Source organism: Candidatus Pedobacter colombiensis, assembly GCA_029202485.1.
In the GTDB taxonomy this organism is placed as follows: Bacteria; Bacteroidota; Bacteroidia; order Sphingobacteriales; family Sphingobacteriaceae; genus Pedobacter; species Pedobacter colombiensis.
In genome coordinates this window covers 5,190,432-5,248,102 of the sequence record CP119313.1, presented here as the reverse complement: position 1 = coordinate 5,248,102, position 57,671 = coordinate 5,190,432, and the positions used below count along the sequence as shown (strand labels likewise).

The following is a 57,671-nucleotide window of genomic DNA, read 5'->3' as shown; positions in this document are numbered from 1 at the left end:
ACCGGGGATACTATTCCTTTCCGGTTAGCGCCATAAACAGACAATCTCCTTACGAAGCAAATGGCCCCTCATATCTGGCAAAGGCCACAGACTTTACCCGCGAGAATCTTAAATATACCAAGAAAGATCAAACCCCAAATTTGCTGGGGTCATTGTCTATTGGAAATCGCTTCTTTGACAATCGTCTGGGGGTAATCGTCAGTGGTTCTTATCAAAACACTTATCGCGGGTATTCCACCATTTTTAATCCTGCAGAGTTTAGGGAAGGCGGATCCCTTGATATAAAACATGCCAACAGTCGCGAGTACTCTATTCAACAAACCCGCACCGGGCTTAATGCAAAATTGGATTACCGCATTAACAACGGCAATAAGATTAGCTTATACAATTTTTATGCTATTCTTGATGAAGCCCAAACCAGAACAACCATCGATACGCTTCTCCCTGCGCCAAGGACAAGGCCAGGTACGGGGCAGGTTTGGTATTATGCCCGCTCAAGGTTTCAAAGGCAAACCATTTACAACAGCACCCTTCAGGGGGAGCACCAGATTATTCCTGAAAAACTGAAATTTACATGGTCTGGTGTATATTCGAAAGCAACCAACCAAATTCCGGATTGGGCAGAATATGAATACGATGGCGGGTTTTACACAGACCCGTCTACTCCAAATGCTCCGCCATACCAACATCCAAATATCACGCAAAATTTTAACCGAACCTGGTGGAGAAATAGCGACCGTGATTTTTCCGGATACGCCAATTTAACCTTTAAAAACAAAATTGCATCAATCCCCTATACTATAACCGCAGGTGGGATGTACAGGGATAAACACCGTGATAATTTTTATCAGAACTATGAACTGAGACCGGTTCCAAATCAAGATGGTAGTCACCAGGAATGGTCTGGCATTGATAATTTTAATTGGGAGGTATTTAACCCGGCCGGAACTCCTGCTCATGCAAACAACTACAGAGCAAACGAGAAGATCAGCGCAGGATATGCAATGATTAAGTTCCAGTTAAAAAAATTGGAGACCACTATTGGACTCCGTTTAGAAAACACTGATCAGAATTTCGATACTGATGTACCAATCACACAAGCCGCTAAAACAGGAAGTATAACCTACCTTGATGAGTTGCCAAGTGTCCATTTCAAGTACATGCTGAATACAAAAACTAATCTTAGGCTATCTTACTTTGCTTCCATCAGTCGGCCCGGATTCTTTGAGATTGTACCCTACGAGTTCAAAGGAGAAAACTGGACTGAAAAGGGAAATCCTGAACTGTTACATACTACGGCTAATAATATAGATTTTCGTTACGAATTTTTCCCAAAGTCTAACGAGCAGGTTCTAATCGGTGCCTTTTACAAGCAAATCCACAATCCAATTGAGTATGGCTTTAGGTTTACCGGTGTTCAAAATCAAACCGTTTATCAGCCTAATAATTTTGGAGATGCCACCAATTATGGTTTAGAATTGGTATACGAAAAATATATCCGCAGCTTTGGTATCAGGCTAAATTACACTTATACCCACTCATCAATTACCACAACAAAGTTCAGCTCAGTTGTTGAAAATGGTACGCTAAAACCACTCTACATTGACGAAGAAAGACCACTACAAGGTCAATCAGCTCACATTGCAAATGCTGCACTTTTATATAAAAATGTAAACCTGGGCCTTGATATTCAGTTAACCTGGCAATATACAGGTAAACGCATCGTCCTGGTTGCACCTTACTATGGATTTGATTATTGGCAGAAAGGAACCAATCTATTTGATTTTTCTGCAGAAAAGAAAATTGGTAAATGCTTCTCAGTCTTTACAAAGGTTCAGAATCTGCTCAATTCCAAATATGAAGTTTATATAAACAAGCCTCCTGTTAATAGTATTCCTGCACCTTATCAGGATGCTTCAACTGGGAAAACATTAGCTGAACGCAGCATTTATGGTCAGAACTATCAATTGGGGTTACGTTACATATTTAAATAAATTAAAACTAAATATTTCGCATCATGAAAAAATTTACTTTACTGAGTTGTTTACTACTGGTAGTAACAGCAGCATTTTATTCTTGTAAAAAGGGAAGCACAGAAAAAATAGAAATTTCTAAACCTCTCTTTGTCGTTGGTCAATCAATTAGCGATACCATACTACCTAAAAAAGATGGTAGTGGCAATGCAATTCCATTAAAAGGAACCATGTTGGCTGGTAAAACCTACCATATTATGTCTGACGTGACCATTAATGCTGGTGATACCTTATACCTGCAACCGGGAGCGAAGGTATTAATTCATGGAGATGGCAAATCACCTGAAACCAGTCCGGCATTTTTCGTTAATGGCTCACTGGTAAGTAATGGTACTAAAGATGCTCCAAATTGGTTTACGGTATTCGCAACCTCGGCTACGCCTAAAACAAATGCAAGTCTGACTGATGATCCTGCAAACGACCCTGCTTACAAAGGTTACTGGGGTGGATTTCAGTGTGGTCCATCGGCTAAACTTTTATTACTTCGTTGGACACATGTTGAATATACCGGAGGCCCGTGGGGAACAAATGCCGCTGACTATGGCGCGGCTCCTGGTGATGCTCGTTTTACAATTTACATGAATAGCGTAAACAATCAATTAGGTAGTTTAATTATTGAAGACTCCTGGTTTATGGGCAGTAAGGACGATGGTATAAGACCTCAAAATGTTTACATGAGTCTTATGCGCAACACCTTCAGTAAAATGGGAGGAACCGGTGGTGAAGCAACAAATATTAAAGATGGAGTATATGGCGATATGGCTTACAATCTTACTTACGGAATTGCAACCAACGGTTTAAAAACTTCAGGTGCATCGGGTAAAGTTTGTTTGGTTAATATTTACAACAATACGGTAATCAATTGCGGTTTCAGACAAACCAAAGCGACCAGAAATGGATCGATCAATACAGAGACCAATGCCGGTGGGTTCATCTATAACAACATTGTAGCAAACAGCAAATCAGGATTACGCATATCTTTTTTGTCTGAAAAAGGCAAGCCTAGTGATACCTTGAATACTTCTTATGGCAATAACCTTACTTACATTGGTAGAGGTTTGCCAATGGGTGGCGCAGAGCAGTTCATGATTTTTATTGAACCAAACCAATTTACACTTAAAAAATCTACTGACCTTAATGGTTATGTGAATGGTGCTATTGCGGCTAATGGCACTAATCCGGGCGTGAACACAGCGACTGATTCACTAAAGTATGACCCAATGTTTGCGAATTATGACCTTGCGGCAAACAGCAAAGGCAGAAACTATCGTAATGCAGTTATCCCTGCAGGTGCTGATTTTCATTTAAGAGCAGGTTCTCCGGCTATTGGAGCAGGTGTTTATCCTGGTGGTACAGGCAAAAATGCCTTCCCTTCAAAAGCAACAGCTCCATTATTAATTCAATATGGTTTCCCACAAAAGAAATTGTCTACAGATCCGGTTTTTGGTGCAACAATTACCCCTCCAAACAAGGACTTGGGTGCATTCCCAACTGATGGAACCGGTAATCAGCACAAATACTAATCCCTATATGATTTAATTCAAAGGCACATGGTATATCATGTGCCTTTATCATTTTACCCCACAATAACTATCGGCATGAAAGCAAGTCCCTTTCTATTATCTGTATTGGTTATCTGCAGCTTACAAATTGGCTGTAAAAAAGATGGTGACAAAACCGAAACTCCCTCCACTATAGACACCGTTACCCCCCCGGTAGTGCCGGATAATGTGCCTGTTGCAAGTTACAACCTGGCCCTGTTAACGAATACAAATTATTTTTCTAATCAGCCTACTGTAACCAACTTAGTAAATCAATATAGTCAGGAAATTTCCGGTATTGCTGCAAGTCTCAACTACAAGGGCCGGTTGTATTTACACGAAGACAGTGGCAACAGTAATGAGGTTTATATTACAGATGTTAATGGAAATGACTTAGGGAAGCTTATTCTGGATGGCATCAAGAACCGCGACTGGGAAGATATAGCTATTGGTCCGGGTCCTATTCCGGGTAAGAGCTATATTTATGTTGCAGAAATAGGTGACAATAAATCAAGTAGCACCTCCATATTTATTTACCGTTTTCCAGAACCTGATTTACAAAACCCGACAACCGCCACAGCTGTCCATATTTCCGGCATTGATAAAATTGAATTGCGCTATCCCAATGGCCCTGTAAATGCCGAAACCTTGATGATAGACCCTGGTACTAAAGATTTATATATTGCTACCAAACAATCTGCCACAAGCACGGTATATGTAGCGCGCTATCCTCAAAATCTAAGTGGTGTAACAAAGCTCGATCCTATTGCAAAGCTGCCCTTCGATTTACTTACTGCAGGGACCATCTCAGGAGACGGAACCGAAATGTTACTTAGAAATACAGGCCAGATATGGTATTGGAAACGAAATCCAGGAGAGACTGTACAACAAATGTTATTGCGCGCACCCCAGGATGCGCCGTACTATAGAAATGAGCACCAGGGAGAAGCTATTGATTTTGCATCTGATGCTTCCGGCTATTTTACCATTTCGGAAATAAAAAGCTATCCCGGTGCCAAAAATGCGATTACCTTTTACAAGAGAAACTGATTGATATGTCATTACAAAAAACACTTTTACTATTACCCTTCCTTTTAGGTTTAAACATTTGCTACTCTTATGCTCAAAAAGCTGAAGACAATGCTATTGTTCAGATTGTTTACACTTCTGATGCCCATTACGGCATCAAACGCTCAAATTTTAGGGGCGATCATGACGTAAGTGGTAATTTGGTAAATGCTGCCATGATCAGCAAAATCAATACCTTATCAAAACTCTACTTCCCCGCAGATTCGGGCGTGAAAAATAGTCAACCAATAGCTTATATAGATTATCTTATAGAATCGGGCGACATCACCAACAGGATGGAAATACCGGTTCAATCTTCTGCATTATCCTGGTCGCAATTTAAAACGGATTATATGCAGGGCCTTAAATTAAAGAATCAACACAACATGCCAACGCAGCTATTGCTGCTACCAGGCAATCATGATATCTCTAATGCAATTGGCCACGGCAAGCTAATGAAACCATTAACAGACCCCACTGCAATGGTGGGCATCTATAATCTAATGCTTAAGCCTGATCTACCTAAAACCAATGCATCTTACAATTATGCAACTGATAAGGTCCATTACTCTTTTGACGTAAAAGGTATCCATCTGATGTTTGTAAACCTCTGGCCTGATTCTGCCGAACGTATCTGGATGCAAAAAGACCTTCAAAACATTTCTGCTACTACACCTGTAATTATTTTTACCCACGATCAGCCAACCTGCGAAGCAAAACACTTTACAAATCCACATTCTCCTCAGCACGTAAAACCGGGAAGTAAATTTGAAAACCTAACTGCCGAACATTATAAAGGAGACGTTTCTGATAAAGCCAAAGATGGCTCTACTGATATTGAACAGCTCGGTTGGGTTACATTTTTAAAACAACATCCCAACATTAAAGCCTATTTTCATGGCAATAGTAACTGGAATGAATATTACGTTTACAAAGGACCTGAAAATAATGTTAACCTGGATGTTTTTAGGGTAGATTCGCCAATGAAAGGCCGGGACTCTGCTAGTAATGAAACCTTGTTGTCCTTCCAACTTATTGCTATAGACACTCAAAACCAATTATTAACGGTTCGTGAATGCTTATGGAACACTGAGCCATTAAACCCTTCAAAGCATATCGTGTTTGGAAAATCCAAGACCATATCATTAATGGTGACAGAATAGGTTTTAAATGTCATTATTAGCTCATTTCAAACGTTTGCGCGGTGTTTGTCTAATCGCAACCACCGCTTACGTTGCTGCATTTCATAACTTTACATTACTACGTTAGTTATAGGAACCAAAATCTGTTTATATAGATCCCTCAGTAATTAACGGAAACCAATGCTGCACCAGAGCTAAAAGTGCATAAAAACTTATTAAACCACCATGAAGAAAATATTCTGCAGATCCCACCTTCAACGCAGCGCTTTGCTTGCGCTAGCTTTTCCCTTACTGATTTCTGATACTCCGGCCCTGGCTGTACAAAAAACCACAGCCACACAACAGCTAACACAGCAAAATCAGAAAGTCATTAGTGCAAAGAAGGTTGGCTCAACGGTGATTGAGCTATTACTTTCCAACAATCAACGACTGACTTTGGATTTTTATAATGACCAAATATTCAGGCTTTTTCAGGATAATTCGGGTGGAGTAATGAGAGATCCGGAAGCAAAACCTGAAGCTAAAATTTTGGTGGAAAATCCAAGGAAACCGGTTACAAAATTAAACCTGACAGACGGGCATAATCTGGTTACCATATCCACCGACAAGATTATTATTGAGATAGACAAGAATACCTCTTTATTAAAAATAATCAATCCGATTACTCGTGCTGTTATTCTTGAAGAAGCAACGCCAATAAGCTTTGGGAAAGCAGTCACACTAACTTTAAAGGAAAATCCTCAGGAATATTTCTATGGTGGGGGTGTGCAAAATGGCCGTTTTTCTCATAAAGGAAAAGCGATTGCTATAGAAAATCAAAACAGCTGGACAGATGGAGGAGTGGCCTCTCCAACGCCTTTCTATTGGTCGTCTAATGGTTATGGCATGATGTGGAATACCTTCAAAAAAGGCAAATACGACTTTGGGGCTAAAGAAAAGGGATTGGTAAAATTGTCGCACGAAACCGATTATCTGGACGTCTTTTTTATGACGGGTGATGGAGCTGTGGCGCTTTTGAATGATTTTTATCAACTCACAGGAAATCCCGTGCTTTTGCCTAAGTTTGGTTTCTATCAAGGGCATTTAAATGCTTATAACCGGGATTTTTGGAAGGAAGATGAAAAAGGGGTTCTGTTTGAAGATGGCAAGCGCTATAAAGAGAGCCAAAAGGATAATGGTGGCATTAAAGAATCTCTGAACGGAGAAAAGAACAATTATCAGTTTTCTGCCCGCGCTGTTATTGATCGATATAAAAAGAACGATATGCCTTTCGGCTGGCTACTTCCAAACGATGGCTATGGTGCCGGTTATGGACAAACGGAAACACTGGATGGAAATATTCAGAATCTAAAAAGCTTAGGAGATTATGCTCGTAAAAATGGTGTTCAAATTGGATTGTGGACACAATCTGACCTTCACCCCAAACCTGAAGTTAGTGCTTTACTGCAACGGGATATCCTAAAAGAGGTAAAGGATGCTGGTGTCCGCGTATTGAAAACAGATGTAGCCTGGGTAGGGGCTGGATATTCATTTGGGCTTAATGGGGTGAGCGATGTGGCTAAAATCATGTCTGACTATGGAAATAACAGCAGACCTTTTATCATATCATTAGATGGCTGGGCTGGTACGCAACGATATGCAGGTATCTGGTCGGGCGACCAAACCGGAGGTGTATGGGAGTACATTCGTTTTCACATCCCAACTTATTTGGGTTCCGGATTATCGGGACAGCCTAATATTACTTCGGATGTGGATGGTATTTTTGGTGGTAAAAACACGGTAGTCAACACCAGGGATTTCCAATGGAAAACCTTCACTCCTATGCAATTGAATATGGATGGATGGGGTGCTAACGAGAAATATCCACAAGCATTGGGCGAGCCGATTACATCTATTAACAGGACCTATTTAAAGCTCAAATCGGAATTGATGCCTTATACCTACAGCATTGCTAAGGAGGCCGTCACCGGTCTACCAATGATCAGAGCAATGTTCCTTGAATATCCAAATGCATATACTAAAGGAACTGCAACTCAATATCAATTCCTGTATGGACCAAACTTCTTAGTTGCCCCAATCTATCAGGCAACAAAATTGGATGAAAAAGGCAATGACATCCGCAATGGGATCTATTTACCGGAAGGAGTTTGGATCGATTATTTCACTGGAGAAAAATATGCTGGGAACAGCATTTTAAACAATTTTGATGCTCCATTATGGAAGCTTCCTGTATTTGTAAAGAGCGGAGCAATCATTCCTATGACAAATCCGAACAACAATATATCGGAGATCAATAAAGGAATTCGCATTTATGAAATTTATCCATCTGAAAAAAGTTCGTTTACAGAATATGATGATGATGGTACAACAGAACGATACAAATCAGGAAAAGGTACATCAAGCTTAATTGAAGCCGAAGTTGATAAGAAGAACCGTGCACTTGTTACCATTCACCCTTCAGAAGGTGATTTCGATGATTTTGTGAAGGAAAAAGCGACTGAGTTTAAAATAAATGTGACGGAACGACCGAAGAAAATAACTGCTACAATCGGGAAAACCAATGTAAAATTGACTGAGGTCAATTCAATGGATGACTTTTTAAAGAAAGAGAATGTATATTTCTACGATGCTACTCCTAGCTTAAATCGGTTTGCAACTAAGGGGAGCGAATTTGAAAAGGTTGCCATCATTAAAAACCCTCAACTTCTGGTAAAACTTGGCACTACCGACATTACAACTAACGCTATTAACCTCGTTGTTGAGGGATTCAAATATGACCCGGCAAATAGACAACTTGTCTCATCAGGAAGGTTAACCTCCCCAGTTAATGCCCGTATTACAGCTAACAATACAGAGGCCTATAGGCTGAAGCCAACCTGGGAAAAAGTTAATCATGCAGATTTCTATGAAATAGATTTCAATGGTATGCATTATACCACCATCAAAGATACTGCCCTGTTATTTGACGGGTTGACTGCAGAAACTGCTTATTCGTTTAAACTGCGTGCAGTAAATAAGGATGGCCGTTCTGATTGGGCAGAAATTAAGGCGACGACTAAATCGAATCCGCTGCAATTTGCAATTCAGGGAATTGTTGCCACGACAACAGCCGAAAATCAGGGTGGATCTGGCATCGGGAAGTTGTTTGATTTTGATGAAGGAAACCTTTGGCATACCAAATGGGGTGCAAAAGCGGTTCCTTTTGATATGGTTCTTGATCTAAAGGCAATTCATCAGCTGGATAAATTTCATTACCTGCCACGTACAGGAAAAGGAAATGGAATATTACTGAGCGGCAAAGTATTCTATAGTAACAATAAGGAAAACTGGACTGAAGCGGGCTCTTTTGAGTGGGCAAACAGTGATGATGTTAAAATATTTAATTTCACTAGCCATCCATCTGCCCGTTACCTTAAAATTGCTGTTTCTGATGGTGTGGGTGGTTTTGGCTCAGGTCGTGAATTGTATGTATTTAAAGTTCCGGGAACAGAAAGCTATCTTCCAGGAGATATCAACAATGACCATTTGATTGACAAAAATGATTTGACTTCGTACACCAACTACACCGGCTTGAGAAAAGGTGATGCTGACTTCGAAGGGTATATCAGCAATGGTGATATCAATAAAAATAACCTGATCGATGCTTATGACATTTCAGTGGTAGCGACACAGCTTGAAGGTGGGATCGATGATCGTAAAATAGATAGATTAGCTGGGAAGCTCGATATAAGTACCGTAAAACAGAATTATAACAAAGATGAAATCATCGAGGTTAAAGTGAAAGGCACAAACTTTAAATCTGTAAATGCTTTAAGCTTTGCATTGCCATACAATTCACAGGATTACGAGTTTATAGGCGTACAGGCATTGAACATGAAGCAGATGGACAACCTGACCTATGATAGGCTACATACGAATGGAAATAAAGCCTTGTATCCAACTTTTGTCAACATAGGGAACAAAGAAGCTTTAGCGGGAACTATAGATCTATTTATCTTGAAATTTAAAGCGAAACGTAAAGTGAAATTTGATCTTAAAGCCATTGATGGATTGTTGGTTGACAAGAATTTAGATGTAGTGAAATTATAAAAAGAGACCAATGTCAACCTGAAAATGTTAAAGCAAAAGGTGATTGAGATCTTGAAGAAAGAATAATCCATCGAAGTAAAATTAGACACACCCCCAATAACTTCATGGCTTTAAATCATAATTTTATCAAAATTTCTATTATTATTATTACCTTTCCTTAAGATTATTTTTTTTAATAAAACAAGCGTATTAAACCCGATTTTTATAATTAATATTAATGACCAACAGTTTAAAAACTACGCTAAAAAGGCACTTACCCACTTTTATCAAAAGGCTAGCAAACCGCTTGGGCTTGTATCCTGAATTTATCCCTGCTCAAGGTAAAATCAACTGGGGCGATTTTAAGTCAGTAAAACCATTTAGTAATGATTTTGGCTTTGACCGTGGAGGTGCTGTAGATCGTTACTATATTGAAAAATTTTTAGCTGAACAATCCGTTCATATTAAGGGCAATGTTTTAGAGATCGCAGATAACGCATATACGTTAAAATACGGTGGAAACAATGTTATAAAAAGTGATGTCTTACATTTAAATGCCGACACACCAGGCGCTACCTATATTGGGGATTTAAGTAAAGGGGAAGGCTTACCTTCCGAACATTTTGATTGTATTATACTTACACAAACATTACATCTTATTTATGATTATATATCCGCGCTGAAACATTGTTACCGAATCCTTAAAAAGGATGGAATATTATTGATAACGACTCCGGGAATAAGCCCGATCGACCGGGGAGAATGGGGTAAATACTGGCTTTGGTCATTTAATGAGCATTCTATGAGGAGGATTTTCGCAGAGTTATTCCCTACAAACAGTTTTACGATAAAAACTTATGGCAATGTATATGCTGCCACAACTTTCTTATATGGGGCTGGAATTGGTGAAGTGGATAGATCAAAGCTTGATGTAAGAGATACTGCATTTAGTGTTATCGTAGCCATTCAATTAAAAAAATAGCTTTAATGCTCCATTCATTGCTATCAAAAGTAAAAAACAAGTATACTCGCCGCGGTGTTGTATTAATGTATCATCGGATAGCAAACCCTATATCAGACCCTTGGGATCTTGCTGTTAGTCCTGAGAATTTCGAAGAACATTTAAAAGTATTAAAAGCCTATAATGTAATTCCGGTAAATGAATTGCCAGATATACTTGCTAAAAAAAACAAAATGTTCTCCAATACCGTAGTTGTTACTTTTGATGATGGCTATCGGAATAATTATTTAGCCGGCAAACCCTTACTTGAAAAATACAACATTCCGGCAACATTCTTTATTCCTACGAATTCAATTGGGGAGCAACAAGAATTTTGGTGGGATGCTCTGGAACGCATTTGCTTGCAATCGACTAATCTACCTGACAAATTAATACTTAAGCATCCTGAGAATATTTCATGGGATATCGGTAATTCTAACAATATGGTTAACCCTACCGATCTGTATTTCAAACTTTGCGCTATTGTTAGGAAAATGCCTGCAGGACAGCATCAAACGTTTATCAAAGTCCTTGAAACCTGGGCAAACAATACGAATAACAGGTCAGCGTATTTTACAATGGATAAAAAAGAGCTCCTGGATTTGCAATCAAATAAGCTCTTTACTATTGGTGCGCATACAATGACACATCCTTTCTTGCCAAATTTTTCATACGATTATCAAGAAAGTGAGATACAGGGAGGAATTGCCTTTTTAGAAGAATTAACTAACAACCCCATTAAATACCTGGCGTATCCACACGGTGGTTGGGATCAAAACACTTTAGAGATTTTGGCTGATTCAGATGTAGCACTGGCATTCACTACAAATCCTCAACATTTTAAAGCTGATACTTATAATTTCACCATACCACGTTTTCAGGTAGGCAATTGGGACGGAAAAACATTCGCGTTTCATCTTAACAATTGGATGAGAAAATAATACCTTAGCTTAAATGAATTTTAACGAAAAAGAAGATATAACAGAAAATTGGCAATGGGAAATAAACTCAACCCAAAGCTGGTTTAAATTAGGCCTACGCGATCTTTACTCCTATCGCGGGTTAATTATGCGTTTTGTACGCCGTGATTTAATTGCCAGTTATCAGCAAACCATAATTGGTCCTGTCTGGATGTTTTTACAGCCCCTTTTAACCACTTCAATTTATTTTGTGGTCTTTGGCAACTTTGCCAAAGTATCAACAGATGGTGTCCCTAAAATATTATTCTATTTGTCGGGCACGATTATCTGGACTTTCTTTTTCGACAATATTTCTGGCACCATGTATACCTTCATCACCAATGCACAAATTTTTAACAAGGTATACTTCCCAAGATTAATTATGCCAATAAGTAATATTATCACTCAATCGGTAAGATTGTCAATACAGCTGATGCTATTTGTCCTTATCTTTTTATTTTATCACATCTTATATGATCAGTTCCAGCTATCTTATACCTTGTTGCTTATCCCACTTTTAATCATACTAACTGCAGCTTTTGCATTAGGCTCAGGTCTATTGATCTCTGTTTTTACGGCACGGTATCGCGATGTGGATACTTTCTTTCAATACATACTTCGCTTAGGGATGTTTGTTACCCCGGTTGTTTTTCCAAGTTCTATAGTACCTTTAAAGTACCAATTTTTATTTTGGTTAAACCCCTTAACACCTATCATAGAAACTTTTAGAGCTGTATTTTTTAATCACGGTGCGATACAGTATAATTATTTGTTATTAGCAGTTGTTAATACTACTATTTTATTAATCCTGGGTTTGGCCATGTTTAAAAAGCGTGAAACAGAGGTAATGGACATTATTTAAGTGATAAAGAAATGAGTAACCTGATATTAAAAGCAGAAAACATATCAAAATATTATCGCTTGGGCGTAATAGGCTCCGGATCATTTAAGGAAGACCTTCAAAATTTCTGGAAAAATACATTTTCAACTGGTGGTCATAAAACGACAAACAACATTGATATTCAACCTAAAGCAAACGAACTATGGGCGCTTAAAGATATAGACTTTGAAATAATGAAAGGCGATGTGGTAGGTTTTGTCGGCAAAAACGGAGCTGGAAAATCAACCTTATTAAAAGTATTGTCGCGTATTACACTACCAACTACCGGAACAATTAAAGGGAAAGGCCGCGTTGCAAGCTTATTGGAAGTTGGGACGGGGTTCCATGCAGAACTAACAGGACGTGAAAACATATTTCTAAATGGTCAGATACTTGGGATGCATAAAAAAGAGATTATATCCAAGTTTGAAGAAATTGTTGCTTTTTCAGGCATTGAGCGCTTTTTAGACACTCCGGTAAAACGTTACTCCAGCGGAATGTATGTTAGACTCGCATTTGCCATAGCAGCGCATTTAGAGCCCGAGATTCTTATCGTTGATGAAGTATTGGCTGTAGGTGATGCCGAATTTCAGAAAAAATGTCTGGGTAAAATGAAACAGGTATCAGCGGAGGAGGGCAAAACTGTGCTTTTTGTAAGCCATAATTCACAGGCGCTTAGAAACTTATGCACTAAAGCAATTTACCTGGAAAAAGGCCGCCTTATTGATATGGGGAATACGCAAGATGTAATATCCAATTACTTAAAGCGTGAACAAACGCTATATCTAAACAGAGTATATGCTGATCCTGATACTGCACCAGGAAATGAAAATATCCGCATTAAGCGTGTAGAAATGTTACCGCAATACCTGGATTCCAGCAATATTATTGACATCAGAACGCCCTTAGTCATTGAATTTGAATTTTGGTATTTGCCAACAGAGGAAATGGATCTGGGTGTAAATGTGCTTTTAAACACAGTAATGGGCGATTGCATTTTTGATGTTCCCTCTCCGGCATATCAGTACAGCAAAGGGTTGATCAAAGGAAAATGTATCATCCCTGGCGACTTTCTAAATAATGGTTCCTATTTAATAGACTTATTGTTTGTAAAAAATACCAGCAGCTCTTTGTTTGATTTTGAAGAATGTTTATCTTTTGATGTTGAGGACTTTAGAGAAAATACAGCATGGTATGGCGACTGGGTTGGCGCGGTTAGGCCAAAGTTTAAGGTACAGTTACAGCAGGATGAAATTTAAAATATGGAAAACTTTAAGCCCTTTACCATTCAGCACCTCCAGGTTGATCAACTTTACTCGTTTATGCCATCTCCGGTTAATTACTATCTGGTTTTTTGGTGGAAAAACATACCATTAGGACACATTTGGTTGTATACGCATAACAGCACCATTGATAATACTATCTTCAAACAAAATGTAACAGATGCTATACAAAAGACTGTTGATGATTACGCCTCTGTACAAAAAAGGGATAACCAAACTTTATGGAAAACTTATCTTTTAGATAATGACCAGGAAAAGCTTAAGCAAGAACTGGATAACATCATCCCCTTACAAATAGGCACTCCAACGGGTGATGAAAAGCTTTCCATTGTAATTTGCACCCGGAACAGGCCACAACAACTTGAGCAATGTGTGAAAGCCCTGATGGATTCGCACGACCAGGATTTTGAGTTAATAGTGGTTGACAATGCGCCTGACAATGACAGTACGGAACAGATCATGAAAAAATACCCTACTGTAAAATATGTAAAAGAACCCCGTAAAGGACTGAGTATAGCTCGAAATACAGGTGCCAGGCAGGCAAGACATGATATAGTTGCATATACCGATGATGATGTAATTGTTCACCCTACCTGGACCAGGATAATTAAAACAACTTTTCAGGACCAGTTGACCATGGCTGTTACCGGCTTAGTGATACCGGTTAGTTTACAGGTTAAAGCGCAATATCTTTTCGAAAAAAATTCGGGTTTTAATAGGGGTTATATAGCAAAGGTTTTTGACAAGGACTATTTTGCAAAGTACCTTGATGTTGGTGTTCCGGTGTGGGATGTCGGCGCAGGAGCCAATATGGCATTCAGACGGAAAGTTTTTGATCACATAGGTTGGTTTGATGAGCGATTGGGTGCTGGGGCATCCGGTTGTAGCGAGGACTCTGAATTTTGGTACAGAGTAATGGCCAAAGGCTGGAACTGTAACTATTATCCGCAATTATTTGTTTATCATCAACACCGCGATTCTGAGGCATCATTAAAAAATCAAATGTTTAGCTATATGCGAGGGCACGTTAGTGCTTTACTCGTTCAATACAAAAATCATCGTCACAAAGGCAATTTATTTAGGCTGTACCATATTCTACCTGTTCATTACTTAAAAAGAATCTGCTCAGATATTCTCCATCTTCGGCTTAATACGTTAAAAGGTACTTTGAACGAAGCATACGGATGCGTTGCGGGTTATCTATATTATTTTAAATATTGCAATGGGAAGGATAATGATACATAGAAAAGAAACTAGGTGCACCTCTTATTATCTTCTTAAGACCTTAATTAAGGTTGTAATTAGATACAAAAACAAATTGCAAAAGGACGCTCAGAAAAATAAATGCCACTATTACTTAATGGCGCTTACTAACAACATCAAACAATGAAAGCATTATGATTTTCCCGGTTTTAAAGAAAGACGAAAATGTTTTAAGTATCAAAACACAATATAATTCTTTATCATGTTTTCTTAAAGCTTTAAACGCTATCCTATTTGATTCAACACTTTCATGTAAAATCTTAACTCTTTCCTCATATATGATATTACAATACCAGTTCCTCCAAAAAGTCTGACCCAAATTAAACCAATGCTTTTCGTCCTTATTCCTCAAATCGCTTTTTTGCTTATCTAATATTTGTAAGGCGGTGCTTAGCATCATTGCCGAACCTTTAGATACATTTGAATCATGAATAAAATAGACCGCAATTAATTCTGTATGGTGGGCTATAGGATGCCTGCGTGCGACTTTCAGATATAAATCATAATCTTCACAGACCTTCAATGTAGTATCATATCGGACGGATTCAAACACCCAGCGTTGAAACATTACCGTAGCGATCATAGCTATAAAGTTTGTTTGTAAAAGATAGCAGTAATGATCGGTGTCTACTTTGCGGGTAACATCACGTGTCGTTTGATCTTTGTCAAAAAAAAACCGAAATCCACCAGATACAAAAGCTAATTGTGGTGACACTCGGATAAAGTTCAGATTTATCATTAATGCATCTGGTAATAACCAATCGTCCGCATCCAAAAAAACCAGGTACTCACCAGTACTTTGATCAATACCGGTATTCCGTGCAGCAGAAAGACCCTGATTGATTTTAAATACATATTTAACCTCTTTATAATTTTGGACTATTTCTTTAGTGTTATCTGTAGAACCATCATCTATAACTATAATTTCAAAATGGGTATAGGTTTGTGCGAGAACACTTTCTATTGCTTTGGACAAATATCTGCCATGGTTATAACAAGGAATAATGACACTAACCAAAGCCTCATCTTTTAAATTGATCATAGTTTACCACATTTGTTAATTGTAACGATTAACTTAAAAGTTTTTAGACTCTATTTAGAACAAAAATAAAATAAACTTTTACTTTTATACATAAGAAGTACTCTACTACTGAAATATTACAGTTTCGCTACAGAGAACTATTGATGTAACAAATGTTGTTACAGGCCGATATATTGATAATCATGCTTGAACGTACTCCAAAATCACCGCCCCAAATTGCTCCATTACCCCCAGACCCTAATCAACCTCAATGGTCGGTTATGATCCCTTCTTACAATTGCATTCATTATCTGCGCAAAACAATTGAGAGTGTTTTAGCCCAGGCTCCAGATGCAAAACAAATGCAGATTGAAGTAATAGACGATTTCAGCACCGATGGTGATGTTGAGGCTTTGGTAAATAGGCTCGGTAAAGGGCGCATTGGTTTTTATAAACAACCACGCAATGTTGGCAGTCTAAGAAATTTCGAAACCTGTATCAACAGGTCAAAAGGAAAATTTGTACAGATCTTGCATGGTGATGATTTAGTCAGGCCAGGGTTTTACCAGGAAGTTGGGCAGTTATTCAAAATGTATCCAGATGCTGGCGCCGCATTTACAGGCTGTTCTGATATTGATGAAAATGACAAATGGCTTTGGGATAGTCCGCAAATCTTAAAAGAGGCTGGCATCATTGACAACTGGCTACTTAAACTGGCTGAGGGACAACTACTACAAACACCTTGCATAGTGGTTAGACGCGAAGTATATGAAAAATTAGGGGGTTTTTTCGCTGTACATTATGGTGAAGATTGGGAAATGTGGACGAGGATTGCTGCAAATTATCCGGTTGCCTACTCACCAGGAAAATTAGCTTATTATAGAGTGCACTCTAATAACATTACCAGTAATTCTTTAGCAACCGGCCAAAATATTAAAGACATATCCACTGTAGTTAATATTATTCAAAATTACTTGCCTGCGGACAAGCGCAAAGAGTTAAAAAGAAAAGCAAGAATGAATTATGCCATTTACGCAGGTATAATATCTGACAGAATCTATCATATAGAAAACAACCCTAAAGCAGCCCTCTCTCAAGTAACATATGCATTTAAACTGCATCCAAACACACGAACGTTATATAGTTTTTTAAAAATCCTAACTAAAAAATTAATACGACATAAAAATAACCCTGGGTAGCAGTAAAAATAGAATCGGATACGCGGTATAAATACCTTTTTGTTTTATCTGCTATCCAAGCTCCTGATAAAATCGATTAATTCGGTTTTATCTTTTTGAGTCAGGTGTAGCGGTTTCGCATCCAGGGTCTGGTTCGCTATTTCAATGCCCGCACCCCTGCCACCACCTTTATCATAGAAATCGATCACTTCTTCCAACGTTTGGAATACCCCATTGTGCATATATGGCGCAGTTCGAGCGGTGTTACGAACCGTAGTAGTTTTAAAGGCGTATCGGTTAAAATCTCCGGATTGGATGCTGTAAAGGCCCAGGTCAGGATCAATGTGTTTGCCCTTCCTTTTTTGCGGCACTCCAATTACTTCCGCTTCCATCCGCATATAGCGTGGTGGCAACACGCCATTGAACAGCGGCAGGTAATGACAAGTCCCGCAGCGCGCCTTGCCCATAAACAGGTTAAAGCCGGCTAACTCGGTCTTTCTCATAGCGCGTTTATCACCCTGCATATAGGTATCAAAACGACTGTTCAGCGCAGTCAGACTACGCACATAACCTGCCAGTGCATTCGCGACTTCAAAGGTATCAATAGCCTTGCGTCTCTGTTGCGGATAGGCAAGATTGAACAGCTTGCGGTAGTTCGTATCCAGCCAGAGCTTACCAGTTGCGGTTTGCATATCACCATGCATTTCATCACGGTTCCGCACCACATCACTAGCCTGGTCTTCCAAAGAAGCCGCCCGCAGGTCATAAAATTGCGCTGGTTGTAAAGCAGCATTGATCAATGTCGGTGTATTGCGCCTGATCATCTTCTTACCAGTAATATCCAGATTTTTAACGAGCCCGTCTGTAAAAGCCTTGTTGGGCTGATGACAGGAAGCACAGCTGCGTTTGCGATTACCGGAAAGTATAGGGTCGAAGAACAATTTTTTCCCTAAAACAATCTTTTCGGCAGTCACGGAATCTCCCGGTTCAGCGGTATAGGCATTGCGGTTAAAAGCATTTGCATCGAACAACGTTGCGACGTCTTGGTTAAGCAAGTGGTTATAACGAACATCCGGCAATTTTAATCGGTCCTTTAATACTTTGAGCGACCTAGTCAGCGGGTTGGCGTAATGAGTAATAAAAGTAGCGCGGTCAAAGCGATCAAACGTTACTGGGTGCTGCAAATAGAAGATGGCCGGATCAAATTCTGGCACATTGCCATAGTGACAAGTGACTTCCTTCAAGCTTTGCAGTGCTACGGCAGACTCGACAAAACATCTTTTGGACAACGGATCATCAAAATCATTGAGCCCGAGTGTCTCTATACGAAAAATCTCCAGCTTTATCGCATCAAGGATCTGCCAGTCCTGCAGGTCTGCCCGTCGAAAGTATTCTCGAAATTCCGTTGCACTGACTACCAACTGATCCAAGAAGCCATTCAGTTCTTTCTTTTTATTCAGGTCAAACCTTGGAAAAAGGTACTCTTCAATGACTTGTAATCCCTCCGGCTGGATTACAAGCCCACTGAATTCAGTTTCCGGCGCTGGTGGGCCATTCACTCTTCTGGCGGTTAGTGGATCAAAGTACTCTGTGGCCCACTCAAGCTGCTTATAGGCAAGCCGCACCTCGCGAAAACGTCGTTGCAATAATTGACTTTGCGCAATATTCATTTTTGTCGCTCGCAGCAGTTGAACGGCACTCAAAAAATGGTCTGCCTGAAGAATTAATTTTTCTTTAACCTGGACTGCCGGAGTATCCGGCTGCCGCAGGGAAAGGAGGGTAACGACTACCATTACCGAAAAACCAAGGGAGATGACCTTAGAAGTCAAATGCATTGCTTAAGGGATCGGCATTTTTATCACGGTCATTAAGCGACTCCAGTCCCCACCTTTTTTCAATAAAAGCCAGGATACTTACGGTTTCATAAATCGTATGATCCACATAACCTTTCTTTGCAAAAGGCGAGATGATCAAAGCTGGTATACGCGTACCAGGTCCCCATTTGTCGATTATTGGTGGAGCAACATGATCCCAGAAACCGCCGTTTTCGTCATAGGTCAGGATAATGACTGCATCCTTACCATTGGGGCCGTTCAATACCGCCTCGATCAGTTTTACAGCATGACTCTCTCCGCTAGTCACTGTTGATTCGCCGGGATGCTCATTCTCCAACCCGATAGGCTTAACAAATGAAACCGCGGGCAGGGTGCCGATTTTCGCAGCATCCAAGAATTCTGTCTCATCCTTCAGATGTTCCTTCCTGTCCTGTGTTCCTTCAGCATAACGAGTGAAATAGGCAAGGGGCTGATGATGGTAAGTAAATGAAGGGGCTGGTTTACCTGTGATAGTATTGTCCCATCCGCCTGAGTACCAAGCCCAGGAAACACCTTTATCCGACAGCCTGTCACCGATATTGGGACCGGTCTGTGTTGGTAGCAGGAATGCGGGATTCCCATTTTTCGGGTGCAGATTAATCGAATTGATTGTGTTTACCGCATAACCATCCGGCGTTACTGTTCCATCTTTCATCAATTTACCATCGGCATCAAGCTGCGCTACGAGATTAGCAGGCGCATTGGGGAACATTGGCGAGGCAGCAGCAATCAACCACTGGTGATTGAGGAATGAACCACCGAAGACGCTATGAAAGAAATGATCACACACTGTATATTTTCTGGCAAGATCATATAGTGGCAGATCTTTGGTGCGATAATACCCCATAGCAAAGCCTTTGGTGAAGTTATATTGTACAAATCGATTCATTTTGCCCCCATTGATCTGGAATTGCTCCTGGTAAAAACGATGTGTCACATCCGGGGTAACCTGATCTGCAGCCACATATTGGTCAATATTGAAATAGGTATTGGGCAGGTTTGTCGGGAAAGCACTGCTGCGCGGAATTGGCGGTAGCGTGATATAAGGCTGACTTTCTGCGTTTATCTGGGTGATATTCTCTGGTTTGGCTTGCTCCAACCCCTCTGCACCGGGGAATTGCCCATATAAATTATCAAAGCTATGGTTCTCCATGTAAATCACCACAACGTGCTTCACTTTATTTAATTGCGCAAATGCTGGTGCAGCAGTCAGGCCGAGAACCGTCAATAAAAGAAATGGGGGTTTGAAAATTGTTCTCATAAAATATCGATAAGTTTATTTACTGTAAGGCGCCCCAGAGATCATAAAATTACAGTTTATTGCTGTGTTTCCCTAGATAAAACAAAAAAACGATCAATACACATGCGATTGGAAAAGATCGAATCCGATCATTTGCCATCAAGGCTTTTTTATATTACGCTTTTCATAGAAGTTGATTTATTCAGTTCTTCCACCATAGCCGGACGCCGACAATATACTTGCTTTAGTTCTCCCGCAAGCTCCAGCAATTGCTGTTTTCCTTCAGGAATATCCTTTATGATCAGCTTCATGTCTTTTACCAATTCCTGATATTGTCTGCGATCAGAAGTACTTTCGGCTCTCTGTCGGATCGCTAGCAGATACAATGATAAGAGTTCCGCTGGATAATGCTTCACTAGCTCAGCATGATAGTACAAAATCAGCTCCAAAGATTCTTCCTTCATCACCAACTCCATTAGCCTGTCTAAATATCCTTCTTCAATATAAATTTGGGCGACTGTGGATTGCAGCGACAACATACTTTGTCCATTTCTTATCCAACCCCGCTGCTTATTTCGATCGTAAATTGCCAGCACTGCCGCAATCTGTTCCTGAATACATTGTTCCAGTATAATTCTCCATTCATCTGCCAGATAAGTGGTTTTCCAGGCCTGATAGTATTCCCTTTCGAAACCTCTGTCAAAGGCAAAATATCGGGTATAGTGACGTATGATCTCCACATCCTCTTCCAATATAGCAATGCGAACAGTTCCTTCTGCCATGTAGCCAAAGTGCCCGGATGATCTTTCCCACGGGCAACCGCTATACCGCCATTAATTAGTGACTTCGCCTCTTCGTAATCCTGAGCCTCAATCGATCTGTTTACCATAAGCCGCCTCAGTTCTACAACATCCAAGTGAGCTTTTATCAAAGCTTCCGCATCCTCTGTAAGGTTAATAGCCCTCAAAAACTCAATCTTTCGAATCGTATAAAAATTTTTGTTGTAATCTGAATAGCGGTCATCAGGTTTCGCTAATTCTCTATCCACATGCGTTAAAAACACATCCGTCTTTCCCGTTTTTATTGCCAGCGATTCAAAAACTTCAACCATTGAGTATCCAAAATCGCCATAATCAAAATACACCTTTTGTTGAAGTTCGGCTTGCAGCCAGGAAAATAACTGCTGTTTTAGCGGCATACCCGCATCGGGATGCTCCGCGATGCCCGCCATTAATTCTATACAACTATGAACCACTCCTCCGATACAACCCGCAGAATCATCACAATAGCTGATCAGCTGTATGCTTTTCTTTTAAAGCAATCCCTGCCAGCGAAAATGCATCCAGAAAATTTTGCTTTTCCAGTAGCATGGTTCCGGATTCCAGAAGATCATTAAAATCGCCCGATAGATTAAAGCTATCATTATAATCTATAAATCCTTTGCGTTCATATCTCTTAATGATCTTCCGGATACGTTCCCCTTATTTTTCTGCCGGATTGCTTTTTTCGTCCTTATCAGAAAAGTATATTTCCAGATCTGATTTAAAATCAGGGTTTCTGTGGCTGTATAAAGCCACAAATGAGCGAAGTTCTTCCAAAGAAATTTTTTTTAATAATTTTTCTATATCTTTCATTGATTAATTATCGGGTCTATTATTCTGTAAATTGGTCAGTTTCATAATCCATATATTTCTCCAGCTTAAACTGAAGCCACTGTTTTCTGAATTCTGACTATCCCTCTAAAATAGAAATCAGATCTCCATTGATATAAAAAACTTCTTTCCCTTCTTTTATAGGCTGCAGAATACCTGCATCAACAAGCTCAACAAAATATTTAGTCAGGGTTGTCCTTGAAGTAACTCCCAGGATATCACCAACAAACTTAGGCTTAATGTAAGGCTGACTAAAAATTGCTTCATTAACCTCTTTGTTATACCATTTTATCCGCCCCCTTGCATGCTCTAGGGTAGCCTCCATTTGATCTAGAATACTAACGATTAATTGACTTGTTAATAGAGACGTCTTCTCTATAGCCTCCAGCATGTAAAGTACCCATGGTTTCCAAGATCCTCTCTGAGTAACAATACCCAAATTATAATAATATTCGTCCTTATTTGCAATGATGTATTTCGACAAGTATAAAACTGGCTGATCCAATAATCCCTTATGCACCAAATACAACAGGTTTAATATGCGTCCAGTTCTTCCATTTCCATCACGAAATGGGTGTATGGCTTCAAATTGATAATGAGCTATGCACATTTTAATCAAGGGGTCAGAAGAATGTTTTTGATCGTCATTTAGGTACTCTAATAGATTTTCCATCAATTTCTCAAGAACTCCAGCACCTCTTGGTGGAGTATAAATTATCTCACCTGCACGAAATTCACTTTGCCCGCGATTGATCACTGTTAATGATTGAGGAGCACGTAAACCGTCTGTAGAATTTTTAATTTTTCTAAAAATCCCAGTAATACACTCTAAGTCTATCATCGCTTTGTCGCGAAGCAAATCATATCCTTGCCATAATGCCTCTCTATACCTTAGCACCTCCTTAGTACCAATATTAGCATCATTCTCTTTCAGTGAATCAGAAACCGCCTTGTAAAGTTCGTCTTCGGTCGTAAAAATATTCTCAATCGCTGTTGATGCTTTCGCCTCCTGCAAAGCTATCGTATTTATCAGCATATATGGATTTGGTAATCTTTTTACTGTGCTGTTTGCCGCAGCAAGTGCCCGTGACGTTTTTACAAGCTTTTTTAAAATTTCTATATCCTCTACATCTTTAGTCGGGGGGAGCAAGGGAAGATCGTTAAAGGGCTTAGTTCTATCGTATGCCATATACGTGTTCATATTATCAATCCAAACTGGACATATACACAAATTAAAGCATAAATTTGAACATATCACCCACACATGTTCAAATTTTTATAAATATTGGACATGTAATGCATGTATGTTCAAATTTAAAATACACATGGTCCAACTTCAGTTCAATTAGACTGCTAAAGATCTTCATCTAAAGGCTTCTTTTAAGTCACTTTATCCATTATAAATTTTTCGGATAACTTTCTTATGTTGTTCTCAAGGTGGGAAAAAATTGCGGTCTCGGAGATAGAAAAAACAGTGTTTTTTGTGGGTCAATTGACCTCAAAACAAGTCATAATTGATCAGGTTTGATCAAATAAGTTTCCCTTTTATTTACCCCTAGGAAATCTTGTAGAATTAGTAATTTTATGAGAGTTCTATACCGATAATCGATTTATATAAATTCTGAAGTTGATGTAAGTGTCGAATATTTACAATACTACTTTTAATATATATATTTGAAACCTGCCGATGCGCTATTAATTTGATGTTTTCAGACCAGGTTCCGTAACCAATCCAACCATCTTTTTCTTTTGATGAATAAGATTCAAAGTCGGCCTTTATCATCTACTCTTCAGTAATAAAAATTGGGCTTATTATTTTATTGCCATTATCGATTTCTACAAAATAATTAACTCCAATTTCATCAAGCTCATAGATTACTCTTTTGCGATTTAGATAATACATGACTTGAACAGTTTTTGCGCCTAAAGCTGTTTTTACAGTTCTAATTCGAAGCATAAAATACCCATGAGTACCACAAATTACAATTTTTCATACCATAATAAGCTGATTATTAATGGTATTTATTTTCTTAGTTCTACAAGGAGACAAGTCAGGAGGGTGGTGTAAATCAACAGTAGGACTAGACACATACCAACCGATAGCTTATGTTCGAACCAATTTAAAAGAAAACCTTCTACTAAGAATTGATTATTTTAAATACTTTTTCATAAATTAATCGCCTAAACCATAGCCTCAATCGAAACTAGAAAACACATTGATAAAATAGATATCTTAAGAGGTATTGCTATAGTAATGGTAGTTTTATACCATTCTGAATTGGCCCTTTTCCCCGGCTTTGAAGAAATGGAACATAAAGATACCAAGCATATGATCTTAAATTTATCGCCAACAGCATATGGATGGGTTGGCGTTCAATTATTTTTGATTATTAGTGGCTTTCTCATTCATTTAGGCTTTCTGTCTCGTAATCGCAGCTTGAACATAGCAGCATTTTACAGTAAGCGATTTTGGAGAATATATCCCCCGTATCTAATCGTACTTTTGATATTTTCGCAACAGGATTAGGCATTAAAGATTATTCATATAGCAATGAAGGCTATAAAGATTTATTTGCTCATCTTTTTTTTATCCATAACTTATTCGATAAGTATTACTTTTCCATTAACCCATCTTTCTGGAGTCTAGCACTTGAAATGCAGCTTTACCTCGTATACCCAATATTTTTATTCATAAGAAAATGGTTGGGTATAAAAAAAACAATAATCATTATTTTCCTGTTAGTGCCCGTTTCCTATTTGGCAGTCCATTTTATGGCACCTCATTCAAAATTAGTGGCACCTGGCTTCATTTCTAATCATTGGTTTACCTGGTGTGCCGGAGCTTTTCTTGCTGAGCGATATATAAATGGCCAAAGATTGTTTGTAAAATCTAGTCTGATAATTGCCTTATTCGGTTTTATTGCAATTATATTAGTCGGCTTTTATATCTCAGTTGAATTAAGTGCCTTTATATCTGTGTTTGCGTGGATAGCATTTTTTGAATGGCTATTACATAAAGAAATAAACACAACAACTCGTATAAATAAATCTCTTGCAATAATAGGAATTGTTAGTTATAGCATTTATTTAATACATCAGCCGCTATTACATTTGGCTATTCCTTGGTTTAATTTTTTGGGCCCTAAAGCTTACTGGGCATTTTTCAAGCCTATACCTATATTTATTTCAATATTTATAATATCATATTTTTCATACAGATTCATTGAACTTCCATCAATACGGTTTGGATATTTAGTCCAGAAGAGAAACAGGACACCTAATTTATCAAATCAACATATATTAAAATAACATTCCATGACACAAAAAAGCCAGCGCTTGTGTATAAACGCTGGCCAAATCGGTGGTCCCGACGATAGAAAAAACAGTGGTTTTTGTGGGTAAATTGACGTCAAAACAAGTCATATTCAATCAGGTTTGATCAAATTAAGTTACCCTTTTTTACCCCCTTTTGAGTAATGATATAATGCCGTATTGTTACTTAGATGAAGAATAACTGTCATCTAAGGTTGTGAGGGACTTTTTTTTGAATCCTAGTTTTTGCTTATTATATTTAAATAAAATTGTAAAATCAAATCCTAAACAGATAGTAATGTATGATCTTGAAGAAACCGGTGGCGCAAACATTGGATTTGGCCGAGCCACATGGCCATTTGCTAAAGTGTTAGTTAATAAAAATGAATTACGATTAAGTGCATCAATCATAGGCAATGTGTATTTCAGGCCTTCTGATATTATCTCTATCGAACCATCTTCCTTATTTTCTGGAGCTAGCATAAAATCAATCACCGAGTCAGCGAATATAGCACGAAGGTTATCTTTTTAACTTCCGGTAACTATAACAGAGGTCAACAAGGTCCCGTTTTTGCTAGAAAAGCACATGATGGGCCAACGGGATGTTTACTCTGGATAATTGCAATCGCATTCATTGGGGGAGGAATTTACCTTCTAGCATAATCAAAACCTTCTATCTCTAAGGCTCAATTATGATTGATTGGGTCTCAACACTACCTCTATAGAGGTTTTTAATTTAAATTTTCAACTCTTAAATATTAAAGAAAAATGAACCAATTAGCACAAAAGAACACAACAAAACACATCTATCTTCTTTTCTTAGCATTATCCCTCTGCCTATTTTCGTGCAAGAAGGACAACAAAGAAGCCTCTCCAACTATTGTAGGAAAGTGGTCTGTTAAAAGTTATGTAATAACCAGCCTCGAAAATGGCGGCGTAGATATAGATAAAGCCAAAGATATCCTGCCGCGTCCAACATTTGAATTTAAAAGTGATGGATCTTTTATTATTAACCGGGGAGGTACGTCGACAAAGGGTGAGACATTCTACTATACCGTTACTGGTAATCAATTGACATTTAATGAAGAGATAGTTTTTGACCATAAAGATTTTACGTTCAACATATCAGGTTCAAGACTCGTATTAAAAAGGACACAAACTTATAAAGCCTCATTAGTCCCTTATACAGAAAATACAACTGTTACTTTAGACAAGCTGTAGCCTACGCAGCATTTTGGATCAAGCAAAAAAGTTGGGGAGGGATTAGGCATATATTTTTGATAACCTGAATAGGAAAAATTTGACATTTCTTACCCCTCTAAATTGCGTTCTAAAAGCTTTAATCTTCGCATTAAAAGATTCTGCGGAGGCATTAGTGGATCTGTTATCAAAGTAGTTTAATATTGTTTCATAATTGTTCTGAACGGTTCTTGATATGGTATTGAAGGATTTATAACCCATTTTTTCTATCTTGTTATACCATAAGGCTAACTTTTTAAAGGCAATCATTTTAGTTTTTGAATGGCTGAGTATTGAAGACAGTTCCTGGGAGACTTTATACGCTTGCTGCAAATCTGGGTATAGCTTAAATAACAGTTCTGCCCTGTGATTTTGTGAAGGAGTCCAGTTTACTTCTTTTTTAAATAACAAATACCTACTTCTAGCCAGTAACTGTTTTATCGTATCTCCATTTTCCAGAAGTTCGGGAATCCAAGGCTTCTTTACTTCTCTGGCTAGATCCATTTCTTTGTTTTCCTGTTCTATAGCATCCCATCTATGTTTAATCCTGATTTCCTGGACACCTTCATTAGCCAATTGCTGTACATGGAACCTATCTGAAACAAGCTTTGCTTTTGGAAAACTCCTTTTTACTATTCTGGTCATTGTCGGAGCCAGATCAAGGGTTACTTCTTTTACTTGTTTCCTTACCTGCTCCTTCATTCTGTGAAGAACCTTTATGATCGACTCGCTTTCAGTACCCTTTACAATTGCTACCAAAGCACCTTTCTTCCCTTTTGCCCCTTTATTAGTCAGTATTGTATAGAGCTCTCCTTGTGAAAGGCTAGTTTCATCAATTGATAAATATTCCCCCATATTATTAGCAAAAAGCAGCCAATTCTCAGAGTGTTCCGCCTGATCCCAGCTGCTAAAATCACTTAAATGGCGGGCATATTGCTCTTCCAGACGCTTTCCGTCAACACCAAAGAAATGGCCAAGACTTTTACAGCTTATTGGGGTGGAATCCAAATAGTCTTTCAAAAAAAAAGGCAAACTCTTGAGTCATCTTTGTGCCTTCGGCAACTAATTGCCAATCCCGGGAAACGATCTTACTTGTTCGGGTGTTGAGCCATTTCCGACGCTTAAGGTTTAAAAAACAAGGTTTGCCACGCAAAGGAAAGTCTCGAACGGAAGCCTCATCGTAGAATCCTTTAGATAAAAGATGATCTCCAGAAAACTCTTGTGGATGAATGTTCTTTTCTATCAAATAAATATAGGTTGAACCGTCAATTGTAGCAGCTCGGTCGAATTCAAAATAGTCGCTAAGACCTTCTGGTAGTATTAATGAAAGCAGGGTAGAATCCAATATAATTGCTGTTTAATGCAAATCTAAACAAAATTAATCCCTCCCCAACTTTTTTGCTTGATCCAGCATTTTACAATGAAAGTTGTACCTATGTTGTACCTAATATTAAAAAAACCTGTAAACATTTGATTTACAGGTTTTTTTCAATATCACTAAGTGGTCCCGACGAGAATCGAACTCATATCTAAAGTTTAGGAAACTTCTATTCTATCCGTTGAACTACGGGACCCAATCTTAACCTAAAGATGCCGACATAACACTTATAGTCATCAATAGGTAATTAATTTTGCGCAAAGATATAAAAAATAATCAGCTAAATAATAGAAGTCTTTGCCTTTTAGCCCAGCCTTGATTTATCTTCACAAATAATCAAAGGTTTCAATTACTATTCAACATTTTAGTAATATTACGTATAAACCTTTGCAGTAAAGAACTTTCTTCAGTAATAGGATCGCCACCAAACCTGTGAAAGTCAGTATACTCAGTGTTGTAAATACCCAGATTAACAATAAATTGCCCTTTATTTTGATGGATAGTGGGTCATGTAAGGAGTTTATAGTATCTGAACTAGCACGCACATTTAACTTCTTAATAAGTGCAATGAGTACAGCACAGAATTTTCATCATCAAGTTGAGTGAATAGGACCATAATGAGAGATTAAAAAAATCGTATTATCACGGATCATTTTAGATCATTGAAAATTAATGGAGAACTACATTTTAGAGATATAAAGTAATAAAAAGATATTCCACATCGAACTTATTGAGAGGATAAAACAAGCTTACTGCTCTACCATCCAGTTAATTTATCTTTTAATTACAAAGCAAAACCGAAAGCGCCTTGATAGGCGCCTCGATATTAGCCTACACAATACCCCACTATCTGAGGTGTACCGTCTGTATTGTAACATTCACCCGGAGGAGCTAACTGGCATTTATTAAGGGCTCCCCCAAAAAGTAAAGTGCAATCATCATCTATTGTACATTGGCTTAAACATGGGAGATACCCCCCCCCCATAACTTTTTTCATTTGTTCTCTTGACAATGTTTTTTTAGCGCCAAAATTTGGATTAACTACATGTTCTTTGTTCATATGATTAAGTTTAAATTGTTTCAAAACTATCACCGCCAACATCTTAGTAATTAAATATACTAAAAAACAATACTTATTGGAGAAAAATTGAGCGCTTTTTTTATAAAAAATCTAATTTACGTAGCCTTTTGTAAAATGAATAAAAGAAATGTCTCAGTCTGTCCGATAAATTGGCTATTGGACAGACTGAGACATTCTAGGTGATCGCAAGCAAAAAATACCTAAGGAAAGGAGCTACCCCTCCTTCTAAAATTATCTGATCACACTACCATTATGATGTTTAGCAGTTGGCGCCACAAAAGCAAGCTTTCCATCTGCATCCTCAGACATTAAAATCATACCCTGCGACACAATCCCTTTGATCTCACGTGGTGCAAGATTTACCACAAGGCTCACCTGCTGTCCAATAACATCTTCAGGCTTATAATACTCCGCAATTCCCGATACTACTGTACGTTGATCTATTCCGGTGTCCAGCGTTAATTTTAACAGCTTCTTAGTCTTTTCAACCTTTTCGGCTGCAACAATCGTGGCTACACGGATATCAACCGAAGTAAAGTCCTCAAACTGAATATTCTCTTTGGGTGGCGCAGCAATTGCCGAAGCCGCATTATTATCCTCTTTACTTTTGTTAAGCTTGTCTATTTGTGCTTGCACCTCTTCATCTTCGATTTTTTCGAACAACAATGCCGGCTCATTCAATTGATGCCCCCTGTGCAATAAATTGATCTTACCCGCAGCTGCCCAGGTATGCCCGCCATAATTCAGCATCTTCATCAGCTTATCAGCCGTAAATGGTAAAAAGGGCTCTATTAAGATCTCCAGATTAGCAGCTATCTGTAAACTGATAAACAAGATCGTACGTACCCTATCTTCATCGGTTTTAATCACCTTCCATGGCTCAGTATCTGCAAGATATTTATTCCCCAAGCGGGCAACATTCATCACCTCGCCTAGCGCCTCCCTGAAACGGTAGCTCTCTATGGAAGCACTAATCTTTGCCGGAGCAGCAGCCAATTCATCTATCACTTGCTTGTCTTCAGGAGTAATATCCATACACATTGGCACCTTTCCAGCAAAATATTTATGCGTTAGCACAACTACCCTATTGATAAAATTACCCAATACTGCAACCAGCTCATTGTTATTTCTCGCCTGGAAATCTTTCCAGGTAAAGTCGTTATCCTTCGTCTCAGGTGCTGTTGCCGTTAAAACATAACGCAATACATCCTGCTTATCTTTAAACTCCTCAAGGTACTCATTTAACCAAACAGCCCAATTTTTGGAGGTTGAGATCTTCTGTCCTTCAAGGTTCAGGAACTCATTAGCCGGAACATTATCCGCCAAAATATAATCGCCATGAGCCATTAACATTGCCGGGAAAATTATGCAGTGGAAAACGATATTGTCTTTCCCAATAAAATGAACCAATTTGGTTCCTTCATCTTTCCAGTATTCTTCCCAATTACCTTTCTCAACGCCATGTGGGTTGATGTAATACTCTTCAGCTACAGGGTTCCAAATGTCTAAACGAGCATATTCAAAAAGCTCTTTAGTAGCCGAAATATAGCCTATAGGTGCATCAAACCAAACATAAAGCACTTTACCTTCTGCATCCTTGACAGGGACTTTAACACCCCAATCCAGATCGCGGGTCATGGCACGAGGTTGTAAACCCGCATTTAACCACGATTGGCACTGTCCGGAAACATTTGGTTTCCACTCTTTATGACTCTCAATATATGTTCTAAGCTGATCTTCGTATTTATCCAGTGGCAAAAACCAGTTCTTGGTTTCTTTTCTTACAGGAGGTTCTCCGGATAAGGTCGACTTCGGATTGATTAGATCTGTTGCGTTTAATGTGCTGCCACAGTTCTCACATTGATCGCCATAAGCATTCTCATTCCCGCACTTCGGACAAGTTCCGGTAATATAACGATCGGCTAAAAACGTTTGTGCCTTTTCATCATAATACTGCTCGGTAATTTCTTCTGTAAAAACCCCTTTCTTGTATAAGGTTTCAAAAAAATCAGAAGCCGTTTGGTGGTGCATCAAGGATGATGTTCTGTGATAAATATCAAAAGAAACGCCAAATTCCTTAAATGAATCACCTATAATTTTGTGGTATTTATCAACAATAACCTGAGGTGTCACGCCTTCCTTTTTCGCCTTTAGCGTAATGGGAACACCATTTTCATCAGATCCACAAATAAATTTAACATCTCTTTTATTAGAGCGCAGGTATCTTACATAAGTATCTGCAGGTAAATAAACGCCTGCCAAATGTCCTATGTGTACCGGTCCGTTTGTATAGGGCAATGCCGCTGTAACGGTATATCTTTTTATTTTACTGTTATCCAAAACTATTTTTATTATTTTGTCAAAGATAAGTGTTTTACCTATGATTAAACAGCCAGCATATTTAAAAAAAGGCGACAAAATTGCAATAGTTTGTCCGGCAAAGAAATTACCAGGGAGTATTGCCCCTGCCATAACCATTCTTGAAAGCTGGGGCTTGCAAGTTGTAATAGGTAAAACCGTTACCGCTGATCACAACCAATTTGCAGGGGATGACACCTTAAGAGCTGCAGATTTACAAACATTTCTCGACGATCCGGAAATCAGGGCCATCATTGCCGGAAGAGGCGGCTACGGTACCATCCGGATTATTGATGAGCTTAACTATGATAAATTTAAAACCAATCCCAAATGGGTCATAGGATTTAGTGACATCACGATATTACTTTCGGATTTATTTGCCCGGTTAAACATTCAAAGCATCCACGGACAGATGCCTTATACATTTGATACAGCAACGCCTGAATCATTAGAGTCTTTAAGAAGGGCTTTGTTTGGCGAGAACATTAAATACGAATATACAAGCATATTTCCCGGAAGATCGGGAACTGCTGAAGGTATCTTAGTTGGGGGCAACTTAACCCTAATGGTGATGATAGAGGGATCCGCTTCTGAGATAGACTACACCGACAAAATCCTGTTTCTGGAAGATGTTGGTGAGCATGAATATTCTATCGACAGAATGATGCGTATGCTAAAACGGACTGGTAAGCTCTCCAGGTTAAAGGGTCTTATCATCGGTGCTTTTAATGAAATTGCAACGGAATCTATTCCTTTTGGAGCCAGCCCGGAACAAGTGATATGGGATATTGTGAAGGAATATGATTATCCGATATGTTTTAACTTCCCTGTAGGTCATATTGATGACAACAGAGCGATGGTTGTTGGAAGATCAATTAACTTGATCATCAACCAACAAAACGTGGCGCTAACTCAATCTTAAGTAAAAGTATTTAATTTCAGCCCCCTGAAGTAAGCTATTATTAACTAGTAAAATAAAGGGCTAAGACCGACATATATAAAGGGATTTAATAAAGAAGCCGGAAGATAAATCTTCCGGCTTCTTTATTAAATCGAGCACCCTTATCGAGTGATTAGGCCTATTAGTTAATGGTAATTAAAACCTTTTGGTCGGCCGGATTATTTTTAGACCCTATTGTTAAAACTGTACCATCTGCTTTGACAGCTGATAAAAGTGTTAAGGTTGCTGTCGTTGAGGTAGCAGGAGGAGTAATTACCGCTGCAACAGTTGGCACCGCGATCGTAGTTGTTAAAACTCCCCTCGGCAAAACCACCGTTTGGCTAGGTAAATTAACTGCACCCTCCACTTTATAAGTAATGGTTACCGCTTGTTGGATGGCAGTCTTAACAAGAAAAGAAACATTAGCCACAGTTCCCTTCTTAACAGTTATAGGGGTGGTGGCAGTTAATGCTACATATGGAGGCAAACTATTGCTAAAATCGTAATTATCCCCCGGACCTTTTTTGTCACAGGATTGCAACAAAAAAGCGGTCATTATCGTCATTAATATTAATATCTTTTTCATGTTTCTGTTATAAATCAAACCACATTTTTACATTATACTTAATTGTTGCCGGAGCATTCGGATTTCTGGAAAGCTCATTAGTGATCGGGTATTCAAACCTTCTAAAGATTGGCCCCGCTGGTGCGCCAATAGGGAGTGTCAACACCGGTACTTCACTACCTTCTGGACCAGACCTTCTCCATTGTGTAAAGGCATCTAACCCTCTATCCATTTTATCAACCCACTGTTGAGCATGAATAGTTTGGATGGCTACAGCCTGATTAGCAAACACAGTATTAAATTGATCTGCATAACTTTTGGCAGCAGCTGCAGGAACCCCAAAATAGAGACATGAAGCTTCAACCCCATTGCGAAAACGAGCCGTAGCAGTCGTTAAATCCACAGGTACACCAAGTCCCCTAGCGTATATTTCAGCTTCGTTAAATAGTTGCTCTTGGTAGGTATACATCACCTCTGGAGCTGCAGCTGACTGCAACGAAGCAGCAATTCTTGGATTAATTGCATCAAATGCATCAGCTCCAGGAACTACTCCAATGTATTTCGTTTGTCCCGCAGGCTTATCGAAGAACTTAGGAAGCCTAGGATCACTTATCGCCGGCCCACCTGTAGCTGGATCCATGATATCCGTAACAGGTTTAGTCGCAAAAAAGAAATTTAAGCCGCCATTATATTGCAAGCTAATGGCATATTTCGGATTTCTTTTCCCTGCCACATCCTGATATGGAATTAGGCAGTTATCAGCAGCAGAACCAACAAAACTCGTACCATCGTTAATTAAAGCTGCAATAGCCGCTTTTTTTGTTTCATCAGCATCAACCATAGTCAACAACGTCCTCAATTTCAATGATTTGGCTAATTTTTTCCATTTAGGAATATCTCCTTTATAAAAAAGATCGTATCCATCGGCATTAGCGCCAATTTTCAATGGACTTGACTCATCAAATTGAGCCAACGCCTTATCAAGTAACGTTAGTGTCCCTTCCAAAACAGTTTTCTGAGGATCAAAATGCGGATAAAGTATGTCAGAATTCCATGCTTCCGTGTAAGGAACATCTCCAAAAGTAGTCGTGATATCATAAACCATCATCGCCAACAAAACCTTACACTGAGCAGCTGCATTATTATTTACTGGACTCGCAGTTTCCGAAAGTCTAATCGCTTGTTGTAAATTTGCGCCTCCCCTAACATAAAGAGATACCCAGCTGTTGTTAAAAAAGTTAGAAGAAAAAGTGTAAATATCAGGACTTGGATCTCCACCCGACCATCCTGTTGGATTATTTCCACCGGCACTAACTGACTGCCCAGCCAAAGCCATAGGAATATACATATCTCCACTTGATCTTAAATTGATATAAGCAACAGAGGCGTAAGAAAATAACAATTTAGGATCTACAGTTGTTGCCGCATTTGGATTCTTATTAATATCCAAATACTTTTTGCATGATGATAGTGTTAACAATGTTGCTATAACACTAAACGTATATATAAATTTTCTCATTTTTTTTTGAATTAAATTTTAACCCTTAAATTAAACCCAATTGTTCTGGTAGACGGCACAGAGTTAAATTCAACTCCTTCAGCAACGCTATCTGAACCAAAAAAGTTAGCCTCAGGGTCAATATGAGGAACGTTATCATGGATTATCCATAAATTACGTCCCTCAATACCAATCTCTGCAGATTTAAAGAATTTCACATTTCTTTGTAGAAACCTCGATGGCAATTGATACGACAACCTAACTTCTCTTAACTTTACGTATGACGCGTCAAAAATATTTGCTTCTGTATTAGTTGTACCATACTGAGCCCAATATTCTTGCATACTAGTTACTGGCGTTGTATTTACAGCTCCATTCGGGTTAACTCCTTTATCAATAAAGATATTTCCTCTATTCAAGAGTGTTTCTTTAGCCAATCCATTCACTCTCAAACTAGATGCTGTGTTTGAGAAAATAACTCCTCCTTTTCTCATATCTACTAAGAAGCTAAGAGAAGCTCCTTTATAAGAGAATGTATTACTTATGCCACCTAACCAATCAGGGGTCATATTACCCAATCGTTGTTCACTTTTAACTTGTCTTAAGCCTGTAGCCGGATCAATAATCAGGTTGCCAGAAGCATCTCTCGACCAAGCTGTTCCGTAAATACCAAACGATTTACCTGATTCAGCTTTAATAGACAATCCACTCCAACCACTCGCCAGTGGGTATGAAGCAAGTTCTTTTGGCAATTCGATCTTTTGATTGTTCTTTGAAAAGTTAATATCCAAATTCCAGGTAAAATCAGTTGTTTTTAAAGGAACCAATCCCAAAGTTACCTCTACTCCTGTATTCTTTACTGAGCCCGCATTTCTAAGCGCTGCAGAAAACCCTGTTGACTGAGGAAGCGGTAGACTTACAATTTGATCGCTAGTTTTTGAGTTATAATAGGTAAAATCTAGATTAACACGGTTATTTAAAAACCTTAATTCTGTACCAACCTCAAATGAAGCCTGATTTTGCGGTTTTAAAGTCAAGTTAGGAATTGTAGCTGGACTACTGAAAGCCAAGACGCCATTAAAAGGGAATGTGGAACCATAACCATACTGCGCAAAAGCAGCAGCAATTGGTGCATAAGTATATGCGCCTTGGTATGGATCTGTATCACTACCAACGTTCGCATAACTTGCTCTCAATTTACCATAATTAAACCAATCACTTTTTGGTACAACCTCGCTAAACACAAAGCTAGAACTCACGGAAGGATAAAAATAAGATCTGTTGCTTACCGGCAAAGTAGATGACCAGTCATTTCTTCCTGTTACGTTTAAGAATAAATAATCTTTATAAGACAAGCCAACATCTCCATAAACACCCTGAATACGTTTTTTATTACTTGTATTCGTTGTAACTACACTAGCTGCATTTGCATAGTTATACAAGCCATCAATAGTCAATTGTTGAGCATCTGTCAAATCTCTACGATAAAAGCTTTCAAAAACATTATAACCCGCTATTACTTTCAAACTTAGATCCTCTGTCAATTTATGATCTGCTGTAATGATGAAATCATTGTTTATGATTCTGTTATAAATATTAGCCGCATAAAAATCTCCAGTTAAAGAGCCGATAGTTCCTTGTCTTGTAACACCCTTTCTATACTCATTGTAAAAGTCAGTACCAAGATTATCAGAAATACTAAGCCAGCTTAAAGGTTTATATGTCACAATACCATTACCATAAACACGGTCAACAACATTTGAAAAGTTATTGTTATTTACGATCCAATAAGGATTATTTCCATTTCTTGCAGCCGTTAATGTAATCTGTTGACCAGTAATTGGATCAACATAATTATTTTTTAACACCCCAATATCTAGCGTCCTAGGCAAACCATAAACTACAGATTGTAAAACACTCGGATTATTAGAACTTTGAACTGGACGTCCATCCGCTGCAGTACGCGTATAATTCACATTAGTACGAATATCTAGTCCAGGTAGAACCGTTCTTCCTGCATTAAGACTCAACACATTCTTTCTTAGCTGTTCGTTCGGAATAATTCCATTTTGGGTTGTGTTTGTAAAACCAAAGCGATAATCGCCCGATTCTCCCCCTCCCTCAAAAGCAACTGAATTAATATAAGTTTTTCCTGTATTGTAAAAATCCTTAACATTATCAGGATACGCCTGAAGTGTAACTCTCTGGTTTAAATAATTGGTGAATTGCATATCTTGAACCTCACTTATTTTAGGTCCCCAACCATTAACGTTTGGACTGTTTAGCGCATTGTTTGCGTTATAAACACCTTGATTACCTTGAGCATACTCATTCTGAAAATCAGGAAGTTTCAAAATATCATCAAAGCGAGTCGAAGAGTTAAATGTAACCGAACCCTGACCCTTTTTCCCCTTTTTTGTAGTAATAACAATGGCACCATTTTTTGCTCTTGCACCATATAAAGCAGTAGCAGCAGCCCCTTTAAGCACTGTAACCGACTCAATATCATCAGAGTTTAAATCTCCAGCCCTGTTACCATAATCAGAACCAGCACTACCTTGTGGCACAGAACTAGTTGGAATTGTGTTTACTTGAGGAGCGCCATTGTCAACCGGCAAACCATCAATCACAAAAATTGGCTGATTCGATGTACTTCCAGAGTTAAAGGAAGATGCTCCTCGAATGATGATCTTCGCAGAACCTCCTACAGTACCAGATTGAGAAGTAACCCTAACACCTGCAACTTTACCCGCAAGTGAATTAATCACATTCGTTTCTCTTGCTTTGGTTAAATCATCACCCTTGACTGTAGTAACCGAATATCCCAGTGATTTTGCGGTTCTTGTAATACCCATTGCAGTAACAACAACTTCACCCAGTTGCCTGGTATCGGTTCCTAAAACAACATTTACTACATTGGATGACGCAACAGGAATAATTACAGGCAAATAGCCAAGAGAAGAAAATTCAATTGAAGCTTGCCCTGCTGCAACCTTAAGAGCGTATTTACCATTTGCATCTGTTGACGTACCATTCGCAGTACCAACAATTTTTACAGAAACTCCCGGGATTGGTAGTCCGTCGTCCTTTCCTGTAACCGTACCAGTAACTGTTCTATCTTGTGCCATCGCAGCTCCCGCAACGAACATCAAAATGAACAAACTTTGTAAAAGTTTTCTCATAAGAAATTAAAATTTAGGTTAGTTAATAATAGCCAAATATATCAAATACGATATGCTGGCATAGCTTTACAAGAACAAGCCACCCACTTATGACATTTAAATGACATATTCTGTTGCCAATATTTTTTGAAGAGAGTTCTTTTCACAAAACATTATTCTTCACAAGAAAAACAAACAAAATTTAGTTCTGTAAAAATCCAAAAACAACTATTGTAATAAAATTTTAACATTATTTAACACTTGTTGTCAATTTGTTCAACACTTTGTAGTTTATTTTAAAAAAACTAGTAAAGCCCTAGATTTTACATAATTAAAGCCAATTCACTAAAACCAGATTTTGTCAACTTACTATTTTTCAAAAAATGGAAAAATCTCCTCGAGCCATAGTATAAAATCCAGAGATCACACAAAATAAAAAAATCCCGGCTGCTTAGACAACCGGGACTTCATATAAATCCATCAACTTAGTTTCAGGATGCTCACTAATATAATTATTGAGTGAATTGTAAATTTTTTCCCCACCACACATTAACCGAAAGCGGTTGTGTACCTGGATAATTAGCATTCGTAGTCAACTCTGTATTTGGATATAAAAAGCGAAGCGGAGCTTTTAAACCACCAAGAAGAGATGCAATAGACTTTACGAAGAACGTAGGATAACCTGTTCTTCTCCACTCGCTCCAGGCCTCAAAGCCTTGAAAGCCACACATCGCATAGTATTTCTGGGTAATAATAACTTGAACTTTAGCCTCTACAGTTGTAGCTGCAACAAAAGCAGTATGACCATCCGGAGCAGCCGCGTAGTAATTAGTGCCATCTGCAATAGCCAAACCTGTTGCCACAAAGCTAGCATTTACACCATTCTTTATAAGCGTTTCTAAATCCCCTCCATTAGGAGCCCAACCTCTTGCAACAGCCTCTGCCTGTAAAAATAAGCTTTCAGTAGCGGAGATTAATTTAACGGGAGCAGTGGCAGATGAAGTGTTTGTTGAATTACCTCCAACCAAAGCCGAGGGAGGAGAAACCAGCTTAATGGGTGAGTTTAGATAATTTCCTTGAGGAATTGAAGTAATTTCAGTAGAATCCTTCAACAAATCGTAAAACTTGAATCTCCGGACATCCGCGTTACGAATAAAAGCACTGACAACAGTTTTACTAGCCACAAGATTCTGAACCCTGTTCAAAGCAACCATCTCATTATACAATGGATTCTCATTTCCTCCAATAGTAGTATACTTTATTGTCGCATCCGCAGTAACAAAAGTAGGATTTGTTGCATACAAAGCCTGAATACCCGCTTGAGCTTTTGCAGGATCTATGTAAGCAATTCTTAAATAAGCTCTAAGTTTTAGGGTATTAGCAAAGGCGATCCATTGTGCAAGCCCTCCCTGAAATATCATGTCTTGTGCGCCTGGGTTAGTAGCTGTTGGGGTCTTAAGCAATCCAACACCTTTATCTATAAACACAAATATACTGTCATATACAGATTGCTGACTTTGATATTGTGGACTAATAAAAGTAGCTCCTTGTAAAGCCTGACCCAATGGAATGTCACCAAATCCATCAGTTGTTAACTGAGTAGCATAGGCTTTTAAAATATACGCAATCCCTTTGGTATACTCCACCCCAGCAACTGTATTGTTGTTAATGATAATCTGGGCATTGATCAATGCACTACGATAAAGTGTAAGCCAATTACGATCAAAGGCCGTATTCGCCAAATTGTACTGATCAATCGTTCTATATTGAGATGCCGTTGGACTTTGAGTCCAGTATTGACTCCATATTCCACCAAACACCTGATAACCATTTCCAACAATCTGACTCACAGCAGCCTCTACCGTAGGTAAAAGCAACGTAGGATCTGCAGTATCAGGGTTATTAGGGTTTTGGTTGATGTCTAAAAATTTCTTACAGCCCGTAAATCCAACAGCGCCAATAAGAACCAGAAGTAACAACTTCCTTGGATTAAATATATATTTACTTTGCATAATAAGGTTGTTATTAAAATGAAACTTTTAGGTTGATACCATAATTACGAACAGCTGGCTGGGCAGTAAAATCAAATCCTTGAAGATTTGTTGATCCTGCAGAGTTTACCTCTGGATCAGCATATTTATTTTCTTTTGCAGCCCACAGGAACAAGTTATTACCATACAACCCAATAACTAGCACGCCAAACGGTGTACCCCGTAACTGATCCTTACTAAATTGATAAGAAAGTGTGGCCGAACGTACCTTAACATAAGATGCATCAATAATATTTACACCAGGAATCGTGTTTCCAAAATAGTCCTCTTTATTATAGGTATAGGTTGTATTTACAACACTGTTCCCATTTGCATCCAGATAAACAGAGTTCGGGAAAATTGCACCAAATCTAACGCCCCCTGTCTCGGCTGCAGTACCAGCAAAATCGGTTATGCTCTTTGTTCTTGAAGAAAATTTACCCCCTTGTTTAACATCAAAAAGAACACCGAAATTAATTTGCTTAAATTTGAAATTCGTTCCAAAAGAAGCTTGATATTTTGGATTGTATGATCCAAGATATTGTGCCGTGGTTGTATTAATTGGCCGACCAGTAGTTGGACTGATAATTGTTCTTCCTTCTGCATCTGTTTGATTGGTAACTGCATAGAATTGCCCATAAGCATAACCTTTAGCAGCAGTAACAGTCATCCCGCCAAAACCACCAAGGCTAACTTGATTAACACCAGGCAGCAGAGAAACTACCATACTGTTGTTTTTGGTGTAGGTTCCGTAAAGCTCCCAGGTTATATTTGTAGATTTAACAACAGTTCCCCTTAAACTCAACTCAACCCCATTATTTCGTATCTCTCCTGCATTTACAAGGCTTGTACCAAAACCCGTGGAGTTCGGAATCGGTATATTTAGTATTTGATTTTTTGAACTGTTTCTATAATAACTGAAATCTGCAGAAATTCTGCTATCCAGAAAACCTAATTCTGTACCTACCTCAAAAGAGGAAGTTTTTTCCGGCATAAGATTTAGATTGCCAATTCCAGAGCTTGCCATTAATGCAGCTACGCTTCCAAATGGAAAAACCGTGCTTCCAAAACTTCCGTTCACCGTTGCCTTAGAAAAAGTAGACAATAATTGATACGGATCTGTATCACTACCTACTTGAGCCCAGCTAGATCTCAATTTACCATAAGTCAACCAATCAGCAGTAGAAGAAGCTTTTAGCAACTCCGAAAACACAAATGATCCACTTACACTTGGATAAAAGAATGAATTATTTTGAACAGGCAATGTAGACGACCAGTCGTTCCTGGCGGTTGCTTCTAAGAACAGATAGGTTTTATAGGCTAAATTTAAATCCGCATACAAACCTACCAATCTTCTTTTACTTAGATTATCTAGGGCTATATTAACCGGTCCATTACTGTTGGAAAGATTATACCAACCAGGAACTACCAAACCTCCTGTGCCATTTGTAGCTGAGTTCATACTGGTCGTAGATCTCTGACGTATGTTATTCCCGATCATTAAAGACCCTGAAAAATCATCGTTAAATTTATAGGTTGCAGTAATCATTAAATCATGAGCCAGCTCCATCACGTTGTACTCATCAATTTCATAGGAACCGACATTGGTTCTTGGGGTGGTACCGGCGTATGCAGGGGTTGTATCTATAGGAGAATAATTATACTTAGGCGCTAAAATCCGGCGTCTGTCATTATAAGTATCAATACCAACTCTTTCTTGTACATTTAACCAGCTATAAGGTTTATAGCCAAGATTGAAATTTCCTGTGACACGGCTAACATTATCTAAGTTAGAATAGTTTTGCAAGATCCAATACGGATTCGTGGTATAAGCCCCATAATAACCATAATTATTAGGGTGAAACACCCCATCATCAGTCGTAATCCCATAACCGTTATATTTATTATTCAGATCCTTAAGAGATCGAAAATCAATATCTATTGGCGTTTGGAGAACATTATTATAAACAGAAGACCCTCCCTGACCACCAGCAACTTCATTCGCATCTATCCTGTTATAGTTAAACGACACACCCGCTGAGAATTTATTGCTAAACTCAGTCTTACCATTAAATCTTACCCCATATTTATTATAATAATCATAGTTGCCAGGAAAAATACCATCAGAGTTCAAGGAACTAAGACCTAAATAGAATGATGTTTTTTCTCCGCCGCCAGAAAAGCTTAAGTTATTATCTGCTGCATAGCCTGTCTCAAAGAAATTGCGAATATTATTAGGAACAGCAGAAAAAGGTTTCATTTGACGAACACCGTCAATTTGTTGTCCCCAAGGCTGGACAATGCCTGTTAATGCTGGCCCCCAACTTCCATTTTCTTTAAGAATAGACACTCCCCCATCTCCTTGTCCATATTCCTGTTGAAGTTCCGGCAACTTTAAAACCGAAGAAAACGTGTTATTAGAATTGAATGTAATTGACGTCTTAGAGGCATTTTGTGTCCCCGATTTGGTAGTAATAACCAAAGCTCCATTCGATGCACGGGAGCCATAAAGTGCAGCAGCAGCTGGACCTTTCAAAACAGTCACAGACTCAATATCATCTGGATTAAGGTCATTCCCTCTGTTACCAAAATCAACACTGCTCAGTGGAGATGCCCCGCCACCTGCTGCAGCTAACCCACCAATAACACTTGAATTGTCAATAGGCATCCCATCAACAACTATCAACGCCTGGTTAGATCCAGAAATAGAAGATCCCCCACGAAGTACAACTCTGGCAGAACTGCCGGGACTACCAGAAGTAGAACTGATGTTCACACCAGCAACTTTACCTGCTAATGAGCTGAGTGCGCTCGGACTGCCACCCTGAGTCAACTCATCACTCTTAACTGTTGGTGCAGAATAACCTATGGTTCTTTTTTCCCGCACAATAGCATTAGCAGTAACAACAACCTCTCCCAGTTCTTTTGCATCTGTTACCAATACCACATTTATCACGTTGGATGAACCAACAGCAATAACTTGCTTTAAATAACCAATAGAAGAAAATTCAAGTGAAGCTGATTGTGATGCAAGTTTAACAGCATATTTACCATTTGCATCTGTTGAGGTACCTATTGTGGTACCTATGATTTTTACAGAAATTCCCGGGATTGGTAGCCCGTCATCCTTTCCTGTAACTGTACCGGTAATTGTTCTATCTTGTGCCATCGCAGCTCCCGCAATAAACATCAAAATGAACAAACCTTGTAATAGTTTTTTCATAAAAAATAGATTAGTTAACAACAATCAATACACCGCATAGACCACTAAGAACCAGACACATCCAAAGCAATTCAGCGACATTTACCGTATTAACAAGAATAATCAGTAAAAGTTTTTAAGCGAGTTTTTTTTATTGAAATACAGGAATCATCAATATAAAGTTATACAGTCTATGCAGCTACGTGATGTATTAGACCCCTAGATTTTGCATCCTTAAACGCAGGTAATACCAATTCACTAAAAAGACAGAGTTAATTAAAAATTCCCGGTCACATCATGCAACCGGGAATTGCCATAAATCTATACTCTTGTTTTCGATTTACTTAAATTAGTTAAATTATGGCACGTCCCACCATACGCGTTTCAACATGCTTGTATTTTTTGGAGAATTAGAATTATTTCTTTGTTCACCAGAAGGATAAAGAAGAGATCTTGGTAATGCGCCTCCTAAAGCACTCCCGGCGGGAGCAACCAAAGCAGGAATACCAGTTCTTCTCCAATCAGTCCAAACCTCAGGACTTAAAAACAGTGCCACATACTTCTGTGTCATAATATCGGCAAGCGCAATATTACCCGCTGTTTTTGCAACTGTAGCGGCGTAAGTTGCATCACCGATTGTTCTTAATAGGTTTGCGCTAACCGCAGCATTATAAGCCAAAGCCGCAGCTGCCTTATTTTGTGCTGTTTTCTGAAATTGACATTCTGCTTCAATAAACCTTAATTCATCATAGCTCATCAATACAACCGGAGAATCTTCACTTCCATACAAAGTACCGAGACCTTCATCACCATCGCTATATACATCCAAACGCGGATCTGAAGCAGTGTCCATTAAATCAAAAATATATCCGGTAAAAATAATATCACCACGCTGATCATTAAACTGAAACCATGGATTTTGCGTTGGCAAACTTGTACCGGCAAACAATACTGATGCGCTTTCTCCAGGTAAAAACCCTGTAGAAACCTCCAGCAGTGCTTTATCATAATACGATCTATCCCTTTTTGCCAAATGGAGAAAAAACTTCGCCCTTAAAGAATGTGCAAACCTTAACCATTTAGTCAAATCCCCTTTAAACATTAGATCCTCTGATCCTGGCTGAAATTTACTACCGTCCGAGGCTCCAAGACTAGTAATCGCATCGGTAAGCAATTTATCAATAGCAACATAAACCTGTTGTTGAGGATCATATGCGGGTTGTAAATTAGCAAGCCCCATGAAAGCATTACTGTAAGGTACATCACCCCATAGGTCAGCAGCCAAACCTAGATTATGCGCCATCAATATTTTTGCAATAGCTCCATAATGACCTTGATTTAAAGTATTCGCTATATTAATCATTGAATTAGCATTATTCATAATACCACCTCCATACAAACCTGCGGTCCACATATTATCTACATCATCAGGAGAAACCGCATAACGGCCAGCCGATACAGACTGATTTGCATCACCGGTGGTTTGCTGCATAAAAATAGACACAAACCTCGAAGCATCTCCACCACACAAATACCCTGTAGATTGTATAATACCAGGCAAAAGACTAGAAGGTACCGGATTCTTTAATTGTGAAGGATCATCATTAATCCCATCATAAAAATATCCCTTTTTGCAAGAAGTAACCAAGCCCATCGTCCCGATAAGCAAGATTAAGCCAGTTCTTGCTGCTTTATTTAGATTTAAAAATTTCATATTCAACAGTTTAAGATAGATTAAAACTTAAATTTCAGGTTCAAACCATAACTGGAAGTCCCGGGATTATTAAAATAATCCATCCCCTGAGAGCTTGTTGCCCCCGTTAAACTTGTCTCTGGGTCTATTCCATGGTATGGAGTCCAAATGATTATGTTTCTGGCGAAAAGCCCCGCAGTTAATCCTTTAACAAATGGATTTTTGTCTCCTTTATTAAACAACTTACTGAAATTGTAGGACAATGAAACTTCTCTTAATTTCACAAAAGATGCATCCTCAACAAAAGCTTCATTTAAGTTTCCAAAACCACCGCCGTCTCCTAAATACCAATTTTGATCCAAAGGAACACTGAGTGAATTTGCCGATCCGGCCCCGGCAACTTCATTACCATTACTATCAAAATGTACCAAATCACCGTTGTCATTCAGGTGACCCAACACACCAGGAAATTGCTTCAACGTATTCCTATTATTAGTCAAATCCGATGTGCCAATTGCCGCCAATGATCCTCTGGTACCATTCCAAAGATCTCCTTTAAATTTCCAGTCAATCAATGCATACAAAGACAAGCCTTTATAAGTAAACGTATTACCAAAACCCATCAAAAATTTAGGATTAGGATTACCTATTTCCTTCTGAATATTCGTGTTTGTTAAAGGATAACCCACATTATCACGATCATCGATGACGATATTTCCACCATTATCTCTTGTATATCCATAACCATAAATTATACCTGCTGGCATATTTGGCAATTGAGCAATAACAGTCCCCGTAAAACCATTAAGAGTAATTTGCTCTACACCAGGTGCAAGTGACAACACCTTGCTTCTATTCATACTAAAATTAAGAAAGCTATCCCATTCAAAATCTGTATTTTTAACCGGAGTCCCCGTAACCTGAATCTCCAAACCTCTGTTTCTGATAGACCCTGAATTTAAAGTTACATATTGGTAGCCTGATGCCCCTGATACTGGAGCCTGCACAATCAGATCAGTACCTTTGCTATAATAGCCTGTTACATCCAAGCCCAAGCGATTGTTAAAAAACTGCAGCTGTACCCCCAACTCATAGGCTACGGTCTTTTCAGGTTTTAAATTGGGATTTCCTAATATATTGTCTAAGCCAAACGAACCAAAACCATTTGAAGGGAAAGAAATACCACTCGTATAGCCATCAGGAAATGTAGTTGGCACATAATAAGAATTCAACTTAAAAGGTCCTGGATCTTTACCAACCTGTGCTATCGACGCCCTTATTTTACCCAAACTTAGAATTCCCTCTTTGATCTCTCCTAGTTCAGAAAATACAAAACTAAAATTTGCTGAAGGATAAAAGAAGGAATTACTTCCTTTTGGTAACGTAGACGTCCAGTCATTTCTACCTGTCGTTTCCAGATACAACATATTGTTGTAAGACAAATTAAGGTCATAATAAACCCCACCTTTTCGATAAGGTGTGATAAAATTTGCCGACTTAAGCGTACTCGCATTATAGATGTTATCAAATCCAGGTGAAACCAATCCGTCTCCCTGTGTATACAATTCATCCAGCTTCCTATTGTATAGGTTACCCCCTACTTTTCCATCAAACCGCCATTTATCATTAATTACTTTTGTATAACTTAAAATCAAATCAGAGTTGATACTTCTATAGGTATACCGATCATCAAATACCCGACCACCAGTAAAAGCCCCGGATTGAATCTCATAGTACTGGTGACGATTGTCATTATAAGTATCTAAACCAGCTCTATACATAGCACTAAATCCATTCCCAATAGTATAATCTAACTGCAGATTCCCAATCAATCTATTCAACAAAGTTTTATACGGGTTTTTATTAATTGTCCAGTAAGGGTTATCATAAATTCCATTCCGATAAGACCGCTGCAAACCATTACTAAACAAAAAAGCTTTTGGATCATCAGCTCTAGTCGCCCCATTCGAGTTATCAAATGAGATAGGCGTCCTGGTTAACCCGAGCATAATACCTGACAGGTTACTACCTTGCTGAGGCATATTACCATCACTAGTTATATAGGTCATGCTGGTAGCTAACTTTAGCTTTTCAGATATTTTCAGATCGCCTGCAAAGGTTATAGACGTCCTTTGAAAATTCTGCAATGGGACAATAGAGTTCGAGTACATATTGCCGATTGAAGCTCTATAAGTTGCAACATCATTACCCCCGCTCACACCAACTGAATTAGTAAAAGTAGACCCAGTCCTGAAAAAGCTATGGAGATTATCATAAGGAACAAAAGGGATCTTAGCAGTTGGATCTGTGTTCAAAACAACATCACCATGAATATCGTACTCATTAGGTATTCCATTCCAGGATACATCTTTCGCATTTGGCCCCCAGGAATAACGGTTAGTTGAAGAAAAAGGGGTAATGACTCCACCAGTACCTTTAACCCATTGATTTTGAAGTTTAGGGAACCTATTTACCTTATCAAAAGAAACCCCGGTATTAAAGTCAACCTGCATTTTACCGGCTTTACCTCTTTTTGTAGTAATAACAATTGCGCCATTTGCAGCCTCAATACCGTAAATAGCCGCAGCAGCTGGACCTTTTAACACCGTAATACTTTCAATATCACTCGGATCAATATCCGCTCCCCTGTTGGAATTAGAAGCTCCTTGCAATAAATTGTTCTTCTCATCTGAAGGGTCTCCGGAATAATTCTGAGAGTTGTCAATCGGACTCCCGTCAATCACAAATAAAGGCTGATTATTTCCTGTCAATGAATTGGCCCCCCTTAACTGAATATAGCTAGAAGCCCCGGGTGTACCCGATGAAGATGTAATTTGTACACCAGCAATCTTACCAGAGAGAGACTTTAAAACATCTCCTTGGTCGGTTTTAGTCAAATCTTCACCTTTAACACTTTGAGCAGCATAACCAAGGGCTTTTGTTTCCCTTTTAATACCTAAAGCCGTAACCACAACCTCTCCAAGTTGTTTTGAGTCTGTTGCCAAAACCACATTTACTACATTTGAAGAGCCGACCGAGACAACTTGCTGTAGGTAACCAATCGAAGAAAATACAATTGAAGCTGGCCCAGATGCAATTTTAAGTGCATACTTACCATTCGCATCTGTTGATGTACCAATCGAAGTCCCAACAACTTTTACTGATACGCCCGGAAGCGGCAGCCCGTCATCCTTTGCTGTAACCGTACCAGTAATTGTTCTATCTTGTGCCATTGCAGCTCCTGCAACAAACATCAAAATGAACAAACTTTGTAATAGTTTTTTCATAAGAAATTAAAATTTTAGGTTAATAGATGATTATGATGGCCCAAAAAAGCCAGACATATTTATGACACTTTAGTGACACAACACAATAACAATAACATCACTAAAAAAGTTTCGACAAAGAATTTTATAATAAATAAAAACAGTTTCAAAATATTTAATTTTGCAAACAGAGATGTTCGTCCCAAATAACAAAATTTAGTAACCCTTTGACTTAGTATGTTTATGTGCAAGCAAATACTAATTCACTAAAAAGACAGAATTTACAAACATGAGCTTTCCATTTTCCCAAAAAGAACGGAAAAGTACACTCGAACCAAGGTATATGATCACCCCTTTACCCTCAGGTTGCACACCAAAAAGCATCCCGTTACCGAGTTTTTTAAGGACTCCTTCGCCGGCAATACCGGCAACATAGCTGCCTGACTTTAAAACCCCTGTATTCCAACCCCGGTTAAGAAACTCATATAACCTGTCGTCAGTCTTTAAAGTATAGTAACAATTGCCCAGTCCTGCCGAAATTGGATGGCTACGATCAAGCTCAACTTTAAAAATAGCCCCCGGAATAGCATTGGATAAGTTAATCTGTTTTCTATTCTGGTATTTTGATGCCCCATCAACATAGATTTCGTCCTTAAAGTATTCTTTCTTTTGAATATCAAATGGTTTCTTCCCTGCAACTCTCAATATCGCATCTTCCATCAAAATCAGTTTTCCGCCCGTCTTAACCCAATCCTGTACTTTTTGGTTGATATTATCACCATAGGTCCCGTCCGGAAAGATTAAAGTATTCACCTTATTAATATCCAAATTGCTTACATCATCCAAATTGATCATAGTTGTAGAATAGCCTAGCTCTTGTTCAAAAAAATGCCACACCTCACCAAGGCTTTGAGCAGAAGCCTCAGAACTGGCAACGACTGCCACTTTTGGGATAGGCAAAACCGGATAAACTGACGAACCAAAGTCTTTCCCCTTGTCTACTGAACCTCCATTAACCGCATAAAAGTAGCTCTTTAATGTCTTCTGTATCTCTGATATTTTGGTTGATAATTCCTTGACAGTCTTTTCATTTTCAGCTCTGTAAACCAATAATGACCCAATGGGATAGCTAACTCCTCCAACAGCAAAGCCTTCTTCAGCCATACGAACCTTTATTCCCGCCTTCTGCAATGCAATCAATACCTTGGCATCATCAACAGAATTCCAGGGTAAAAGCCAGGCATAAGGTTTTTGTCCATTCGCCAAAGTGCGACTTGGTTCTTCAATAAATTGATATTTTCCTTTTATGAGTTCTTTAGCTGCGTACGCAGTCAGACCATAAGCGTATGGCAAAGCCCAGGCTGTAATATCGTAAGTATTCGAGTCATTTACCGATGTTTGAGGTTCAAAAAGGACATTCGCCAATATCGCCCCTGGCTGGTCCAGGTTTACAATCAAATCATTCCGCTCCACCTTAAACTGCTCTATTTTTCTTGTTTCATAACTATAACCTTCTGCAGCAGCATTTCCCCCAAAAGCAAAGTCAACATTGTTTTTCTTTAATAGTGCAGCCAAACGCTTTAGTTTGCCCAAATTCTGCCCTTTTACCACATAACTTCTAAAAGCGCCGGGTGGGTTAACAATCGCTTTTTCAAAATACTTCCTAAACTCATCCACCAACCGATCCGCATTTTTCGACACTGTTTCCAATGTAGCCATCCCAGCAGTAAAATGATGATCAATCCGGTCTTTTAAGGTTAGCGTATCTCCATCAATCGTAACCACCGAGAGTCCGGCGCCTATTCCTCCTTGCTCATAAGTCATCCCAACTGCCCCATTATATAAAGGATAAGTATCCCCATAAGAAGGGTATAACAGATCAAACTGCTCCTTTGTAAAATATTTCCAGCCTTTCTCATCAAAATTTTTGGCATTGTTTTTCCCTACCATGATCTGAAACTCTTTTTGCCAGGCTGTTATGTCCTGATGGATAGGTTCTGCTGCAGGAGCAAAATAATAGGGTTCGTTGTAGTTTTGCTCATGGAAATCAACGTGCACTTCAGGCATCCAGCCATGATATAAAACCAATCGTTGCTGTGTTTCAATTTGCGACTGCCAGGCCCAGTCCCGGTTTAAGTCAAAATAATAATGATTTAACCGCCCTCCAGGCCAGGGCTCCAAATGTTCCCTTGCCATTGGGTTAGGATTGGGCTTTGTACCTGCAACACTATTAAAATAACTTAAATATCGCTCCCTGCCATCCGGGTTTAAACATGGATCAATAATGACTACTGTACTCTTCAACCATTCCTGAATACTTGATGCTTTCGCCTCTGCAAGCACGTACATCATTTTTATCGCCGTTTCCGTAGGACTAGCCTCATTGCCATGTACGTTATAGCTTAACCACAATATAGCAGGTTGCTTAACCGTCTTAGCCACTATTTTTTGTCCTTTACTTAAAATCAGGTTATTGGTTCTGATCTGCTCCAGCTTATCCATGTTTTCTTTTGCAGACACAATGCCAACAAGTAGCTCTTTCCCCTCATAGCTCTTTCCATAACTTACAATCTTTACGTTCCGGCCCATTTTGCCTAGATATTTAAAATAATCCAGTACTTTTTCATGTGGAGTAAACCTACTTCCTAAGGCGTAACCCAAAAACTCATCGGGCGATTTTACCTGAGCATTTACCGCATTCAACCCCAACAATAAAAACAGAAACGGAACCAGAAAGTATTTCATAGTGAGGAATTAATATTCCTAAAGTACTAAAGAATATTTTTTGTTTCTATTTCATAGTGTAATTTTACACCTTCATTCATCAATATTAACATATGGCCACGATAAACTCCTTGTATCAACACTTTCTTCAGCATCCAATTGTATGTACAGATACCAGGAGTATTACAGATGGCTGTCTGTTTTTTGCACTTAAAGGCGATAAATTTGATGCGAATACATTTGCAGCACAAGCCATAAGTCAAGGTGCGGCTTATGCCATTATTGATGATGAAAACTACCAAACAGATGATCGCTGCATATTGGTACCTAATGTTTTAACCGCACTGCAGGATTTAGCCAAACACCATCGCAACCAGCTTACTATCCCTGTTATCGGCTTAACAGGAAGCAATGGCAAAACCACAACCAAAGAGTTGATCAGAGCCGTGCTTGCTCAGAAATATACCACCTTTGCCACCAAAGGAAACCTGAACAATCATATTGGTGTTCCACTGTCCATCCTCTCTCTTACTCCTCAAACCGAGATCGCGGTAATAGAGATGGGCGCCAACCATCAAAAGGAAATAGAATTTTTATGCGATATAGCGCAACCGACCCACGGCCTCATCACCAATATTGGCATGGCCCATTTGGATGGATTTGGAGGCTTTGAAGGCGTAAAAAAAGGAAAAGCAGAGTTATTTGCTTATCTAAAAAACCATGAGGGTATTGCTTTCATTAACAGAAATAACCCTTATTTATTAGAAATGAGCGGAAAGGCAATGTTAAACAAGGTGATCTATTATGGCACAGAAGCTAACAATGCTATATCCGGAAAGTTAATCAAATCTGATCCTTTTATTGAACTTTCCTGGACAAGTAAATCCGAGTCGTTCCAAACAGAAATACATTTAACCGGTGCTTATAACTTTGAAAATATACTTGCGGCAATATGTATTGCACAGTTCTTTGAAGTCAGTCCGGATCAGATTAATGCAGGATTATCGGGATACCAGCCAAACAATAACCGCTCTCAAATCACAAAAACGGCAACGAATACGGTTATCTGCGATTTTTACAATGCCAATCCAAGCAGTATGGCTGCTGCACTGAAAAATATTGAACTTTTAAGTAGCGACAATAAAGCCGTCATTATCGGCGATATGTTTGAACTAGGACAAGAATCTCCGGAACAGCACAAAATTATCATTGAGCAGGCAGAAAAACTAAAGACAAACACGTTAATCTTTATAGGCCATCATTTTTACGATGCCAAACAGTCCCACAAAGGACACTTCTTCGAAACACCTGATGAGGCTGCGACCTTCTTAAAGGAGCATCCAATAAACAATAACCTTATCCTATTAAAAGGATCACGTGGAATGGCATTAGAGCAGCTATTACCGCTGCTTTAATTAATTCACGAGCGAGACCTTTATGCCAACATCACTTATTTCCTTAAGGGGATTGTCGCGCATATTCTGTTCCAATTCTAATTCGTATTTTCCTGGAGCCGGGAATTTAAACTGGGTTAGCAGCGGAAAAGCATAAGTATATAAGTTTCCGGATCCAGATCCATTCCATTGGCCATCAGGTTGCGCCAGCTTAAATTCATAACGTCTGCTGCGCTTTTTTTGTCCATTTTTCACATTGAGCAGGACAAAAATATTCGAATATCTGTAATCAGCGGTATGCCTTAATTTAAAGTAAATATTATAGGGCTTACTGCTATCTGTAATATCAACCATTACCTTCACCTTATCGGCATAACTCCAGTTACGTGAGGGCATGGCCTGATTACTATCGACAATATTATTGGTATCACAACCGCTAAACAACAATGTAAAAACGATCGAAAACAAAAGTAAAACTTTACGATTATTCATTTTTAGGCTTATCCGTTGGCTTTTTTCTGCGGTTATTATTCCTATTTCGATTATTTCTTTTAACAACAGGCTGTCCCTCAATAGACGACACAACATTAGATTGTCCTTCCTGCGCAACAGCGGCTTTAGCTTTGGGTTGCTGCCCTTTGCCTTGACCTTGTCCCGGAGCATGCTCTTTCTTGCCTCCATCAGGCTTATTTTTTACCTGCTGTGACTGTTTCGCCCCCCTGTCTTGTCTATCCGGACGCTCTGCATTGTTTTTATTCCGGTTCTGATTGTTGTTCCGGTTATTTCTATTGCCTTTATTTCTCGGTTTATCATCCAAACGTGTTAAACTATCTTGTCCAACCACATTTTCATAATCCGGGGTTTTATCAATTACAGATGTAGGAATCAACTCAACAGCCTCTTCTTTAAGGTTATTAGGCTTCTGTCCCCTTTTGTTCATCGCCATGATTTCTTTCACACGGTCAACTTTTAAAGGGATCCAGTCTTCCGTATTCGGATAACTAAACCACATTAACTTCTTAAATATATCTGTCTTTTGATGTCTGGCGACCCCAATTTCGGTCAGTAAGCTATCCACACGGTCAGGAATATCCTTAAGCGCATCCAAATAAGTATCCAGCTCGTAATTTAAGCAGCATTTCAGCTTACCACACTGTCCGGCAAGTTTTAACGTATTTAAGGATAAATTCTGATACCTTGCCGCAGCAGTAGACACCGTTTTAAAGTTCGTTAACCAGGTAGAGCAGCACAATTCCCTTCCACATGATCCAATTCCACCCAATCTACCAGCTTCCTGACGCATCCCAATCTGGCGCATTTCTATTCTGATCCGGAAAGTTTCGGCCATCTTTTTAATCAACTCTCTAAAATCTACCCTACCTTCTGCAGTGTAAAAGAAAGTTGCTTTTGTCTTATCACCCTGGTAATCGACATCGCTAATTTTCATAGACAATCGCAAATCCAAAGCCAGTGTACGCGCCTTATGCATGGTTTCCCATTCCATTGCCTTCGCAACTTTCCACTTCTCTACATCAGCCTCTGTGGCCTTTCTGTAAATTTTTCGCGTTACTTGATCTACCGCAGTTTTTCTGCGCTTCATTTGAATTCTTACCAATTCTCCGGTGAGAGATACGTGACCAATATCGTAGCCACCCGTTGGTCCTTCAACCGCTACAAGCTCGCCAATTTCAAGGTAAATGTTATCAGTATTTACAAAGAATTCTTTCCTTGCACCTTTAAATTTAACTTCTATGACCTGAAAAGGCTTATAATTTGAGGGCATGTCCAAATTCGACAGCCAATCGTAAACTTCCATTTTTCCGCATCCGCCAGTAAGACATGAGCCATTACTTTTGCAGCCTGCGGGGGCGCAACCGCCACCTGTAGAACAACTTCCACATCCCATAACTAATTGTATATATATTGAGTCCCTTTCGGGAGCGTTTTAAACTTAATTATTTTTACCAATTGTAAAGATACATCTAAAAACAGAATTTTAGGATTCGCATTTCGTTCAATGTGATAATGCGCCTTTTCCAGCTCCGAGATAATGGCATCCGCCATGTTCAGATTTAATACGTGTGTTGATAATTTTTTAGCGGTTTCCAGTGCCCTGACAGGCAATTTCACCAAATCATCAGCTCCGCTAAGCAACAAACTGCACTCGCGTAAAAAGCTGATTCCATATTTTAAAAAGTTCTTTTGGTTTTCTCTTCCCCAACTAGCAACCTGTTCTACAAAAACGGTTAAATCGAGTACGCGATTTCCATACCCCATGCGCAACCACTCCGCAAACTTATCTGCATTTTCATTGTGCGTATTGGCTACCAACGACTTTGCTTCAATTAAATTCCCGTCTGCCAGAAAACTGTATTCTGTAGCCTGATTTTCCGATAAGGCATGTCTTTCCATCAGATAACTTTCTATCGTTTCGTGAGAAAGCTTTGGTATCTTGACAATTTGTGTCCGCGATAAAAGAGTAGAAAGGATTTGTTCCTGGTTATTGGCAACCAGGATAAACAAGGTATTTTGAGGTGGTTCTTCAATAATTTTAAGGAGGGAGTTCCCCTCTTTATCCAGATACTCGGGCAACCACATAATCAGCACCTTTGTTTCGGCCTCAAAAGCTTTATAGCTTAATTTTTTAATGATATCATGACACTCGGCAATGTTAATGTTTGCCTGTTTATTTTCTGCACTCAGTTTAGACCGCCAGATATCCATATCAAAATAGGCATCTGCAAGCAGCATACTTCTCCACTCTTCCAACACATCAACAGCTGTTTTTACATCTTTTGAGGCGAAGAATGGATAAGAGAAATGCAAATCGGGATGAATGTATCTTTCGTATTTACGACATGATGAACATACACCGCAGCTATCATTTGCCTGTCTATCTAAACAATTGATGTATTGGGCATAGGCAATGGCCAAAGCCAAGGCCCCACTGCCGTCGCTCGACAGAAACAATTGGGCATGACTAATCCTGTTCTCTGCAACTGTTTGTATCAGTTGCTGCTTTATATTTTCCTGACCGACGATCTCTTTAAATTGCATTTGGTGCAAAATAACAATTTTTTGAGACTTGACCACAACAGCCCCTTAAAGTTGTTTTACTTATCTTTGCCCATATGCCCAGAATTATTGCTTTTGATTACGGAACCAAACGTATCGGAATAGCCGTTACAGACCCCCTGCAAATTATTGCAACTGGGCTAGACACCATACACCCTAAAGATATTATCGAATATTTAAAAAAATACATGCTCACAGAACAGGTGGAGGCCTTTGTCCTGGGAGATCCAAAACAAATGGATGGTTCCCCTTCCGATTCGGCACAGCATGTAAAGGGATTTGCCAAAACATTAAAAAAGACCTTTCCGGATATTCCTCAGCACTGGATTGATGAGCGATTTACCTCTAAACTTGCGCATCAAACGATCATGCAAAGCGGGTTAAAAAAGCAGGATCGAAGGGACAAAGAAAGAGTAGACACCATATCAGCAACCATAATTTTGCAATATTTTATGGAAAAACAACGTTTATGAGCTTAATTAATGAAGACATGCAGCAACTGCTGCTCAACTATTGTGAACCTGAAAGTAAATTACTGCAAAGGATAGACCGGGAAACGAACCTTAAAGTACTAATGCCCAGAATGCTTTCCGGGCATTATCAAGGCCGCGTATTGAGTATGCTGAGCAAAATGGTTAGCCCCAATAGGATCCTTGAGATTGGCACTTTTACCGGCTATGCTACGCTATGTCTGGCCGAAGGGTTAACCGATAACGGCTTCATTTATACACTTGATATCAATGAAGAACTGGAAGAAATGGTACGCAGTAATTTTGCCCAATCGGATTACAACGATAAAATAAAATACATTCTTGGTGATGCCAATGAAACCATCAATGCACTGAACGAAACTTTCGATCTGGTTTTTATTGATGCAGACAAAAAGAACAATGGCACTTACTACGACTTGATTTTTGACAGGGTAAGGCCCGGAGGATTGATCATTGTGGATAATGTACTGTGGAGTGGAAAAGTATTGAACAGTAACCAGGACAAGGACACTAAAAATATTACGACATTTAACGATAAGATTTTGGCAGACAAGCGTGTAGAAAAATTGATCCTCCCGGTTAGGGATGGTTTGTTTGTCATTAGAAAAAAATAAAGTATGATTAAAAAGGCACTGTACTTCTGGCTATTCCTAACCTGCTTTACTTTTAGCGCAAACGCGCAAACCATCGAAGATTACATTCATACTTATGCGGAGCATGCGCAAGAATTAATGCGTCAACATAAAATTCCAGCCAGTATTATTCTGGCTGTTGCCATTCATGAATCGGCTGCCGGAACCAGCAAAATAGCGCGCTACCTGAACAACCATTTCGGAATTAAGGGCACCAACAGCAATACTGAGATCCGCTCCTCATACCGGGACTACCCTACTGTAAATGAATCCTACGACCACTTTTTGGAATTTCTGAAAAGCAGAGGCTCCTTTAGTGGACTATTTGACAAATACGATCAGTACGATTATAAAAACTGGGCAAGAGGTATTCAACGGGGCGGATATGCCAGAAGTAGAATCTGGGCTTCGCAAATTATTGGCATCATTAAAAAGAATGATCTGGAACAATATGACGAGCGACCAGACGACTATGTAGAACCCGTTACCGTGAAAGTGGCCAGATCTGGTAAACGTAAGTCTACATCAAGAACATATACCGTTAAACGTGGCGACAACCTGCACAACATTGCAAAAGCGCGTCGTACAACCCCTGCAGTAATCATGAAAAAGAACGGTTTAAAGAGCCATGCCATTAAACCCGGACAAAAACTTAAATTATAATGAACAACAAAATATTATTAGCATTACTCGTCGTTGTATCTTTTAGTGCCTGTAAATCCAGAAAATATAGCCGCAACAACAGACAAATAGAAAAAGCAGCCAATAAGGCCAATCCCGAAGCTAAATCATATACTACCCTCAACTACATTGAGTCTTTTAAAACTGTTGCCATAGAGGAAATGAACAAGAACGGCATCCCGGCAAGTATTACCCTGGCCCAGGGTATTATAGAATCCGGTAGCGGCAACAGCAGCCTGGCTAAATACGCGAACAACCATTTTGGCATTAAATGCACATCTGACTGGAAAGGGAAAGGCTATTATAAAGAAGACGACAAAGTTGACGACTGTTTTAGAGTATATAACGATGCGCGGGAATCTTATAAAGACCACTCGGAGTTTTTAAAAAGAAAGCGTTACAGTGCTTTATTTCAGCTGGATAAAAATGATTATAAAAATTGGGCTTTGGGCTTAAAGCAAGCTGGTTATGCTACTAATCCTAAATATCCGGATATGCTGATCAGCGTGATAGACAGATACCAGCTTTACCAGTACGATCTACCAGAGTCGGAAAAGGACAAAATCAAAAGAGAGGATAAGGTCTTTTCTGAAATCAATGCTAACATCCCTAATGAGAAAAAGAAATTTGCACCTGTGGAGACTCGGCCTTCAAAGCAAGTAATGAAAACGCCTGATACCTTAAGGATTTCTGCGCCCATAATAGCAGATACAAATGTGCAGAACAATAATCCACCCATATTTAAACCA

Annotated in this window: 42 protein-coding genes and 1 tRNA gene (2 of these 43 cut by a window edge); 19 read left to right on the top strand and 24 right to left on the bottom strand. The window is 39.0% G+C overall.

Translation table 11 applies throughout. The features are described 5' to 3' along the window. The 10 genes from P0Y49_21870 to P0Y49_21825 form a co-directional block, all read left to right on the top strand. Positions 1 to 1,994: the 3' portion of a TonB-dependent receptor gene (locus tag P0Y49_21870; protein WEK19426.1), read on the top strand. The gene continues 784 nt to the left of window position 1, outside the view; only the last 1,994 of its 2,778 coding nucleotides appear in the window; its start codon lies off the left edge, out of view; the stop codon is at positions 1,992 to 1,994. Between the two features lie 23 nt (positions 1,995 to 2,017). Beyond that, on the top strand, positions 2,018 to 3,556 hold the full coding sequence (locus tag P0Y49_21865; GenBank protein ID WEK19425.1) for a hypothetical protein: 1,539 nt from the start codon (positions 2,018 to 2,020) through the stop codon (positions 3,554 to 3,556). Positions 3,557 to 3,631: 75 nt separating this feature from the next. After that, positions 3,632 to 4,624 (top strand): hypothetical protein, encoded by a 993-nt coding sequence (locus P0Y49_21860; GenBank protein WEK19424.1) that lies wholly within the window; start codon positions 3,632 to 3,634, stop codon positions 4,622 to 4,624. 5 nt (positions 4,625 to 4,629) lie between these two features. Then, positions 4,630 to 5,805 carry a metallophosphoesterase gene (locus P0Y49_21855; GenBank protein WEK19423.1) on the top strand — a complete coding sequence of 392 codons (1,176 nt, stop codon included), beginning with the start codon at positions 4,630 to 4,632 and terminating at the stop codon, positions 5,803 to 5,805. A gap of 204 nt (positions 5,806 to 6,009) precedes the next feature. Further along, complete coding sequence (locus tag P0Y49_21850; protein WEK19422.1) at positions 6,010 to 9,873, top strand: glycoside hydrolase family 31 protein; 3,864 nt, start codon at positions 6,010 to 6,012, stop codon at positions 9,871 to 9,873. Between the two features lie 217 nt (positions 9,874 to 10,090). After that, positions 10,091 to 10,834 (top strand): methyltransferase domain-containing protein, encoded by a 744-nt coding sequence (locus P0Y49_21845; protein WEK19421.1) that lies wholly within the window; start codon positions 10,091 to 10,093, stop codon positions 10,832 to 10,834. 5 nt (positions 10,835 to 10,839) lie between these two features. Continuing rightward, positions 10,840 to 11,793 (top strand): polysaccharide deacetylase family protein, encoded by a 954-nt coding sequence (locus P0Y49_21840; protein ID WEK19420.1) that lies wholly within the window; start codon positions 10,840 to 10,842, stop codon positions 11,791 to 11,793. A 13-nt stretch (positions 11,794 to 11,806) separates the two neighbouring features. Then, positions 11,807 to 12,673 (top strand): ABC transporter permease, encoded by an 867-nt coding sequence (locus P0Y49_21835; GenBank protein ID WEK19419.1) that lies wholly within the window; start codon positions 11,807 to 11,809, stop codon positions 12,671 to 12,673. An 11-nt stretch (positions 12,674 to 12,684) separates the two neighbouring features. Continuing rightward, positions 12,685 to 13,950, top strand: coding sequence for an ABC transporter ATP-binding protein (locus tag P0Y49_21830; protein WEK19418.1), 1,266 nt, complete (start codon positions 12,685 to 12,687; stop codon positions 13,948 to 13,950). Positions 13,951 to 13,953: 3 nt separating this feature from the next. After that, positions 13,954 to 15,219, top strand: coding sequence for a glycosyltransferase (locus P0Y49_21825; GenBank protein ID WEK19417.1), 1,266 nt, complete (start codon positions 13,954 to 13,956; stop codon positions 15,217 to 15,219). Between the two features lie 112 nt (positions 15,220 to 15,331). On the opposite strand, the gene P0Y49_21820 is transcribed toward P0Y49_21825, so the two are convergent. Next, positions 15,332 to 16,279 carry a glycosyltransferase gene (locus tag P0Y49_21820; protein WEK19416.1) on the bottom strand — a complete coding sequence of 316 codons (948 nt, stop codon included), beginning with the start codon at positions 16,277 to 16,279 and terminating at the stop codon, positions 15,332 to 15,334. A gap of 182 nt (positions 16,280 to 16,461) precedes the next feature. Between P0Y49_21820 and P0Y49_21815 the strand changes: the two genes are divergently transcribed. After that, positions 16,462 to 17,457, top strand: a complete 996-nt coding sequence (locus tag P0Y49_21815) for a glycosyltransferase (protein WEK19415.1) — start codon at positions 16,462 to 16,464, stop codon at positions 17,455 to 17,457. Positions 17,458 to 17,501: 44 nt separating this feature from the next. On the opposite strand, the gene P0Y49_21810 is transcribed toward P0Y49_21815, so the two are convergent. The 6 genes from P0Y49_21810 to P0Y49_21785 all read right to left on the bottom strand — a co-directional run bounded on the left by P0Y49_21810 (position 17,502) and on the right by P0Y49_21785 (position 23,391). Further along, positions 17,502 to 19,265, bottom strand: coding sequence for a cytochrome c peroxidase (locus P0Y49_21810; GenBank protein ID WEK19414.1), 1,764 nt, complete (start codon positions 19,263 to 19,265; stop codon positions 17,502 to 17,504). Next, positions 19,255 to 20,571: an alkaline phosphatase family protein gene (locus P0Y49_21805; GenBank protein WEK19413.1), complete on the bottom strand. Its 1,317-nt coding sequence runs from the start codon at positions 20,569 to 20,571 to the stop codon at positions 19,255 to 19,257. Before P0Y49_21805 ends, P0Y49_21810 begins: the two co-directional genes overlap by 11 nt. Before the next feature lie 149 nt (positions 20,572 to 20,720). Continuing rightward, the gene (locus P0Y49_21800) at positions 20,721 to 21,089 is read right to left on the bottom strand and encodes a hypothetical protein (protein ID WEK19412.1); all 369 of its coding nucleotides are present in this window, start codon (positions 21,087 to 21,089) and stop codon (positions 20,721 to 20,723) included. 14 nt (positions 21,090 to 21,103) lie between these two features. Next, positions 21,104 to 21,781 (bottom strand): hypothetical protein, encoded by a 678-nt coding sequence (locus P0Y49_21795; GenBank protein WEK19411.1) that lies wholly within the window; start codon positions 21,779 to 21,781, stop codon positions 21,104 to 21,106. 250 nt (positions 21,782 to 22,031) lie between these two features. Further along, positions 22,032 to 22,184 carry a hypothetical protein gene (locus P0Y49_21790; protein WEK19410.1) on the bottom strand — a complete coding sequence of 51 codons (153 nt, stop codon included), beginning with the start codon at positions 22,182 to 22,184 and terminating at the stop codon, positions 22,032 to 22,034. Positions 22,185 to 22,281: 97 nt separating this feature from the next. Further along, positions 22,282 to 23,391, bottom strand: coding sequence for a Fic family protein (locus P0Y49_21785; GenBank protein ID WEK19409.1), 1,110 nt, complete (start codon positions 23,389 to 23,391; stop codon positions 22,282 to 22,284). 1,280 nt (positions 23,392 to 24,671) lie between these two features. Between P0Y49_21785 and P0Y49_21780 the strand changes: the two genes are divergently transcribed. Further along, positions 24,672 to 25,511, top strand: a complete 840-nt coding sequence (locus tag P0Y49_21780; GenBank protein ID WEK19408.1) for an acyltransferase family protein — start codon at positions 24,672 to 24,674, stop codon at positions 25,509 to 25,511. A 186-nt stretch (positions 25,512 to 25,697) separates the two neighbouring features. Here P0Y49_21780 and P0Y49_21775 read toward each other — a convergent pair whose 3' ends face one another. Further along, a complete protein-coding gene (locus P0Y49_21775; protein ID WEK19407.1) occupies positions 25,698 to 25,997 on the bottom strand; it encodes a hypothetical protein in 300 nt (99 codons plus the stop codon). Positions 25,998 to 26,282: 285 nt separating this feature from the next. Between P0Y49_21775 and P0Y49_21770 the strand changes: the two genes are divergently transcribed. Then, positions 26,283 to 26,735: a hypothetical protein gene (locus P0Y49_21770; protein ID WEK19406.1), complete on the top strand. Its 453-nt coding sequence runs from the start codon at positions 26,283 to 26,285 to the stop codon at positions 26,733 to 26,735. Between the two features lie 42 nt (positions 26,736 to 26,777). Here the strand turns inward: P0Y49_21770 and P0Y49_21765 are convergent, their stop codons facing one another. The 5 genes from P0Y49_21765 to metG form a co-directional block, all read right to left on the bottom strand. Further along, complete coding sequence (locus P0Y49_21765; GenBank protein ID WEK19405.1) at positions 26,778 to 27,773, bottom strand: transposase; 996 nt, start codon at positions 27,771 to 27,773, stop codon at positions 26,778 to 26,780. Next, complete coding sequence (locus P0Y49_21760) at positions 27,736 to 28,098, bottom strand: hypothetical protein (GenBank protein ID WEK19404.1); 363 nt, start codon at positions 28,096 to 28,098, stop codon at positions 27,736 to 27,738. Before P0Y49_21760 ends, P0Y49_21765 begins: the two co-directional genes overlap by 38 nt. 157 nt (positions 28,099 to 28,255) lie before the next feature. Beyond that, positions 28,256 to 28,327: transfer RNA gene (locus P0Y49_21755), tRNA-Arg, on the bottom strand. Positions 28,328 to 28,957: 630 nt separating this feature from the next. Beyond that, positions 28,958 to 29,191 carry a hypothetical protein gene (locus tag P0Y49_21750; protein ID WEK19403.1) on the bottom strand — a complete coding sequence of 78 codons (234 nt, stop codon included), beginning with the start codon at positions 29,189 to 29,191 and terminating at the stop codon, positions 28,958 to 28,960. Between the two features lie 252 nt (positions 29,192 to 29,443). Further along, positions 29,444 to 31,552, bottom strand: coding sequence for a methionine--tRNA ligase (metG, locus tag P0Y49_21745; GenBank protein WEK19402.1), 2,109 nt, complete (start codon positions 31,550 to 31,552; stop codon positions 29,444 to 29,446). A 40-nt stretch (positions 31,553 to 31,592) separates the two neighbouring features. Here metG and P0Y49_21740 point away from each other — a divergent pair, with 40 nt between their 5' ends. Then, the gene (locus tag P0Y49_21740) at positions 31,593 to 32,492 is read left to right on the top strand and encodes an LD-carboxypeptidase (protein ID WEK19401.1); all 900 of its coding nucleotides are present in this window, start codon (positions 31,593 to 31,595) and stop codon (positions 32,490 to 32,492) included. 160 nt (positions 32,493 to 32,652) lie between these two features. Here the strand turns inward: P0Y49_21740 and P0Y49_21735 are convergent, their stop codons facing one another. The 8 genes from P0Y49_21735 to P0Y49_21700 all read right to left on the bottom strand — a co-directional run bounded on the left by P0Y49_21735 (position 32,653) and on the right by P0Y49_21700 (position 50,670). Continuing rightward, positions 32,653 to 33,096 (bottom strand): hypothetical protein, encoded by a 444-nt coding sequence (locus tag P0Y49_21735; GenBank protein WEK19400.1) that lies wholly within the window; start codon positions 33,094 to 33,096, stop codon positions 32,653 to 32,655. A gap of 7 nt (positions 33,097 to 33,103) precedes the next feature. Further along, positions 33,104 to 34,594 (bottom strand): SusD/RagB family nutrient-binding outer membrane lipoprotein, encoded by a 1,491-nt coding sequence (locus P0Y49_21730; GenBank protein ID WEK19399.1) that lies wholly within the window; start codon positions 34,592 to 34,594, stop codon positions 33,104 to 33,106. Positions 34,595 to 34,605: 11 nt separating this feature from the next. Then, on the bottom strand, positions 34,606 to 37,755 hold the full coding sequence (locus tag P0Y49_21725; protein ID WEK19398.1) for a SusC/RagA family TonB-linked outer membrane protein: 3,150 nt from the start codon (positions 37,753 to 37,755) through the stop codon (positions 34,606 to 34,608). 491 nt (positions 37,756 to 38,246) lie between these two features. Further along, entirely contained in the window at positions 38,247 to 39,746 is a 1,500-nt protein-coding gene (locus tag P0Y49_21720; GenBank protein WEK19397.1) for a SusD/RagB family nutrient-binding outer membrane lipoprotein, read from the bottom strand. Between the two features lie 13 nt (positions 39,747 to 39,759). Then, complete coding sequence (locus tag P0Y49_21715; GenBank protein WEK19396.1) at positions 39,760 to 42,987, bottom strand: SusC/RagA family TonB-linked outer membrane protein; 3,228 nt, start codon at positions 42,985 to 42,987, stop codon at positions 39,760 to 39,762. Positions 42,988 to 43,324: 337 nt separating this feature from the next. After that, positions 43,325 to 44,680 carry a SusD/RagB family nutrient-binding outer membrane lipoprotein gene (locus P0Y49_21710; protein ID WEK19395.1) on the bottom strand — a complete coding sequence of 452 codons (1,356 nt, stop codon included), beginning with the start codon at positions 44,678 to 44,680 and terminating at the stop codon, positions 43,325 to 43,327. 20 nt (positions 44,681 to 44,700) lie between these two features. Beyond that, a complete protein-coding gene (locus P0Y49_21705; GenBank protein ID WEK19394.1) occupies positions 44,701 to 47,946 on the bottom strand; it encodes a SusC/RagA family TonB-linked outer membrane protein in 3,246 nt (1,081 codons plus the stop codon). 237 nt (positions 47,947 to 48,183) lie between these two features. Then, on the bottom strand, positions 48,184 to 50,670 hold the full coding sequence (locus tag P0Y49_21700) for a M14 family metallopeptidase (protein ID WEK19393.1): 2,487 nt from the start codon (positions 50,668 to 50,670) through the stop codon (positions 48,184 to 48,186). A gap of 92 nt (positions 50,671 to 50,762) precedes the next feature. Here P0Y49_21700 and murF point away from each other — a divergent pair, with 92 nt between their 5' ends. Next, on the top strand, positions 50,763 to 52,064 hold the full coding sequence (murF, locus tag P0Y49_21695; GenBank protein ID WEK19392.1) for a UDP-N-acetylmuramoyl-tripeptide--D-alanyl-D-alanine ligase: 1,302 nt from the start codon (positions 50,763 to 50,765) through the stop codon (positions 52,062 to 52,064). Here the strand turns inward: murF and P0Y49_21690 are convergent, their stop codons facing one another. Genes P0Y49_21690 through P0Y49_21680 form a run of 3 tightly spaced genes read right to left on the bottom strand, consistent with a single transcriptional unit; the run spans position 52,065 to position 55,100 of the window. Then, positions 52,065 to 52,535, bottom strand: a complete 471-nt coding sequence (locus P0Y49_21690; protein ID WEK19391.1) for a gliding motility lipoprotein GldH — start codon at positions 52,533 to 52,535, stop codon at positions 52,065 to 52,067. Continuing rightward, complete coding sequence (gene ricT, locus P0Y49_21685) at positions 52,528 to 53,949, bottom strand: regulatory iron-sulfur-containing complex subunit RicT (GenBank protein ID WEK19390.1); 1,422 nt, start codon at positions 53,947 to 53,949, stop codon at positions 52,528 to 52,530. Before ricT ends, P0Y49_21690 begins: the two co-directional genes overlap by 8 nt. A gap of 2 nt (positions 53,950 to 53,951) precedes the next feature. Then, positions 53,952 to 55,100: a hypothetical protein gene (locus P0Y49_21680; GenBank protein WEK19389.1), complete on the bottom strand. Its 1,149-nt coding sequence runs from the start codon at positions 55,098 to 55,100 to the stop codon at positions 53,952 to 53,954. A 74-nt stretch (positions 55,101 to 55,174) separates the two neighbouring features. Between P0Y49_21680 and ruvX the strand changes: the two genes are divergently transcribed. The 4 genes in view from ruvX to P0Y49_21660 are tightly spaced (at most 3 nt apart) and all read left to right on the top strand, a layout consistent with a single transcriptional unit that may run on beyond the window. Next, positions 55,175 to 55,591: a Holliday junction resolvase RuvX gene (gene ruvX / locus P0Y49_21675; GenBank protein WEK19388.1), complete on the top strand. Its 417-nt coding sequence runs from the start codon at positions 55,175 to 55,177 to the stop codon at positions 55,589 to 55,591. Then, positions 55,588 to 56,223, top strand: a complete 636-nt coding sequence (locus tag P0Y49_21670) for an O-methyltransferase (GenBank protein ID WEK19387.1) — start codon at positions 55,588 to 55,590, stop codon at positions 56,221 to 56,223. The genes ruvX and P0Y49_21670 overlap by 4 nt, the downstream gene beginning before the upstream one ends. Before the next feature lie 3 nt (positions 56,224 to 56,226). After that, entirely contained in the window at positions 56,227 to 56,904 is a 678-nt protein-coding gene (locus tag P0Y49_21665) for a glucosaminidase domain-containing protein (GenBank protein WEK19386.1), read from the top strand. Then, positions 56,904 to 57,671 carry the 5' portion of a glucosaminidase domain-containing protein gene (locus tag P0Y49_21660; protein WEK19385.1) on the top strand. The gene runs 138 nt beyond the window's last position, so only the first 768 of its 906 coding nucleotides appear in the window; the start codon lies at positions 56,904 to 56,906; the stop codon falls past the right edge of the window. The genes P0Y49_21665 and P0Y49_21660 overlap by 1 nt, the downstream gene beginning before the upstream one ends.

Bases quoted from the DNA above. Each gene is read 5' to 3' on its own strand.
- P0Y49_21835 (WEK19419.1), top strand. From the start codon at position 11,807: ATGAATTTTAACGAAAAAGAAGATATAACAGAAAATTGGCAATGGGAA.
- P0Y49_21725 (WEK19398.1), bottom strand. From the start codon at position 37,755: ATGAGAAAACTTTTACAAAGTTTGTTCATTTTGATGTTCGTTGCGGGA.
- P0Y49_21840 (WEK19420.1), top strand. From the start codon at position 10,840: ATGCTCCATTCATTGCTATCAAAAGTAAAAAACAAGTATACTCGCCGC.
- P0Y49_21800 (WEK19412.1), bottom strand. From the start codon at position 21,089: ATGTTGTCGCTGCAATCCACAGTCGCCCAAATTTATATTGAAGAAGGA.
- P0Y49_21805 (WEK19413.1), bottom strand. From the start codon at position 20,571: ATGAGAACAATTTTCAAACCCCCATTTCTTTTATTGACGGTTCTCGGC.
- murF (WEK19392.1), top strand. From the start codon at position 50,763: ATGGCCACGATAAACTCCTTGTATCAACACTTTCTTCAGCATCCAATT.
- P0Y49_21815 (WEK19415.1), top strand. From the start codon at position 16,462: ATGCTTGAACGTACTCCAAAATCACCGCCCCAAATTGCTCCATTACCC.
- P0Y49_21785 (WEK19409.1), bottom strand. From the start codon at position 23,391: ATGGCATACGATAGAACTAAGCCCTTTAACGATCTTCCCTTGCTCCCC.
- P0Y49_21715 (WEK19396.1), bottom strand. From the start codon at position 42,987: ATGAAAAAACTATTACAAGGTTTGTTCATTTTGATGTTTATTGCGGGA.
- P0Y49_21710 (WEK19395.1), bottom strand. From the start codon at position 44,680: ATGAAATTTTTAAATCTAAATAAAGCAGCAAGAACTGGCTTAATCTTG.
- P0Y49_21740 (WEK19401.1), top strand. From the start codon at position 31,593: ATGATTAAACAGCCAGCATATTTAAAAAAAGGCGACAAAATTGCAATA.
- P0Y49_21855 (WEK19423.1), top strand. From the start codon at position 4,630: ATGTCATTACAAAAAACACTTTTACTATTACCCTTCCTTTTAGGTTTA.
- P0Y49_21830 (WEK19418.1), top strand. From the start codon at position 12,685: ATGAGTAACCTGATATTAAAAGCAGAAAACATATCAAAATATTATCGC.
- P0Y49_21670 (WEK19387.1), top strand. From the start codon at position 55,588: ATGAGCTTAATTAATGAAGACATGCAGCAACTGCTGCTCAACTATTGT.
- P0Y49_21820 (WEK19416.1), bottom strand. From the start codon at position 16,279: ATGATCAATTTAAAAGATGAGGCTTTGGTTAGTGTCATTATTCCTTGT.
- P0Y49_21770 (WEK19406.1), top strand. From the start codon at position 26,283: ATGAACCAATTAGCACAAAAGAACACAACAAAACACATCTATCTTCTT.
- P0Y49_21790 (WEK19410.1), bottom strand. From the start codon at position 22,184: ATGAAAGATATAGAAAAATTATTAAAAAAAATTTCTTTGGAAGAACTT.
- P0Y49_21865 (WEK19425.1), top strand. From the start codon at position 2,018: ATGAAAAAATTTACTTTACTGAGTTGTTTACTACTGGTAGTAACAGCA.
- P0Y49_21730 (WEK19399.1), bottom strand. From the start codon at position 34,594: ATGAGAAAATTTATATATACGTTTAGTGTTATAGCAACATTGTTAACA.
- P0Y49_21750 (WEK19403.1), bottom strand. From the start codon at position 29,191: ATGAACAAAGAACATGTAGTTAATCCAAATTTTGGCGCTAAAAAAACA.
- P0Y49_21705 (WEK19394.1), bottom strand. From the start codon at position 47,946: ATGAAAAAACTATTACAAAGTTTGTTCATTTTGATGTTTGTTGCAGGA.
- P0Y49_21720 (WEK19397.1), bottom strand. From the start codon at position 39,746: ATGCAAAGTAAATATATATTTAATCCAAGGAAGTTGTTACTTCTGGTT.
- ricT (WEK19390.1), bottom strand. From the start codon at position 53,949: ATGGGATGTGGAAGTTGTTCTACAGGTGGCGGTTGCGCCCCCGCAGGC.
- P0Y49_21735 (WEK19400.1), bottom strand. From the start codon at position 33,096: ATGAAAAAGATATTAATATTAATGACGATAATGACCGCTTTTTTGTTG.
- P0Y49_21845 (WEK19421.1), top strand. From the start codon at position 10,091: ATGACCAACAGTTTAAAAACTACGCTAAAAAGGCACTTACCCACTTTT.
- P0Y49_21795 (WEK19411.1), bottom strand. From the start codon at position 21,781: ATGGCGGGCATCGCGGAGCATCCCGATGCGGGTATGCCGCTAAAACAG.
- P0Y49_21775 (WEK19407.1), bottom strand. From the start codon at position 25,997: ATGCTAGCTCCAGAAAATAAGGAAGATGGTTCGATAGAGATAATATCA.
- P0Y49_21680 (WEK19389.1), bottom strand. From the start codon at position 55,100: ATGCAATTTAAAGAGATCGTCGGTCAGGAAAATATAAAGCAGCAACTG.
- P0Y49_21850 (WEK19422.1), top strand. From the start codon at position 6,010: ATGAAGAAAATATTCTGCAGATCCCACCTTCAACGCAGCGCTTTGCTT.
- P0Y49_21825 (WEK19417.1), top strand. From the start codon at position 13,954: ATGGAAAACTTTAAGCCCTTTACCATTCAGCACCTCCAGGTTGATCAA.
- ruvX (WEK19388.1), top strand. From the start codon at position 55,175: ATGCCCAGAATTATTGCTTTTGATTACGGAACCAAACGTATCGGAATA.
- P0Y49_21860 (WEK19424.1), top strand. From the start codon at position 3,632: ATGAAAGCAAGTCCCTTTCTATTATCTGTATTGGTTATCTGCAGCTTA.
- P0Y49_21665 (WEK19386.1), top strand. From the start codon at position 56,227: ATGATTAAAAAGGCACTGTACTTCTGGCTATTCCTAACCTGCTTTACT.
- P0Y49_21690 (WEK19391.1), bottom strand. From the start codon at position 52,535: ATGAATAATCGTAAAGTTTTACTTTTGTTTTCGATCGTTTTTACATTG.
- P0Y49_21700 (WEK19393.1), bottom strand. From the start codon at position 50,670: ATGAAATACTTTCTGGTTCCGTTTCTGTTTTTATTGTTGGGGTTGAAT.